This is a genomic window from Mesorhizobium sp. M1338 (assembly GCF_040318045.1).
Lineage (GTDB): Bacteria > Pseudomonadota > Alphaproteobacteria > Rhizobiales > Rhizobiaceae > Mesorhizobium.
Genome location: NZ_JAMYLL010000018.1, coordinates 57672 through 99289, shown reverse-complemented (window position 1 = coordinate 99289; position 41618 = coordinate 57672). Strand labels below are relative to the sequence as shown.

General features: G+C 59.6%; 30 protein-coding genes and 9 pseudogenes. 30 read left to right on the top strand and 9 right to left on the bottom strand.

The window, feature by feature from the left end:
- Positions 1-540 precede the first annotated feature (540 nt).
- Positions 541-994, bottom strand: a pseudogene (locus NKH19_RS17925) (transposase); the annotation flags it as partial.
- Positions 995-1303: 309 nt separating this feature from the next.
- On the opposite strand from NKH19_RS17925, the pseudogene NKH19_RS17920 reads away from it, so the two are divergent.
- Positions 1304-2335 (top strand): annotated as a pseudogene (locus NKH19_RS17920) (IS110 family RNA-guided transposase).
- A 239-nt stretch (positions 2336-2574) separates the two neighbouring features.
- Positions 2575-2823 (top strand): LysR family transcriptional regulator, encoded by a 249-nt coding sequence (locus tag NKH19_RS17915; protein WP_352982540.1) that lies wholly within the window; start codon positions 2575-2577, stop codon positions 2821-2823.
- 306 nt (positions 2824-3129) lie between these two features.
- Here NKH19_RS17915 and NKH19_RS17910 read toward each other — a convergent pair whose 3' ends face one another.
- Together NKH19_RS17910 and kce are read right to left on the bottom strand one after the other, a co-directional pair.
- The gene (locus NKH19_RS17910) at positions 3130-4065 is read right to left on the bottom strand and encodes a 3-hydroxyacyl-CoA dehydrogenase NAD-binding domain-containing protein (RefSeq protein WP_352982539.1); all 936 of its coding nucleotides are present in this window, start codon (positions 4063-4065) and stop codon (positions 3130-3132) included.
- An 80-nt stretch (positions 4066-4145) separates the two neighbouring features.
- Positions 4146-5075, bottom strand: a complete 930-nt coding sequence (gene kce, locus NKH19_RS17905) for a 3,5-dioxohexanoate:acetyl-CoA acetone transferase (RefSeq protein WP_352982537.1) — start codon at positions 5073-5075, stop codon at positions 4146-4148.
- A gap of 627 nt (positions 5076-5702) precedes the next feature.
- Here kce and NKH19_RS17900 point away from each other — a divergent pair.
- The 14 genes and pseudogenes from NKH19_RS17900 to NKH19_RS17840 all read left to right on the top strand — a co-directional run.
- On the top strand, positions 5703-6635 hold the full coding sequence (locus tag NKH19_RS17900; RefSeq protein WP_502910966.1) for an IS110 family RNA-guided transposase: 933 nt from the start codon (positions 5703-5705) through the stop codon (positions 6633-6635).
- Positions 6544-6843, top strand: a complete 300-nt coding sequence (locus NKH19_RS33560; RefSeq protein WP_502910965.1) for a transposase — start codon at positions 6544-6546, stop codon at positions 6841-6843. Before NKH19_RS17900 ends, NKH19_RS33560 begins: the two co-directional genes overlap by 92 nt.
- Before the next feature lie 901 nt (positions 6844-7744).
- Positions 7745-8569, top strand: coding sequence for an enoyl-CoA hydratase-related protein (locus NKH19_RS17895; protein ID WP_352982535.1), 825 nt, complete (start codon positions 7745-7747; stop codon positions 8567-8569).
- A gap of 3 nt (positions 8570-8572) precedes the next feature.
- A complete protein-coding gene (locus NKH19_RS17890; RefSeq protein ID WP_352982533.1) occupies positions 8573-10648 on the top strand; it encodes an acetate--CoA ligase family protein in 2076 nt (691 codons plus the stop codon).
- Between the two features lies 1 nt (position 10649).
- Positions 10650-12107, top strand: a complete 1458-nt coding sequence (locus NKH19_RS17885; protein ID WP_352982532.1) for a carnitine 3-dehydrogenase — start codon at positions 10650-10652, stop codon at positions 12105-12107.
- 105 nt (positions 12108-12212) lie between these two features.
- Positions 12213-13133 carry a beta-keto acid cleavage family enzyme gene (locus NKH19_RS17880; protein WP_352982530.1) on the top strand — a complete coding sequence of 307 codons (921 nt, stop codon included), beginning with the start codon at positions 12213-12215 and terminating at the stop codon, positions 13131-13133.
- Between the two features lie 45 nt (positions 13134-13178).
- Positions 13179-14747: an ABC transporter substrate-binding protein gene (locus NKH19_RS17875; protein WP_352982528.1), complete on the top strand. Its 1569-nt coding sequence runs from the start codon at positions 13179-13181 to the stop codon at positions 14745-14747.
- Between the two features lie 94 nt (positions 14748-14841).
- Complete coding sequence (locus NKH19_RS17870) at positions 14842-15795, top strand: ABC transporter permease (RefSeq protein WP_352982527.1); 954 nt, start codon at positions 14842-14844, stop codon at positions 15793-15795.
- A 163-nt stretch (positions 15796-15958) separates the two neighbouring features.
- Complete coding sequence (locus NKH19_RS17865; RefSeq protein WP_352982559.1) at positions 15959-16732, top strand: ABC transporter permease; 774 nt, start codon at positions 15959-15961, stop codon at positions 16730-16732.
- Positions 16733-16736: 4 nt separating this feature from the next.
- A complete protein-coding gene (locus tag NKH19_RS17860; RefSeq protein ID WP_352982525.1) occupies positions 16737-18431 on the top strand; it encodes an ABC transporter ATP-binding protein in 1695 nt (564 codons plus the stop codon).
- Between the two features lie 243 nt (positions 18432-18674).
- Complete coding sequence (locus NKH19_RS17855; protein ID WP_502910964.1) at positions 18675-18980, top strand: EutQ-related cupin domain-containing protein; 306 nt, start codon at positions 18675-18677, stop codon at positions 18978-18980.
- A gap of 54 nt (positions 18981-19034) precedes the next feature.
- Positions 19035-20069 carry an oxidoreductase gene (locus NKH19_RS17850; protein WP_352982522.1) on the top strand — a complete coding sequence of 345 codons (1035 nt, stop codon included), beginning with the start codon at positions 19035-19037 and terminating at the stop codon, positions 20067-20069.
- Positions 20070-20086: 17 nt separating this feature from the next.
- On the top strand, positions 20087-20137 hold the full coding sequence (locus NKH19_RS17845; protein WP_352982557.1) for a hypothetical protein: 51 nt from the start codon (positions 20087-20089) through the stop codon (positions 20135-20137).
- 140 nt (positions 20138-20277) lie between these two features.
- A pseudogene (locus NKH19_RS17840) lies at positions 20278-20939 on the top strand (IS110 family RNA-guided transposase); the annotation flags it as partial.
- Positions 20940-21354: 415 nt separating this feature from the next.
- Here the strand turns inward: NKH19_RS17840 and NKH19_RS17835 are convergent.
- The 3 genes and pseudogenes from NKH19_RS17835 to NKH19_RS17825 form a co-directional block, all read right to left on the bottom strand.
- Positions 21355-22296 (bottom strand): annotated as a pseudogene (locus tag NKH19_RS17835) (IS1380 family transposase); the annotation flags it as partial.
- A 106-nt stretch (positions 22297-22402) separates the two neighbouring features.
- Positions 22403-22936 carry a hypothetical protein gene (locus NKH19_RS17830; protein ID WP_352982520.1) on the bottom strand — a complete coding sequence of 178 codons (534 nt, stop codon included), beginning with the start codon at positions 22934-22936 and terminating at the stop codon, positions 22403-22405.
- 322 nt (positions 22937-23258) lie between these two features.
- Positions 23259-23831, bottom strand: coding sequence for a LuxR C-terminal-related transcriptional regulator (locus NKH19_RS17825; RefSeq protein WP_352982519.1), 573 nt, complete (start codon positions 23829-23831; stop codon positions 23259-23261).
- A 123-nt stretch (positions 23832-23954) separates the two neighbouring features.
- Between NKH19_RS17825 and NKH19_RS17820 the strand changes: the two genes are divergently transcribed.
- The 4 genes from NKH19_RS17820 to NKH19_RS17805 all read left to right on the top strand — a co-directional run bounded on the left by NKH19_RS17820 (position 23955) and on the right by NKH19_RS17805 (position 27948).
- Positions 23955-24653 (top strand): CoA transferase subunit A, encoded by a 699-nt coding sequence (locus NKH19_RS17820; RefSeq protein ID WP_352982555.1) that lies wholly within the window; start codon positions 23955-23957, stop codon positions 24651-24653.
- 13 nt (positions 24654-24666) lie between these two features.
- The gene (locus NKH19_RS17815) at positions 24667-25347 is read left to right on the top strand and encodes a 3-oxoacid CoA-transferase subunit B (protein WP_352982517.1); all 681 of its coding nucleotides are present in this window, start codon (positions 24667-24669) and stop codon (positions 25345-25347) included.
- Positions 25341-26522 (top strand): acetyl-CoA C-acetyltransferase, encoded by a 1182-nt coding sequence (locus tag NKH19_RS17810; RefSeq protein WP_352982554.1) that lies wholly within the window; start codon positions 25341-25343, stop codon positions 26520-26522. Before NKH19_RS17815 ends, NKH19_RS17810 begins: the two co-directional genes overlap by 7 nt.
- 292 nt (positions 26523-26814) lie before the next feature.
- A complete protein-coding gene (locus NKH19_RS17805) occupies positions 26815-27948 on the top strand; it encodes a GlxA family transcriptional regulator (protein ID WP_352982515.1) in 1134 nt (377 codons plus the stop codon).
- 482 nt (positions 27949-28430) lie between these two features.
- On the opposite strand, the pseudogene NKH19_RS17800 reads toward NKH19_RS17805, so the two are convergent.
- Positions 28431-28623 (bottom strand): annotated as a pseudogene (locus NKH19_RS17800) (hypothetical protein); the annotation flags it as partial.
- Between the two features lie 320 nt (positions 28624-28943).
- On the opposite strand from NKH19_RS17800, the pseudogene NKH19_RS17795 reads away from it, so the two are divergent.
- The 7 genes and pseudogenes from NKH19_RS17795 to tnpC all read left to right on the top strand — a co-directional run.
- Positions 28944-29237 (top strand): annotated as a pseudogene (locus NKH19_RS17795) (transposase); the annotation flags it as partial.
- Between the two features lies 1 nt (position 29238).
- Positions 29239-29947: pseudogene (locus NKH19_RS17790) on the top strand (IS630 family transposase); the annotation flags it as partial.
- Between the two features lie 487 nt (positions 29948-30434).
- Positions 30435-31709: a KamA family radical SAM protein gene (locus NKH19_RS17785; protein ID WP_352982513.1), complete on the top strand. Its 1275-nt coding sequence runs from the start codon at positions 30435-30437 to the stop codon at positions 31707-31709.
- A gap of 730 nt (positions 31710-32439) precedes the next feature.
- Positions 32440-33390: a 3-hydroxyacyl-CoA dehydrogenase family protein gene (locus NKH19_RS17780; protein WP_352982511.1), complete on the top strand. Its 951-nt coding sequence runs from the start codon at positions 32440-32442 to the stop codon at positions 33388-33390.
- Positions 33391-33684: 294 nt separating this feature from the next.
- Positions 33685-34131: an IS66-like element accessory protein TnpA gene (tnpA, locus tag NKH19_RS17775; RefSeq protein ID WP_352982509.1), complete on the top strand. Its 447-nt coding sequence runs from the start codon at positions 33685-33687 to the stop codon at positions 34129-34131.
- Positions 34128-34484 (top strand): IS66 family insertion sequence element accessory protein TnpB, encoded by a 357-nt coding sequence (gene tnpB / locus NKH19_RS17770; protein ID WP_352843077.1) that lies wholly within the window; start codon positions 34128-34130, stop codon positions 34482-34484. The genes tnpA and tnpB overlap by 4 nt, the downstream gene beginning before the upstream one ends.
- 99 nt (positions 34485-34583) lie before the next feature.
- A pseudogene (tnpC, locus tag NKH19_RS17765) lies at positions 34584-35844 on the top strand (IS66 family transposase); the annotation flags it as partial.
- Between the two features lie 21 nt (positions 35845-35865).
- On the opposite strand, the gene NKH19_RS17760 reads toward tnpC, so the two are convergent.
- Entirely contained in the window at positions 35866-37935 is a 2070-nt protein-coding gene (locus NKH19_RS17760; RefSeq protein ID WP_352982552.1) for a recombinase family protein, read from the bottom strand.
- A 242-nt stretch (positions 37936-38177) separates the two neighbouring features.
- Here NKH19_RS17760 and NKH19_RS17755 point away from each other — a divergent pair, with 242 nt between their 5' ends.
- A complete protein-coding gene (locus tag NKH19_RS17755; RefSeq protein ID WP_352982507.1) occupies positions 38178-38429 on the top strand; it encodes a hypothetical protein in 252 nt (83 codons plus the stop codon).
- Positions 38420-38645: pseudogene (locus tag NKH19_RS17750) on the top strand (transposase domain-containing protein); the annotation flags it as partial. The gene NKH19_RS17755 and the pseudogene NKH19_RS17750, both read left to right, overlap by 10 nt.
- Positions 38646-38967: 322 nt before the next feature.
- Here the strand turns inward: NKH19_RS17750 and NKH19_RS17745 are convergent.
- A complete protein-coding gene (locus NKH19_RS17745) occupies positions 38968-39999 on the bottom strand; it encodes a histone deacetylase family protein (RefSeq protein ID WP_352982550.1) in 1032 nt (343 codons plus the stop codon).
- Positions 40000-40657: 658 nt separating this feature from the next.
- On the opposite strand from NKH19_RS17745, the gene NKH19_RS17740 reads away from it, so the two are divergent.
- Positions 40658-41395: a class I SAM-dependent DNA methyltransferase gene (locus NKH19_RS17740; protein ID WP_352982506.1), complete on the top strand. Its 738-nt coding sequence runs from the start codon at positions 40658-40660 to the stop codon at positions 41393-41395.
- The last annotated feature ends 223 nt before the right edge of the window (positions 41396-41618 follow it).

Sequence of the window (41618 nt, the reverse complement as noted above, 5' to 3'; positions counted from 1 at the left end):
ATGACCCTCAGCTGGATCATCTGAATTGGATGGTGGAACTGAATCAGGCAGAGATGGGTCGCTGGCCGGTGAGGGATCATCCCGTTAAATTCGAGAGATCGCCGGCCTATATCGGTGGGCTCTACAACCGGTCTGGCCCGAATTATGGCCAAGACACTGTTGAGGTACTCTTATGACCGTGGTCAAGAATAATGGATGAACTTTTCCGCCCCATGTCCTTTGTCACACGTTTGTTCATCGTTGATGGGCAGCACGGGGACGGGATGGGCCCTTGAGACGACGGTTGATCCAGCTCTTATCCGCGGGTTGGTTACCGCACTTCCGTAATTCGTCTTGGGCTTTCCCTGTCTAGGTGTCGGGCGTTGGGCGGATGCCCAGCCACATAGTACCACACGGGAATTCCCCACCGTGGCCACATCCCGTCTCCGTGCTGCCCGGGCATTTTCCGCCGGATTGAAGCGGACCTACTTGCTTCAATCCGGCGGCGCCCGTGCCAGGGGTGGGCTTGTCCTGATCTTCGATGCAGAAGCGCGCTGCATTTCAGCGAACCGGTTCGACCTGGTGGCCAATGGCCCACAGGAACGCCGCCATCTCGCGCGCGATCGCCGCAACAACGATGGGTTTCTTCTGCCCGCAGCCATCAGGCGCCGGTAGCGGGCGCACAACCGGGTCTGCGCCTTCCAGGCGATCTCCCGCACCGCCTTCGGCAGCCCCTCGAGCCGGACGCGAATGGGCTCGCTTACCCTGGCGGGATAGCGGTAGGCTCAGGCACCTTCCACCAGGACGCGGCGTGCGCGGCGGTTGCCGGCCAACGTCAGGCCGCCGCGCTTCACCGTGTCGCCGGTCGAGCGATCCGAGGCCACCAGGCCGAGAAAGGCCATCAGCTGCCGCGGACTGTCGAAGCGAGGGACATCGCCGACTTCGCTGACAAGGTGACGGCGACGATGAAGGACACACCACGCAGCGCCTGATAGGCCGCCACCACCGGCGCCACCACCGCCGGCGTCGCCTCGATCTCGCCGAAATAGCGAACCTCCCCATTGCGTCCGCCCGCGGCAATCGTAATCGCGTGCTTGGCTTTCGACACATCGACACCGACGTAAAAACGTTGTCCTCTTCCATGGCTCGTCCTCCGTGCGTGAGGATCGGCTCGGCATTCCCGAGATGGGGTATTCGGCTTGAGCCTCATCTTCGGGCGACCATGGCATGGTGGATAAGGCTTGAAGGTGCCGCGCTTCGCGGCTGATGGTTAAACGTGGTTCTGCATGGCGCAGCCACAAGCATCAGAAGGAGGAAGCGCAGCATGAAACATTATGCAGGATTGGATGTCTCCGTGAAAGAGACCGCAATTTGCATTATCGATGAAACAGGCAAGATCTGATGAAGGTGCCGAGCCATCCCGAGGATCTTGTGCGGGTGCTCTCGGATCCTGCCTGGACCTTTGAGCGGATCGGCCTTGCGGCCGGACCGCTGTCGCTGGCTGTTCAGCGGCATGGCCGAAGCCGGCCTACCGGTGATCTGCATCGAGACCCGCCATACCAAGGCGTTCCTGGAGGCGCAGCCGAACAAATCCGACCGCATTGATGCCCGTGGCGTTGCTCAGATGATGCGGGTCAACCTTTTCCGCCCGGTCCATGTCAAGACGCTGACGAGCCAGAAGCGCCGGGCACTGCTGACGGCGCGCAAGCTCTTGCAGGACAAGGCGATCGCCATCCAGAACGACATCCGCGGGCTATTGCACAACTTCGGCCTCAAGGTCGGCATGCTCGGCGCCATCAAATTCGAGCACCGTATCCGCGAGCTCACCGAAGGCATGCCCGACCTGGCCGAGATCGTCGAGCCGCTGCTCGATGCGCGCCGCAAGCTGCGCGAGAATTTTGCCGCCCTTCACCGCAAGCTTCTGGCGATCGTCCGGGATAACGAGGTCTGCCGGCGGCTGACGACGATACCGGGCGTCGGTCCGGTAGTGGCGCTGGCCTATACCGCGACCATCGACATTCCGGCCCGCTTCCGCAACTCCAAGGCGGTCGGACCGATCTTGGGGCTGACGCCGGTGCTCCATGAGTCGGGCGAAAGCCGCCGCATCGGCCGGATCTCCTGCTGCGGCGATGGCATGATGCGAACGCTGCTTTACGAAGCCGCGCAGACGCTGCTGACGCGCGTGACGAAATGGTCGTGGCTGAGGGCGTGGGCGATGAATGTCGCCAGGCGGCGCGGCCGACAGAAGGCCATTGTCGCATTGGCCCGTCGGCTGGCGGTGATCATGCATCGCATGTGGCGCGACGGCACAGAGTTCCGCTGGACACGACAAGACATCATGCCGAAGGCCGCCTGATCGTGCGCCCGACCATTGCAGCCTGCCGCGGTGCGCGTGGCCCGTCAAGGGCAAGTCGTTGCGCGATGGGCCCGTGGCCCTTGACGACCCACCTGCGCGCGGGCGGCCAGAAGGTCGGGACGAGAGATGGTCGCCAGCAGTCGAACGCGGAGATGAAACAGGATCGCAGCGCCAGCGTGACAAGGATCACCCCATAAGATTCCACCTGCCGGTGGAAAAGGGGCGTCCTTCGCGGGACGATGAATGAGGTGAGTTCGCGAGTGCGGTACTGGAGAGCACCACCGATGAAGTCTTTGCTGGCATTGGAGGCCACCGCGCGCCATGCCAGCTTCTCAGCTGCGGCCAGCGAGTTGAATGTCAATCAATCTGCCATAAGCCACCGCCGCGGAGAGCTTGTGCTGTTGATCGACCGAACGACGCGCCCGATCAGTCTATATATATATATATATATATGGTACTCGGCCCAAGCTTTGACAATCACCTTTTGATGATGCGGGCCGCACTAAGCGGACGCGGGATAGCCCTAGGATGGATTGGGACAGCCGCTGACTTCGTCCGCCAGGGCCAATTGGTCAAGGTAATTGACCTCCCCATTATCCTGCGCGAGGGGCTACACGTCGCATTCCGCCGACAGGATCCGCAGATCGAATGTTTCGTCGACTGGATCACGTCCATGAGTGCCCAGAATCTGAGACCCTGCGCGCAGCCTTTCACAAAATAAGGGAATGATGGCGAGGGGAAATCTACTCCACCGCCGGCCCAACCGTCTTCCCTGCGCTAAACGGCTGGAGGCGTCATTTAGCCCGGAGTGGTGCTATCGCCTTCTGAATACTGGCGATAAGGCCATCACGTTTTGTGGAAAGATCGGCCGGCGATTGCCCGTTGGCTTCTGCCATAACGCCCGAAACAAGCGTTTCCGCCAGCGCCGGGTTCAGGTGAAGTACACCAAGATCGTCCCACCAGCGGTTAAAGCTGTCCGTGTAACGCTCGCAGAACGTTGCGAGGCCGCCCTCACCCGCACCGAGATGGAAAAGCATTGTTGGGCCCATGGCAGCCCAGCGGAGCCCCGGACCGGCCCACATAGCCTTGTCGACGTCCCCGACCGATGCAACACCTGTTTTGACGAGATGGATTGCCTCGCGCCAGACAGCGGCCTGCAAGCGATTGGCGACATGGCCGGGGACTTCGCGATTAACGCGGATGGTAACCTTGCCGACGGCAGCATAGAACCGTTCCGCCGCCTCCACGACACCGTCAGCTGTCCGGTCATTGCCCATGACTTCCACAAGCGGAATGAGATGCGGCGGATTGAAAGGATGCCCAAGGACGAAGCGCGAGGGATCGCGCCAGCCTCTCTGCATCTCCGACAGAGTCAGTCCCGATGCAGAGGTAGCGACCACGGCGCCGGCTGCAAGATGTCTTTCGATTTCACTATAGAGAGCGTGCTTGATCGCGAGCCTTTCAGGGACGTTCTCTTGGACGAATGATGCCCCTTCGACAGCTTCGGCTGCGGATTTGCAGAAGTGGACGTGGTCCGGGTTACCACCGTTGATCAGCCCAATCTCCTCAAGCGTGGGCCACGCCCGCTCGACGTAGTCGCGAACTGCTTTCTCCGCGTGGGGGGAGATATCGTGAACCGCGACCTCGCGGCCCGATGCAAGGAGTAGCGCTGTCCAACTGGCACCGATGACTCCAGCCCCGAGTACGGCCGTCTTCTTAAATTCGAGCATGAGATATCCTAAATTGCGGTTGGGGCATCGACACGTCGGCGGTGAGTGTGTGCTAACGAAGATTGGCGGGATTGGTTTATTTAGAACGCCACATGGTCACCGCCCTTGAGACCAAGACGCTGACGCGCCTCATCTGGAGTCGCAATTGTTCTTCCGAGGTTTTCGACGATGGATCTGATCTTGCGCACCTGTTCGGCGCTCGACTTGGCCTTTTGCCCGGGACCGATGTAGAGGCTGTCCTCCATCCCAACTCGAAGATTGCCGCCGAGTAGCGCCGCTTGAGTCGTGAACGGAATCTGATGCCGTCCTGCGGCCAGCACTGACCATTCGTAGTCGTCCCCAAACAGCTTGTTGGCGATGGTGTGCATATGCACCAGGTTGTCGAAATCGGCACCTACGCCGCCGAGAATACCGAACACCATCTGGACAAAGAAAGGCGGTTTTAGCCAGCCCTGATCGATGATCCAAGCAAGATTGTAAAGATGGCCGAGGTCGTAGCACTCGAACTCGAATTTCGTACCGTGGCCTTCGCCGAGTTCTTTGATCGTGTACTCGATATCCGCGAACGTGTTCCGGAAGATGAAGTCACGGGTGGATTCGAGAAAGGGAGCTTCCCACTCATGCTTCCAGTCCGTGTATTTCTGCATCATCGGAAAGATGCCAAAATTCATCGAACCAACGTTCAGAGATGCCATCTCAGGGCTTGTCCTGGCGGCCGCCCGCAGGCGCTCCTCCCTGGTCATTCCCAGACCACCACCCGTGGAAATGTTTAGGACCGCGTTGCAGGACTGCTTGATGCGAGGCAAAAAGGCCATGAAAAGGTCTGGGTTAGGATCGGGCTTCCCGTTTTCGGGGTTTCGTGCGTGAAGGTGAACGATCGCTGCTCCAGCCTCCGCGGCCTCAATGCTCGCCTGGGCTATTTCGGACGGAGTGATCGGTAGATGCTCGGACATCGTCGGCGTGTGAATACCGCCCGTCGGCGCACATGTGATAATAACAGATTTAGACATGATAGTAGCCTTTGGAGTGTTTGAGCGAGGATGCCTCTGTCAGGCTGCGCTTTGGGCGAATGATGGAGAGACGGGCACAGAGATAGTGCTTAGCGCTGAGCACATCCTCGCGTTTTTTTCGGTTACAAACTGCACAAAAGCTGCCGCAGATTTAACGATTTATGCCTTCGTTTGCAAAAAATCGAGTGGCTGCTGCGACCACGGGCATCCGGCGCTCGCATAACTAATCGCCCATCCCAGGCTGTCAGGCGGACGAGTTGGCCACGCGATCATCCAGCGCGTGGCGCCGACATCTTTAAGATCTGAGCAAGCCACCGGTTACACGGTCGTCTTGCCGGAAGAGGATCGTGTCTCAGGAAGTAGATGCTATGGGCGAGCGGCGAGGGTGAGGCATCCTTCGCTGTTTCAACCACCATCAGAAGGAGGCGGCGACATCGGCAGCCCCTGCTGCGGGCCCGCCAATTGGGTGTGCCTTGTTTTCCCTCTTACCACGTGTGCCGCAGGGCGTCATCGTGCGTGCGCCGTGATGGAGGCGTAGCTGACGGCTTGGTCGCCGCGCTCTCCGGCATGGGGCCGGGCTGATCAGCGTGCCACGTCTGGCAGGCTGATGAGCGGATCATCGCTCATTTGGCTGATGGTTTCCAGATGGGGTGGATGCCAGCCTTCTCCGACGGCATTGCAATGTGCCAAGTTTGTGGTGTTAGCGCCACGCAAGGAGAGGCAGGCATCCATGGAAAAGGTTACATCGGGGTCGATCTGGCAAAGAACGTCTTTCAACTGCACGGGGCGGCAGCTGACGGATCAGTCGTATTTCGTAAGAAGCTGTCGCGCTTGCAGTTTTGCAAATTCATGGCGGGTCATCCGGCATGTGTCGTGGCGATGGAGGCGTGCGCCGGTTCCCATTATTGGGCGCGCGAGATGGTCCGGCTTGGCCATCAGCCGAAGCTGATTGCACCTCGCTATGTCAAAGCGTTCATTAAGCGGCAGAAGAACGACGCAGCGGATGCGGAGGCGATCGTCGAGGCAGCGCAACGGCCAACGATGCGCTTCGTCGAACCAAAAACCGAGGAACAGCAGTCTCGGTCCATACTGTTTCGCACCCGGGAACAGCTGGTCAATCAGCGCACTGAGTTGGTCAACGCATTGCGTGCGCACCTTTATGAGTTCGGCCACATCGCGCCGCAGGGAATTCGTTATCTGAACCGACTTGAATATTTCGTTGACGACGAGCACGCCAATTTGCCTGATCTGGCCCGCGAAATCTGCCGCGATCTGCTGGACCGGATCTACCAGCTAACTGGCCGGATCGACGCACTGAAGAAGAAGATCGATGCTCTGTCGAGGGAAGCTGAGGCATCTCGGCGCTTGCAAACCATGCCTGGCGTTGGCCCAATCGCCCACTGGCGATCGAAACTTTTGCCCCCGATGGAGACGTTCAAATTGTGGCTTCGCCGCCTGGCTTGGGCTCGTGCCGTTGCAGAAATCGACCGGCGGCAAGCAACGACTAGGAAAAACCTCGAAGATGGGCCAATGCGATATTCGACGCCTGCTCATCATTGAAGCCATGGCTGTGGTCCGGATGGGCATCGCGGAAGGGCGCGCCCGAGGGCTCCTGGCTCGCGCGCATGATGCCGAAGAAGCGGCGCATGCTCGTGGCCATTGCGCTGGCCAACAAGATGGCGCGTGGCATCTGGGCCATGCTGACGAAGGAAGAGGATTACCGGAATCCGGCAACGGTGCCTGCATGAGCATTCAGCAGCACACCTGAACCGGGTCCGTCGGGGATGTGAGGAAGGCCTGAACCGCATGGCAAATGATCGATCAGATCGGGATCAGGAAAACCAGAATGACGCACCGAGCCTCGCGCTCGCTTTCTAGATTTGGACCTGATCCGCGTATCACCATACCGGCCCGCGGCAAATCATGGCCGCAACTCAAGGCCTGACACAAGACCGCACTCGATCACGTTCAAAGGTTCAAAATCTTCCTTGCAAAACGGCTGGCATCCACACAAGCGTCATGGAGCGGGCCCGCTGCACGGCCCATTTGATGGCATGGACCGCCCCATTCGGATGTGCGGAAATGGAGGAACATCTACCCCATGACACCAAAAGGAGCCCTCCTGCGACGCGATCCTGAATGTTTTCACGGGAGGAGGCCTTGGGAACTCAGGATGCTCGCGGTGAAACAGCTTCAGCGGGGCAGCAGCCACTAGTTTGTTACTAGCCAAATTGCAGTAGATCGTCAGCGCGTTGCGCGTTTTGACAGGCGCAGGGCGCCGCTCTTATTGGCCAACTGGTTCAGCCAATTGCTCGACGTCGCCATAATAGATCTTGCCCTCACCCAGTCGTCAGGCTGATCGGGAGCGTCGTGCGGTCCATCAGTTGGACACCGAGAAGACCTCGGCGGCGGTGACGGTATGGCTGTTAGCGAATTGGCTGACATTCAACTCCTCGGCCGCAGCCGAGAAGCTGGCGTGGCGCGAGGTGCCCTCCTCCCACCGCCAGCAATGATCTATGAGCGGGATGTGCCTTCCAGTATCGCACTATGAATTCTCTTCATGTCACGATGAATCGAAACAAGATTGTTTTGGGTCGCACGGAGCCGCATTTAGGGGAACTTTACATGACGTAAGGGGTGGTCCCCCAATCCTAGCATGAGGCAACCTAATGATCGGCACATCAGCGCGGCTAAACGTAACTATCAATGGCACGGTTCTCGAAGTGGCCATGAAGCGACCGCCTGTCAATGCGATCAATCTTTCGCTGAGCCGCGAGATGTATGGCGTTTTTTCTCAGTTCAATGACGATCCAGATCTGCGAGTGGCCATTCTGTCCAGTGGCGGCAATGCGAAAAACATTTTCTCAGCGGGCTGGGACCTGAAAGCCTTCGTGGCAGGCGAAAGCGCCCATGCGGAGCAGGGCTTCGATCTTGGGCCAGGCGGGCTGGGCGGGTTGCCCGAATTCTTCGGCCTTTACAAACCGGTAGTCGTCGCCGTGGCCGGGGGGGCGATCGGTGGCGGCTTCGAGCTTGCGCTTGGCGGTGATGTGATCGTCTGTGCCCAGGACGCTTATTTCTGGTTACCCGAAATGCAGCGCGGCTTCCTACCGGATGGGGGTGCAATCCAAAAATTGCATCATCGTATTCCATTCAACGTATCGATGGATCTGATCCTGACAGGTCGCAAGATGTACGCCGATGAAGCCAAGCATTGGGGTCTCGTGCGTGATGTCGTACCCGCCGATAAGTTGATGGATCACGCTCGCGAGATTGCCGCCACTATCGCGCAAGGCGCGCCGTTGGTTGGCACCGCACTCAAAGAATATATGCGCCATTACGCCCATGCCTCCGTCGAGGCGTCTCACGCTGCGGTGCGCCGCGCGTGGGTCGGCAAAAGTGATATGCCAAATTATGAGCGGATGCTGCGTTCTGATGATTTCCGTGAAGGCTCGCTAGCCTTTGCCGAAAAACGCTATCCGGCATTCAAGGGCTAAGCCATGACACATCGACTTACCCCGATGTTCGAGGCCCGCTCGATGGTTGTGGTCGGTGCCTCAGCCAAAGCCGGATCGTTTGGCGCACGTCTGGCAATCTCCACGCTTTCGCGGGAATTCGCTGGCCCGATCAGCTTCGTAAATCCGCGCGGCGGTGAAATTATGGGTCGTGAGGCGCTGACCTCGATCCGCGATCTCGATCATGCGCCGGATGTAGCGGTGCTTGGTGTCGGCCGCGCCAATCTTGAGGGCGCGCTTATAAATGCGATCGAAAAGGATGCTCGCTCTGCGGTCATTTTCGATACGTGTCATGGCGAAGCCTCCGACGGCAGCCCGATGCTGACGCGGCTGCGCGCTATTGCCGCCGAAGCGGGCATTCCGGTCTGCGGCGGTTCGGGCATGGGATTCATCAATACCCGCAGTGGTGCGGTCGCCAGCTTCTATCCGGCCGGTCATTTGAAGCCGGGGGGGATTTCGCTTATCGCGCATTCCGGCAGCGTATTCACCGTTCTGGGCATGAACGATCCTCGTTACCGCTTTGATCTAATGGTCTCACCTGGTCAGGAGATTGGCGCGACTATCGATGAATACATAGCCTACGCGGCCACCCGCGAAACCACCCGCACTATCGCGGTCTTTATGGAAGCGGCGCGCAATCCTCAGGGGCTAATCGACAGCCTGAACCTTGCACGATCGCGCGACATTCCGGTTGTCGTTTGCAAGGTGGGGCGGACGGAAGAAAGTGCCCGACTTGCCAGATCGCACACAGGGGCGCTGGCCGGTTCGAACGCAGCTTATGAAGCGGTGTTCGAAGAATGTGGAGCGATCATGGTCGATACGATCGATGATCTGATGAATACGGCGCTCCTCTGTTCGACAGGCCGAAAGCCTGGTCCCGGCGGCGTAGGTCTGGTGACCGACAGTGGCGGTCTGCGCGAATTGCAGGTCGATTTGGCCAGCGAGATGCGAACGCCGCTCGCCGTCTTAAGCGAGGCGACGCGTGAGGCGCTCCGCGCTGCGCTGCCGCCGGAACTCGAACCCTCCAATCCGCTTGATTGTGCTACGGATTTGACGGATGACTTCCCGAAGGTTTTCGAGCGCGGCCTCGGCATTCTCTCTGGGGCCCCGGAAGTCTCAATGCTGGGTCTCGAAGCGGATTTCCGTGACGATTACATTTATCAGGAAGGTGTCTTCGCATTAGCCAAGGCGTTACCGAAGCTGACCGCCAAGCCCTGCTTCGTTTATACTAGCTTTGGTCAGGCAAATAACCGTCGTCTTGGGGGTGAACTGGCCGATCTTGGCGTTCCCTGCCTAAACGGCGCCGAAGCCACGATGGCTGCGGTGCGGAGGTTCCAAGCTTGGGCCAATCAGCCGGACGAAACCGCCGCTCCTCCAATGAAGACGCCTGATGAGGCGATGCTCGCCCGCTGGAGCGCGAAGCTTTCCGGACCGATGGATGAATTTGCGAGTCTGGACTTGCTGCACGCCTTTGGCATCAAGACGGCGCAAAGCGTGATTTGCGAAGACGTCGCAGAGCTCCAGGAAGCGGCGGGTCGGCTAGGCTTTCCCCTTGTGTTAAAGACTGCCGCGGGTATCGACCATAAAAGTGACGCTGGCGGCGTCGTCGTAAACCTACGCGATCTAAAAGCACTCGAGGCAGCCTACGCGGACCTGTCGCGGCGGCTTGGCTCGCGTGTAATTGTGCAAAAGATGACCGAAAAGGGGATCGAGCTGGCCTTTGGCTGCGTCATGGATCCGGATTTTGGACCGCTAATCATGGTCTCGCCGGGCGGAACTCTGGTCGAGCTTTTCGACGAACGCCGCTTTGCCCGGGCGCCGTTCGGACCGGAAAAAGCCGAGGCGATGATCCGGGGCCTCAAAGTGGCGCGGCTGATCGATGGGGTGCGCGGTGATGCGCCACGTGACATGAAGGCGGCGGCCCGCGCCCTCAGCGCCTTTTCAAAGCTTTGCGCCGGCCTCAGCACCCGGATCGCTGAGATTGACGTCAATCCGGTGATGGTCACCGAGTCCGGTGCAATCGCCGTTGATGCGCTAATTTTGTCGAAGAAGGTGGCGTGACATGAAGGTCGCGATTATCGGGTGCGGCGTGATAGGTGCCGGCTGGGCGGCGCGGTTCCTGCTGAACGGTTTCGATGTCTGCGTCTTCGACCCGTCGCCCGAGGCCCCTCGCAGGATGCAGCAGGTGCTGGCCAATGCCCGGGCCAGTCTTCCCGCCCTTTACGACCGTATGCTGCCCTTGCCGGGGAAGCTGAGCTACGCGAATACTGTCGTCGACGCGGTGACCGGGGCCGGCTGGGTTCAGGAAAGCGCTCCGGAACGGCTGGAACTCAAGCGAGGTCTTTACGCAGCGATCGAGCCGCATTTGAAGGACGGGGCTGTTTTTGCCTCCTCGACTTCAGGCTTTCGCCCAAGCGAGTTGCAAAAGCTATGCGCGATACCCGGGCGGCTGATCGTCGCGCATCCGTTCAACCCGGTTTATCTGCTGCCATTAGTCGAAATCGTCGGATCCGATACTACACCCGCCCCTACGAAAGCGCGCGCGGCGGAAATCCTGACCTCGGTCGGTATGCATCCACTGGTGCTTGATCGGGAAATCGACGGCTTTATAGGCAACCGCCTGCAGGAAGCTGTTTGGCGCGAAACACTGTGGCTGGTGAAAGACGGTATCGCGACCACCGCCCAGATCGATGAGGCGATCCTTTATAGCTTTGGCCTTCGCTGGGCGCAGATGGGGCAGTTCGACTCCTACCGTCTGGGCGGCGGGGAAGCCGGGATTCGCCATTTCCTCGCGCAATTCGGGCCGTCGCTGGCGGAGCCCTTGACGCATTTGATGGATGTGCCCGAGCTGGACGATGCACTGATCGAGCGCATCGCCAGCCAATCCGATGCACAGGCGAACGGGCGTAGCATCGTACAGATGGAGCGGGCGCGCGATGCCAGCCTGGTCGCGTTAATCCGGGCGCTGAAGGCGGAGCGGGTCGGGGCGGGCGGCACCGTCCGAACCCATGAGGCAGGGCTGGCCTTCCGCCAGGATGATGAGGTGCTTCTCCTTACCGCGCGGCGTGTCATTCCGCCGACCTGGACAGATGCGAATGGCCATATGAACGAGGCGCATTACCTAGAGGTCGCCTCGAATGCCACGGATACGCTGACCGAAAGCTGTGGCGTCACCGCCGAATATATCGCTGCCGGCCGGAGCCATTTCACGGCAGAAAGCCATATCCGGTATCTGGCCGAACTGCATCAGGGCGACGAGATCACCGTAAGAACGCAGGTGCTTTATGCCAGCGGCAAGAAAACGCATATTTTCCATCGGTTCCTCGCACCGGATGGCAGGCTTGCGGCGACGGTGGAGGTGATGATCCTGCATGTTGATCTGGCCACCCGCGCGGTGTGCCCGCCTTTGCCGCACGTGGGGGCGGCGCTAGAGCGGCTGGCTGCGGCCCATGCGACCCTGCCCCGGCCCGAAGGCGCCGGGAATGCTATTCGCGATCTGCGCCCTAAGGAGGTGGCATAACCGCAGCCTCGCGCCCAATCGCTTGGAAGGCGGCATCGTGACCAAAGGAAAACTAGCTGCCAGCGTGACGCGGAGCGAATCACCAGCCAGAGGAACCATGCTGAAATGCCGTTGGAAATGAACCGCGATGTTTTTATCACCTGTGCTGTCACCGGCTCGGGCAATACGCAGGACAGATCCCCGCACGTTCCGCGCAGCCCGAAACAGATCGCCGGTGATGCCATAGCGGCGGCGCGGACGGGCGCGGCGGTGGTGCATTGCCATGTCCGCGATCCCGAAAACGGCAAGCCTTCTCGTGATCTGGCGCTTTACCGTGAGCTGACCGACCGGATCCGCAGCGCGGATGTCGATGTCGTGCTGAACCTGACCTGCGGCATGGGCGGGGATCTGGTGCTGGGTTCAGAGGATCAGCCGCTGCCCTTCGACGCTACAGGCACCGATCTGATCGGCGCGGGCGAGCGGCTGGCGCATATTGTGGAATGCCGCCCGGAAATCTGCACCATCGATTGCGGATCGATGAATTTCGGCGATTCCGATCTGATCATGGTCAACACGCCGGGAATCCTGCGGGCCATGGGCCGGATCATCGCGGATTTGGGAGTGCGGCCGGAACTGGAAATATTCGATACCGGCCATCTGTGGTTCGCGAAGCGGATGCTTTCCGACGGGGTGATCCCGTCTCCGGCGCTGATTCAGCTTTGCATGGGAGTGCCATGGGGTGCTCCCAATGACCTGAATACCCTCATGGCGATGGTGAACGCAATGCCGCCGGATTGCACGTGGTCAGCCTTTTCGCTGGGGAGGGACCAGATGCCCTTTGTCGCCGCGGCAATCCTCGCCGGTGGCAACGTCCGAGTCGGCCTTGAGGACAATCTGTACCTCGATAGGGGACGATTAGCGACCAATGCAGAACTGGTTGCGCGCGCCGCCGATCTGGTCGGGGCATTGGGCGTCCGCCTTCTCGGCCCGGCCGAGGTTCGAAACATGCTCGGTCTGGGCCGGCAGAACCCACTTCCGCCGGACTGAACTCGGACCGGCGTAAGCACTGAAACCACCAGAGAGGAGATAAAAATGAAAAATGAATACGACACGACAACCCCGAATTCCGGCCTTACTCGCCGCTCCGTGCTGATTGGGGCAGCGGCAGGTTTCGCGATCACTGCGGGCGGCCTCCTGATGCCGCTTTCCGCCCGCGCTGCGCCGCGCAAAGGCGGCAAGCTGCGCTTCGGGGTGGGCGGCGGCTCGACGTCCGATACGCTGGACCCGCGGAACTGGACCGATATCTTTATGTATCTAATCGGTTGCTCGGTGCGCGGCAATTTGGTCGAGGTTCTGGCCGATGGCATTATAGCCCCAGAGATGGCCGAATCCTTCGAGCCATCGAATGGACATGCCACCTGGGCCTTCCGTCTTCGCAAGGGCATCCAGTTCAGCAATGGCAAACCCGTTACCCCTGAGGATGTCATCGCGACGGTGAACCTGACACGCAAGAGCCACAGCGCATCGGGCATGACCGCGCTGTTTGCCCAGATCACAGATATCAAGGCCGATGGTCCCGAGACGGTGGTCTTCACGCTGGAAGCCGGCAATATCGACTTTCCTTTCGCGCTCGCCGACTACACCATGGGCATCATGCCGTTCGAGGACGGCAAGCCGGTGTTTGACGTAGGTGCAGGTCCCTATCTGCTGCGCAACTTCCAAGCCGGTATCGGCGCAACGCTGGAGCGCAATCCGGATTCGTTCAAACAGGGCAATTTCGATTCCGTAGAACTGATTAGTATAGCCGATCCCGTCGCTCGGCAAAGCGCGCTGGTCTCGGGCGAAGTCGACCTGATCAACCGTGTCGATCCCAAGACCGCTCAGCTGCTGAAGCGCTCGCCGAATATCTTCGTCGGCAATACCCCCGGCCGCCGCTATTACGCTTTCACTGCAAATGGCTCGCTCGACCCCTTCGTCAACGTCCATGTGCGTCAAGCGCTCAAATACGGCGTCGAACGTGAGGAGCTCGTGAAAAAGATCCTTTACGGCTTCGGCAGTGTCGGGAATGACCAGCCTATCTCCCAAGATTACCGCTTCCACAATCCCCATATCGCGGCGCGCAGCTATGATCCCGACAAGGCGCGCTTCCATCTGAAAGCGGCCGGGATGGACAGTATCAATGTGAAGCTCAGCACTGCGGATGCGGCCTACACCGGCGCGGTCGATGCCAGCTTGCTTTACGCGGAACAAGCGGCCAAAGGTGGTATCAACATCACCGTCGACCGCAGGCCGAATGATGGCTACTGGAGCCAAGTCTGGATGAAGACACCGTTCTTCACCAGCTATTGGGGCGGGCGTCCCACCGAGGATGCGATTCTGACCATGGCGTGGTCGAAGGCCTCGGATAGCAATGAATCGGGGATGAGCGATCCTCGGGTCGAGGATCTGACCAAGGCGGCGCGTCGCGAGGGTGACGAGGCGAAGCGGCGTCAGATCTACGGCGACATTCAGCAGTTGGTCAGCGACGAGTACAGTGTCGTCATCCCAATGTTTGCCGATTTTGTTTTCGCGGCGAACAAATCGGTGGTTCCGAGCGACCGCGTTTCCGGGATCGCGGAGATGGACGGCGCGCGCTGCCTGGAACGCTGGTCCTTCGCCTGACTCTTCGGGATCGCAATCTGAAATCGGGGCGTGGCGGAGAGCAGGAGGCACTCCGCCACGCTGGCGTATCTGAGGATGTCCGCGGGAAAGGCAAATGCGCAAAATCGGTAATCTGATACTCCAACGACTGGCTCTGGGCTTGGTCACACTTTTCCTCGTATCGCTGGTGATCTTTTTGGCGGCCGAGTTGCTCCCGGGGGATATTGCCGAAGCGATGCTGGGTCAGTCTGCTACGCCGGAAACGCTCGCCTCTCTGCGCCTAGAGCTCGGCCTCGATCAGCCAGCCTATATTCGCTATATGCACTGGCTCGGTGGTGCGGTAACGGGGGATTTCGGTAAATCCCTTGCCACCGGCAGGCCGATCTCCGAATTGCTGCATCCGCGGCTGGAGAATACGTTCTTTCTGGCGACCTACAGCATCGTCCTTGCAGTCCCCCTCGCCATCGGCCTTGGGGTGCTTACGGCGCTTTTACGCAACACGCTACCGGACCGGCTGCTGAACGGCGTTGCCCTGACTGCGATCTCCTTCCCAGAATTCTTCGTCGCCTATATCCTGATCTGCGCGCTGGCCCAGACCGGGATCTTCCCCTCGATGACGCGGCTGACACCGGGAGGAGGGCTTGGCGGCTATCTCTACAGCGCCTTCTTGCCGGCGCTGACCCTCACCATGGTGGTTACCGCCCATATGATGCGGATGACACGGGCCGCGATCATCAATCTGCTTGCCTTGCCCTATATCGAAATGGCGTGGCTGAAAGGGATGACATCTTCGCGCGTCATCGTAATTCACGCGCTGCCGAACGCCTTGGCCCCGATCATCACTGTGGTCGCGATCAACATCGCCTACCTGATTACCGGTGTCGTCATAGTAGAGGTCGTCTTCGTCTATCCGGGCCTCGGGCAGCTGATGGTGGATTCGGTCTCGCGACGCGACATGCCAGTGGTGCAATCGATCGCCCTGATCTTTGCTGCCACCTATGTGCTGATCAATCTGCTGGCGGATGTGCTGTCGATCCTGACGAACCCGCGACTGTTGCACACCAAGTGAAGGGGCTTTTCCAATGACACCTGTCATGTTCCTGACTTGGGGAGCCCTTGCAATCGTTTTCGGTACGATGGCCGGATGGTCGTTTCGCTGGATCCTGACGCGCTGCACCACCGGCTATGTCAGGATCGCGGTCCGCCAGGCGCCGGTTGCCGCCTCTTTTGGCATGCTGATCATCCTGCTCTATGTCGGCGGCGCTATTCTCGCCCCGCTAATCGCGCCGTTTGCCGAACATGAGGTGGTGGCCGATCAGTTCATGCCATGGAGCGCGACCAATTTGCTTGGCACGGACAATCTGGGCCGTGACATGTTCACCCGGCTAATCTATGGCGCACGCAATACCGTAGGTATCGCGTTCGCCGTCACGGTGATCGCCTTCGTGCTTGGCTCAACCTTCGGATTGCTGGCCGCGACGGTGGGCGGCTGGGTCGATCAGCTTTCCAGCCGCTTTGTCGATGTGATGATGGCGATTCCGGCGCTGATCTTCTCGCTGCTGCTGCTGACTATCTTCGGCACATCGATAATTTCGCTGGTGCTGGTAATTGCCGTGATCGATTCAACCCGCGTGTTCCGGGTGGCACGGGCGGTGGCGCAGACCATCGTCACGATGGATTTTGTCGAGGCGGCCCGGCTGCGTGGCGAAAGCCTGTTCCGTCTGGTATTCCGCGAGGTCCTGCCCAATGCGCTGGCACCGCTGATCGCCGAGTTCGGCCTGCGCTTCTGCTTCGTCTTCCTATCGATCTCGGCGCTGTCCTTCCTTGGAGTCGGGATACAGCCGCCGATGGCCGACTGGGGCTCGATGGTGCGTGACAATGCGGCGCTGATCACCTTCGGCGATGTGACCCCGCTTCTGCCCGCTGGGGCCATCGCGCTGCTTGCGGTCGCCGTGAATTTCGTGGTCGACTGGTTCTTGCATCTCGCCAGCGGGCTGAAGGAGTAGGCCAATGCCGGATATGTCCACGGATACCCCGCTTCTGGTAATGAAAGACGTTCATATCGAGGCCCGGTCGAACGATATCTGGACGTCGGTCGTGGACGGTGTCGATCTGACGTTGAGAAAAGGCGAAGTGCTCGGGCTGATCGGTGAATCCGGCGCGGGCAAGTCGACGTTGGGCCTTGCCGCCATGGGCTTTGCCCGCGACGGATGCCGGATCTCGGGCGGATCGATCCATTTCGACGGGATCGATCTGCGTGGCCAGTCGGAGGCCGCGCATCGCGCCATCCTCGGACGCCGGATTGCCTATGTGGCGCAATCGGCGGCGGCCAGCTTCAACCCGGCCCACCGGCTGATCTCGCAATATATCGAGGGGCCGGTGCAGCATGGCGTCATGCAACGCGATGAAGCGATTCGGGATGCTTTCGACCTCTATCGCCGTATGCAGCTGCCCGATCACGAACGGATCGGCTTTCGTTATCCGCATCAGGTTTCTGGCGGCCAGTTGCAGCGCGCCATGACCGCCATGGCCATGTCATGCCGTCCCGACCTGATCATCTTCGACGAGCCGACGACGGCGCTGGATGTGACCACTCAGGTCGAGGTGCTGTCGGCGATACGAGACATTGTCAAGCAATATAATACGGCGGCGATCTATATCACCCATGACCTGGCGGTGGTGGCACAGATGGCGGACAGGATCAAAATCCTGCGGCACGGACGTGAGGTTGAAGAGGCTGACACTGCGGAAATGGTAAACGCCCCGCGTGAGGACTATTCCCGTTCGCTCTGGGCCGTGCGCGATTACAGCAGGCCGGAGCGCCCCGAGGTCACGTCGACCGGAAAGCCGCTCCTGGCCATCCGAAATGTCAGCGCGGCCTACGGGCACGTCCTGTGTTTGCAGGATATCAATCTTGATTTCCGCAATGGACGCACCGTCGCGATAGTTGGCGAAAGCGGGTCGGGGAAATCCACGTTAGCCCGGGTAATTACCGGCCTCACGCCGCCGTCGCAAGGAAGTATTCGTTTGGCGGGCGACGAATTGCCCGCCAGTTATCGGAAGCGCAGCCGCGATCAGCTTCGCCGGGTGCAGATGATATACCAGATGGCGGATACAGCACTGAATCCCAAACTGCGGATTGGTGAACTGATCGGGCGCCCGGCGCAGATGTACTTAGGTTTACGCGGACAGGCCCTGACCAGCCGCGTGCGGGAATTGCTTGATCTGATCGGACTCGAGCCGGACAGTTTCATAAACCGGCTGCCTTCGGAACTTTCAGGCGGGCAAAAACAGCGCATCGGGATAGCCAGGGCGATTGCCGCAGAGCCCCAACTGATCATTTGCGATGAAGTGACTTCCGCTCTTGACCAGATTGTAGCCGAGGAAATTCTAAAACTTCTCGACAATCTGCAATCCCAGCTTGGTCTGGCCTATATGTTTATCACTCATGATATTTCGACCGTCCGCGCAATCGCCGATGATGTCGTGATAATGCGTGCCGGTCGCATTGTGGAGGCCGGCCTGAAGGGCAGGGTGCTGGATTTTCCTGAATCGCCTTATACCCGCACATTGCTTGGCTCAGTGCCGGAACGCGATCCGAGTTGGTTGACGAGGCTGTGCAGTTCTCGCCTGATACAGCCTGGAAGAGGGCTATCGGCGGCGCCCTCCAATGTCGGTAAGGAAGCGGATACGACCATCGGATAAGGCCGTATCGCCGACCCCCTAGGTCCCTATCGTTTTACACGGTCAGCAGCATCCACTCCGGGAATGCTCAAATACCGAACCGGCCGGTGAGGTTGAAATAGGCTCTTTACTGAAGGACCTAATGCAAATGCGGAATTTGGTAGACTCAGGGGGTAGAACTTGTTTGGCATAATACACTTCAAGGCCGGTAATCGCGACTTCGAGGCATATGGCGACGAGCCGCAAAGGGCATAGAGAAGCCGTTTGGTCGGTCCGGAAATCAGCAAGTCAATGGGTGCGGGCATCGCCCGGTTCGACGAATGTTCGATCGCGTGGACCGTTCTTTATGATGAGCTGATTGTAACGCTCGAAGGCAATTTCAGATTGCGCGTGGGCGACGAGGTATTCAACTGCGGCCCCGGCGACGTGCTCTGGGTGCCCGAAAATACACCGCTGCATTATGAAGGCACGAACGCAATCGTATTTTACCATTGTCGCCCGTCGATTGGAAACAGCGCGCGCGGGATGAGCCACATGGTAGGCTTTTCTCAAGACTTTTCTCGCCCTTGAAAGTTCGCGGAAAGACTATCCGGAACCGCATACTATCACGGTCATGACACGACCATGCCTACAGATGCCTTAATAAACACAGAGTTGATCGCCTATCATCAGGCCCGTGCAAAAGGTGGGGTAGGTCTGATCGTCACGCAGGTGGCTGGTGTGCATGAAACTGCGCGCTATACCTCGCATATGCTGATGGCCACTGAAGACACCTGCATTGAGGGTTACCGACAGCTTGCCGATGTATGCCATGTGGAGGACTGCACGGTCTTCTCGCAGCTTTTCCATCCCGGCCGCGAAATTATGGAAAGCGCGGATGGTCTGCTTGCCCTAGCCTATGCGCCTTCCGTCTCCCCTAACGAGCGTTTCCATGTGATGCCTCGCGCACTAGAGGAGGATCTTATCGACGAGATCGTGGCAGGCTATGCGGCGTCCGCACGTCGCATGTTCATGGCAGGCCTGGATGGTGTGGAATTCGTCGCAAGCCACGGATACCTGCCGATCCAGTTCCTGAATCCTGAAGTCAACCAGCGGACAGATGAATACGGGGGCTGCTTTGACAATCGGCTGCGGTTTTTCCGCGAAGCCCTTGCAGCTATGCGTGCACAAACGGACGAAAACTTTGTCATCGGTATGCGGATCAGCACAGATGACCGCGACGATACCGGGCTAGAAAGTGACGATGTTCTAGCATGTTGCGTCGCGCTGGAACCGCTTCTGGACTATGTTAGCGTGACCGCAGGGACCTCTGCTACCATCGGAGGTGCCGTCCGTATCGCGCTGCCGATGGCCTGTCCAAGCGGGTATCTTGCCAATGACGCTAAACGGTTTACGGACCGGCTGGGTATTCCCGTTTTTGTCACGGGAAGGATCAATCAACCGCATGAAGCCGAGGCGATTATTGCAGGAGGTTTTGCGGACATGCCCGCGATGAGCGTCCCGACGACATCCGGGCTTGTATTGGCTGCAATCAGGCATGCATCGGCCATTTTCACCGCGACTATCCGATCTCTTGCATTCAACATCCAGAAACCGGCCGGGAACTTCACTACGGCACGCTGCCTCGTGCCGAAAGATCCCGTCGCATCATCGTTATAGGCGGCGGCCCAGGCGGGATGAAAGCAGCAATCACAGTGGCCAAGCGTGGACATCAGGTCACCCTTTAGGAAGGAGAAAGCCAACTAGCCGCCTTGATGCACGGCGATGAGATTTTGGCGGCCTGAAGCGGCGATGTGGCCGCTGTTGGGCGCTTTTCCGCGAACCTCGTCAGGCGCCGGCGGTGATCCGTCGTGATGGCAGGTGGGGTTTGCAGGCGCGCAAGCTCTTGCAGGAAAAGCCATTGCCGTCGAGAACGACATCAGCGGCTTGCTGCGCAATTTCGGGTTCAAAGTCGGCAAAGTCGGAGAAGCCGGCTTCGCGGCGCGTATCCGCGAGCTCACCGACGGCATGCCCGATCTGGCCGATATCATCGAACCGCTGCTCGAGGCGCGCGCCAAGCTGCGCCCGAATTTTGCCGCCCTGCACCGCAAGGTTCTGACGATCGTCCGGGATGACGAGAATTGCCGCCGACTGATGTCGATTCCCGGTGTCGGCCCGGTCGTGGCGCTGGCCTACACCGCGACCATCGACGTGCCGGCCCGCTTCCGCAATTCGAAAGCGATCGGGCCGATTTTAGGCTTGACGCCGGTGCTCAACGAGTCGGGCGAAAGCCGCCGCATCGGTCGGATCTCGCTGTGCGGCGACCGCATGATACGAACGCTGCTCTACGAGGCCGCGCAGACCCTGCTGACACGGGTGACGAAATGGTCCTGGCTGAAGGCCTGGGCGATGAACGTCGCCAAGCGGCGCGGCCAACAGAAGGCCGTTGTTGCGCTCGCCCGTCGGCTGGCGGTGATCATGCACCGGATGTGGCGCGACGGCACGCAGTTCCGCTGGACCAGGACGGAAATCATGCCGGTCGCCGGCTGACCGCGTCCCGACCAGCGTCCAGCATGCCGCCGTGCTCGTGCCCGTCAAGGCAAGTCGCTGCGCGATGGGCCCCTGCGGTCCCACCCTTGACGATCATTGCGCGCGGCGGCCAGTGTCGAAGCAGGTCGGGACGAGGAGAGGTCGCCCCATCGGCCCGAACAAGGAGATAGATAGGGAATGAACCAGAGGATCAAATGTGAAAATCATCGCCCCCGATAGAAGGGCGACACAGTTCCACCTGCCGGTGGAAAGCCGTCCTTCGCGGGACGAGGATGAGGTGAGTTCGTAGTTCCGGAAGTACCGATCGCACTGGGCATCAGGACGCGGTAACAGATTGTTCCACCTCGTTCTTCTGAATCCCATGGAGGGAGGGCCAGAGCGCCGATCCCGTAGAGAAGCGAGACCCCGCGAAAGCCGCATAGAGAAACCGGAACTGGTTGGCCGTCGCTCTTGTGCAGGACGTTCGGTCGGCGGCGAGACGCGTCTTCCACTACTTGATGTGGTTCTCGGCCGCTCCGCGCCGGCAGTAGACATCCTCGTAGAGCGCCGTCGGGCGGGCTTCCAGGTCCGCGACATGCTTGCGCAGGGTCATGGTGGGCGGTACGCCGAGGATGAAGTCGACATCGTTGGCGCGGCACCAGTCGATGATCTGCGGGCTGCAATAGTGACCGTCGGCCCGGATCAGGATCCGGATGTTCGGCCAGTTGCTCCGGATCGCCCGCACCAGGCGGCGCAGGTGAGCGGATCTCAGCCCCACTTGGCCGCTTGGCCGGTCGCAGGACAGCAGCCACGAACCGGCCGTCGCCATCGAACACAACGATCGGCTGGAAGCCGTACTCGTCGTGATGGGCATTGAAGAGGCGGAGCTGCTGGTTGCCGTGCACGGCGTCAAACGTGTCGTCGATGTCGAGCACGATCCGCTTCGGAATCTGCCGGAAGGAGGCGCAGTAGAGGTCGACCATCGTCCGGCCCATGGCGAGCAGCGAGCGCACATCGGGTAGGTTCTCCAGCCGACACATCGTCGATTGCGACGCCAGATGGAAGGGGGCGCATCCTGGGCCATCTTGAAGACCGGGTCGGAACGCAGCCGGTTGGCGTCGTTGCCATCCTCGTAACCGGCGGCGATCATCTTCATGCGGAAGCCGATCATATCTGCAAAGTTGTGGATGACCTGGTCCGGGCTGCGTGGATCATCGATGCAGCGCGCCAGACGGTCGGCCACCCGCAGTCGTTTCTCCACCTCTGCTAGAGCCAGAACGCCACTGTCCGACGACAGCATGCCGCCGTCGAAACGGGCGACGACGGACTTGCCGCCGACAGATGACAAGCCGCTCAGCGGCAGCGTAGGATCATTCATGGCGGGTGTGGTCTCCGGAAATGATTCGGATCGGCTTTAGCAACCAAATCCTACTTCATTTCAACGGCTTGAACCACATCCGCCAACCCACCGTGAATTTTTCAGGCTAGGAGGGCAGGCCCGACTGGCGCAGCTTCTGCCCCGCCGCGCAGAATTCGGCGGAATCATTACCAATCTCACGCGCGAACTTGAAATCCACCAAGTTCAGGTCAAGCGCGGTATCTGGGTTGATCATGCATTGGTCGAAAAGGAAGCGCCCGATGCCGTAGTCATGGCAACCGGTGCAACGCCTTATCTGCCCAAGCTGGAATTTGACGATTCCATTCAGGTCGTCGATCCGTGGCAGATTTTGCGCAACGAGGTGAAGCCTGGTCGACGGGTCGTCGTAGCTGATTGGCGCAACGACTGGATCGGCCCCGGCGTCGCCGAGATGATGGTTAGGGAAGGCAGCAGCGTCGAACTTGCCGTCAACGGAACCCATCTTGGAGCCGCGCTGCCGCTCTATGTACGTGACAATATCGCGGCCGAATTTCATAAGCTGGATTCGCGTCACCACATGCGCGAGGGTCTTCGGGGCCGATAATGGTACAGTCTTCTTCCAGCACACCGCAAGCCGTAACGCGATGGTCTTTGACGACATCGACATGCTGGTTCTGTGTCGCGGCCATCGCCCCTTTGACGGTTTAAAGGCCGAACTGAAGGGGCTGGACATTCCGATCCATATGTTGGGTGATTGCCTAGCACCGCGCACGGCAGAGGAAGCTGTGTTTGAAGGCTTGAAAATCGGAGCTACTATATAGGCGATGATGGTGCTCAGGGCGGACGGTGTAAATGGCCTTCCCGCGGTGTTCTCCATTTGTCTCAAGCAAGGGGCGAGCGACTGATGCGGGCCATCACATTCATGACCATTGAGACGGCCGAGACCGGGCCCAAGGCCTCGGCACTGAGCGACGCGCAGGTCCCTATCGCGCGGCCAGCAGCCGCGCCACTAGTTCAGACGTGTTGCGAACCCCGAACTTTGCGATCATGTTCGCGCGGTGGACTTCGACAGTCCTTGGGGAACAACCAATGGACCGGGCCATTTCCTTGCTGGTGAAGCCGTTGACGAGATAGCGCGCAATCCGCGCCTCTGCGGCGGTCAGGCCGTGACCCTGGCTATGTTCTGCCGCGACCGGGCGATAAGACCAGATCGCCAATTCTTGTGGATCATCCTGATCAAGCGCAGCACCATACGCCTCCATCCAAACCACCTCCCCGTCCTTTCGGCGCATGAAGCGGGCATCGCGGTAGACGGGATCGGTCTGCATGGCGCGGCGGGCTTTTTCGCCGATCACCTCGTAATCGGTTTGACCGGGGTACAGTATTCTCATCGACTGTCCCTCAACCTCGCGGATCGACCAGCCAAAGACGGATTGGACGCGATGGCTTGCCCGTAGGATGACGCGATTAGAAAGCACCAGCGTCGCGTCAGGCGCATGCAGGAAGCCGATGCGATCAAGATTGCCCAAGTTTCGCGCTCTGGCCGAACTCGGCATAATAAATCCTCCACGTATGGATCTACGTATTCTTACGAATGGTCGCGTCATGCGCAATCCGCAAAGTTGCCGTGAGACGAGGTCTGGCTGAAAAGGCGCGGGCATCGCAAAGTGGAGGACAAGATGAATAAGGTTTTTTCCAGTGCAGCAAATGCGCTGGAGGGTGTTCTGCATGACGGCATGACGATTGCTGCCGGCGGGTTTGGCCTATGCGGCATCCCGGAACTTTTGATCGGTGTGATCCGCGAGGCGGGGACCAGGGACCTGACGATCGCCTCGAACAACTGCGGCGTCGACGATTTCGGGCTTGGCGTGCTGCTGAAGACGAAGCAGATCAAAAAGATGATCTCCTCCTATGTCGGCGAGAACACGGAGTTCATGCGGCAGTATCTCAGCGGCGAGCTCGAGCTGGAATTCAATCCGCAGGGCACGCTTGCCGAACGCATGCGTGCTGGCGGCGCCGGTATCGCAGGGTTCTATACCAAGACCGGCGTCGGCACGGTCGTGGCCGAAGGTAAGGAGCATAAGGCGTTCAACGGCGAGACCTATGTTCTTGAGACTGGCATCGTTGCTGACCTCGCAATTGTCAAAGCCTGGAAAGCGGACACGACAGGCAACCTCGTCTTTCGCAAGACGGCTCGCAACTTCAATCCGCCGGCAGCAACCTGCGGCAAGATTTGTGCCGTGGAGGTCGAAGAGATCGTGCCAGTCGGCAGTCTCGATCCTGATCAGATCCACCTGCCTGGGATTTACGTGCATCGCCTGATCCAGGGGGAACACGAGAAGCGCATCGAACAACGCACGACGCGCGTAGCAGCGTAAGGGGAGGGAACACATGGCTTGGGATCGAAACCAGATGGCTGCGCGAGCGGCCCGCGAGCTTGAAGATGGTACCTATGTCAATCTCGGCATCGGCATTCCAACTCTGGTTGCCAACCACATTCCTGAAGGGGTCCACGTGACGCTTCAGTCGGAGAACGGCCTTCTCGGTATTGGCCCGTTCCCGACCCAGGACGCGATCGACGCGGATCTGATCAACGCCGGCAAACAGACAGTGACGGCTCTGCCGCATTCGGCCTTCTTCGACTCCGCGCAAAGCTTCGCGATGATACGCGGCGGCAAGATTGCCATGGCCATCCTTGGCGCAATGGAAGTGTCGGAGGAGGGCGATCTCGCCAACTGGATGATCCCCGGCAAGCTGGTCAAAGGGATGGGCGGGGCAATGGATCTGGTCGCCGGTGTGAAGCGCGTAGTGGTGGTAATGGACCATACCAACAAGGCCGGTGAATCAAAGGTGCTGAAGGGATGTACCCTGCCTCTGACCGGTCAGCGGGTGGTCGACAGGATCATCACAAATCTGGGCGTGCTCGATGTCGTCGACGGCGGATTGCAGATCGTTGAGCTTGCCGACGGCGTGGGCGAAAGCGAGTTCCGCAGCGCCACCGCAGCGACAATCGTCAACAGATTGGCCGGGGAGCCGTTTAGTTCTTTTCATAAGCAAAGGGAACCATCATGACCGCATCTATCGTCATCGCCAGCGCAGCACGGACCGCGGTTGGTTCGTTTAACGGTTCTTTTGCCAACACGGCGGCCCATGAGCTTGGTGCCGCAGTCGTCAAGGGCGTTCTGGAGCGCGCTGGCGTCGGAGCGGCCGAAGTCGATGAGGTCATTCTCGGCCAGGTCCTGTCCGCCGGCGAGGGCCAGAACCCTGCCCGCCAAGCTGCCATCAAGGCCGGTATTCCACAGGAGGCGACCGCCTGGGGCATGAACCAGCTCTGCGGTTCGGGGCTGCGCGCGGTCGCGCTCGGCATGCAGCAGATTGCCACGGGTGACGCCAAGATTATTGTCGCTGGCGGCATGGAATCCATGTCGATGGCGCCGCATTGCGCCCACCTGCGCGGCGGCGTGAAGATGGGCGACTTCAAGATGGTCGATACCATGATCAAAGACGGCCTGACCGACGCATTTTATGGCTATCACATGGGCACAACGGCCGAAAACATCGCCAAGAAGTGGCAGCTTTCCCGTGATGACCAGGACCAGTTTGCGCTTGCCTCGCAGAACAAGGCGGAAGCTGCGCAGAAAGCTGGCCGCTTTGCTGATGAAATCATTCCCTTCATCGTCAAGGGCCGCAAGGGCGACGTCATTGTCGACCAGGACGAATATATCCGCCATGGCGCGACGCTTGAATCGATGACCAAACTGCGTACCGCCTTCGACAAGGAAGGCACGGTCACAGCCGGCAATGCATCAGGCCTTAACGACGGCGCGGCGGCTACGCTTCTGATGACCGAGGAAGAGGCAGGTCGCCGCGGCATCGAGCCGCTGGCCCGCATCGCTTCTTGGGCAACCGCCGGCGTCGATCCGCAGATCATGGGCACCGGCCCAATCCCCGCGTCCCGCAAAGCGTTGGAAAAGGCCGGCTGGGCGATCGCGGATGTCGAGTTGGTAGAGGCCAACGAAGCCTTTGCCGCGCAGGCCTGCGCCGTCAACAAGGACCTCGGCTGGAATACCTCGATCGTCAACGTTAACGGCGGCGCCATTGCCATCGGCCATCCGATCGGCGCGTCCGGCGCGCGCGTACTCAATACCCTGCTGTTCGAAATGAGGCGGCGCGGCGTGTCAAAGGGTCTGGCAACCCTGTGCATCGGTGGCGGCATGGGCGTTGCCATGTGCGTGGAAGGGTTATGAGAGATATCAAATTCCGTATCGATAGTTGTCATAGAGAAATTGATCAGGTCGAGCTTTATATAAGTTAGAAATGGCCCCTTGTCTGACGCTTAGATGGGACCACCATGCAAAGACTTAAGCAGATGGTCGGGCAAGTCGCGATCAGGTCTTTGTGCCTGATAATTGGAAGAACCAGGCGGTGTCCCAAATCTACTGCCAGGCCGACGCAATCGTCCTTTCGTTGATTTCACCCATCGCTTAAATGCGGGCTAGTTATCCCGCGTCGCTAAGAGAACACGGCGGAGAGTCTGAAATGGTCCACCACTGGCCCCAAGACGCTTGGGCGTCCGTTCCTGCTTCTGACCCGATTACGGTCGCGCTGTATTTGGCGCCCGGGTTCGAACTCCTGGCCCTGTCATCGGCATTGGATGTCTTCCGTCTTGCCAACAGAGTAGCCGGGCGGGAAGCCTTTCGCTGGCGTACCGTTTCTCACCTGGGCGGAGCCGTGCGGGCAAGCTGCGGTATTGTTGTGGCGGCCGACGCCGATGTGGCCCAGGAGCGCAGGTACCTGATGCAGCCTGAACGCCCGGTGCTGGCTCTGGTCTTCGGCGATGAGGACGTTGAAGGGCGCGAAACCAAAGTGCTGAGCGCATGGTTGCGGGAATGTCGGCAGTGCCGCGCTGGGACGGGCGCGTTTGGCAGCGGCGTCGCTGCTTTGGCCAAAGCCGGGCTGCTCAATGACCGCAAGTGCGCCGTCCATTGGGAGGCCCTGCCTGAGTTCAAGGAGCGGTTCATGCGCGTTGAGGCGACGGCGATCATCTACGAAGTCGACAACAACATCTGGAGCTGCGCCGGGGGCACGGCAGCCTTCGATATGATGGTCGAGCTTGTGAAACATCATTGCGGCGAATCTGTCGCGGTGGGCGTAGCGGAATTGGCCGTCGCCGGCCGCGTCCGCACGGGCGGTGAGCGCCAGCGGCTGCCGCTGCTACGTCGGCATGGCAGGCTCAATCCGACGGTCGTGAAACTCATCGAATTGATGCAGAGGAACCTGGCCGCCCCGCTTACCATGACGGACCTCGCGGCGGCTGCAGGGCTGTCGCGGCGACAGGTGGAGCGCCTCTTCCGCAATGATATCGGTCGCTCACCCTGCCGCTACTTCCGGGAATTGCGATTGGAACATGCGAAACTCCTGCTTGCCCATTCGGCGATGCCGGTCCTGGAAATCGCGGTATCCTGCGGTTTCGTGTCCGCCTCCCACTTCTCGAGGTGTTTCCGTGAGGCGCACCAACTAGCGCCTCACGAAGCCCGGAATCTTCCGCCCGAAAGGTTTCTAGGCATGTCAACACCACGCCCTGCCATCGGCAATACGTCACCAGACACGTTCTGCTCCAAAACTGCGGAATGGCCTTGTACCGGTAAGGTCAATATCCGGCTTCCTGGTTGAACAGCGGAATATACCTCAAGCCCGCGCTCCAGACTTGGTGAGCAATAACGTCGCCGAGAGGCGCAGCGTGTGCTCGCCATCCCGAGCAAGCTTTGTTCGTCGACCCGTAGAGGGGTAGATTGCCGAACATCCAACCGGTAGCAATGCTGCGGAAGTAGCTCATCCATCGGCCTTTCCGGGCGCAGCGTGCGTCCACCGAAACGCGATCTTTCGACCTGTACAGAACATGTATGATTTCTCTTGCCCGCTCAAACTATCGATCGCGGCACCTGATTAGGTCAACAGCAGTGGCCAATGGCCCTCCCCGCCGGATCTGACAGCACGGAAACCCAAACAGCGAAGGTGACGAAGAGGACCTGTAAAGACATCACCGTTCCAGCCGAAATGACCTGCGCCTGCCCGCAAGGGCGCCGCTGGAGTGGCGAGGCCGTAACGGGCCTTGCTCCATTTGCTAGCACTGGCAAAGCCAGGCGGCTGTGTGGCCAGTGCGCCGTCATCTCGAGCGCGAGCATGGTCGCCAGCTTGTTCGCCGTCTCATGGACGTCAGCGTTCTTCTCTCGGCAGCTTCACGGCGTTGGCTGTCTGCGAGGCGCAATGCGCGAACAGCGCCATGACGCTTGCATGGTTCAGCCCGGAGATGAAGCCCCACAGATCCGCCATGTTGCGCGGCGCATCCAGCATAACCACAAGCCCGACGTCCCATCACAACCGATTCATTGATCGCGGGACGTGCTCGAGCCGAGTTATGGCTTGCTTGAAATTCGCTTCGCGAGAATGATCCCGTCCTTCTGAGCCTTGTCCGCCGCAAGCGGGATGTTCAACTGTTCCGGACAGCGACCGTATACAAGTTAGTCTAGTGCCCGTCCATAAACGGTAAGCTGCTGAAATTACTGGAGGAATCACCAAATTTCCGCAGGAAAGGCCCGACGGTTTCAGGTACACTTTAGATCATACCACTGATTCTAAAGGGAAACCCGCAACCGCCGGAACCGACAATGCGCCAAGAACGCACCGTCCAATCCAGTGTATTCGATCTTTTCGCCGAACACGAGATCGGCCGTGAGCTGAAAGCCATATCGCAGTGGCTGGACGAACATCGCGATCTGCTCGGGCTGGTGACTCGGGACCTGCGCCGGCATGGGGTCAGGGAAACCGGTCGCGCGGGCCTGCCGACGGAGGCCGTGCTTCGCTGCGCGCTACTCAAGCAGCATCGCCAGTTGAGCTATCAGGAGCTGGCCTTCCATCTCGAAGACTCCGCCTCGTTCCGAGCCTTTGCCCGGCTGCCGTGGCCTGTTGAGCAGCGACGGCGTGGGCACCGTCGAGATCATGCGGCAAACTGGTAAGTCCAAGACCTGCGTGTGGCGCTGGCAGGAGCGCTTCGCCGCGGAAGGCTTCGAGGGACTGTTGCGCGACAAGACGCCGCTCCTCGCGCATCATGCTGTCGGTCGACGAGAAGAGCCAGGTCCAGGCGCTCGACCGCACCCAGCCCGGCCTGCCCATGAAGGAGGGTAGGCTCGGCACCATGACCCACGACTACAAGCGCAACGGCACAACCACCCTGTTTGCCGCCCTCAACGTGCTCGACGGCACCGGCATCGGCAGGAACATGCAGCGCCATCGTCATCAGGAATTCATCCGCTTCCTCAACACTATCGATGCCGAGGTGCCGGCCAGCAAGGCCATCCACGTCGTCCTCGACAACTACGCCGCTCACAGGCACCCCAAGGTGCGTGCCTGGCTCGGCCGCCATCAGCGCTTCACCTTCCACTTCACACCGACCTCATGCTCGTGGCTCAACGCGGTCGAGGGCTTCTCAAAACTGTCGAAGCGTCGTCTCAGGCGCGGCGTCTTCCACTCCGTCGTCGACCTTCAGGCGGCGATCAACCGCTTCGTTGCAGAGCACAACCAGCAACCTACACCCTTCACTTGGACCGCCGATCCAGACAAGATCATCGCTGCCGTCAAACGCGGGCACCAAATGTTAGATTCCATCCACTAGATGGGGCTCGGCAGGGGCCCTGTCATGGATTGTGCCCAACTCTGTGCGCTGCCACGGCGGAACAAAAATGACGCTTTGACGACCGTCCGCATCGGCCCTCCTCAAATAAGTCAATAACCGGCGAGGGAGTTCGGCCTGTGGGGGTTCGAAGAAGATGCGGGCTAGGAAAAGCTGCGCGTAAATCCGAGCGCCTGCAAACTGCGTCCCGCGTTTGTAAACGCACTTCTCATTGTCGCATGTCCGACAAAGTCGGAATCGCGAATAGCCGCACCAGCGCTACCGTATTGTTTTAAAAAGACTGTTTTTTGGCACGGTTCATGCAACGCTCCGCAAAAGCGTCCCGACTGGGTAAAATCGTCATGACCATGCTCACCGACTATGCTGTTGCCGCCGTCAAGTCGGAGCTCCTAGCGAAAAGTTGCCGTTTGCCGGCGGCGCCATTCACGAGGTCAACATTTTTCCTCTTTTCAGCTCAGGGGAGGTTCCGATGAGCGTTGCGCATAAGATTAGCCACGATTTCGCCGACGCTGCATGGCAAGAGCGTCATGCCGTTACTCGCGTTGACCAGTTGCGCGAATGGATGGGAGGCGACGCCGACGGCAGCCTGATGCGAGACATTGAGCTCGGCCTTGCGCGTGCGCCGATGGCGATGCGAATCACGCCTTATGCGCTGAACTTGATCGACTGGTCTAACTTCCTCCAAGACCCAATCCGGAAGCAATTCATTCCGGTTGGAAGCGAAATTCTTCCATCTCACCCTTTGCTAAAAATGGATTCGTTACATGAAGAAGAAAGTTCACCTGTAGATGGATTGGTGCATCGCTATCAAGACAAGGCACTTTTACTCGCAACGGATCGCTGCCCCGTCTATTGTCGCTATTGCACCCGCAGTTACAGCGTGGGTCTGGACACGCAGTCGGTGTCGAAGAAAAGGGCGTCGCCGTTCCAGAGCCGATGGGATACTATCTTGGCATACCTTCGTGCGACCCCCACCATTGCTGATGTAGTTGTGTCGGGAGGAGATTGCTTTCGCCTCAAACCTTCTCGACTTTTGGCGGTGGGCATGGGCCTTCTGTCCATCTCCTCTATTCGCCGCATTCGCTTCGCGACGAAAGGCCTCGCTGTACTGCCTATGAAAGTCACAAGCGATCATGAGTGGACTGGCGCTCTTGCCAACATTAGCGACACTGGCCGGAATCAGAGCGTAGAGATTTCATTTCACACCCATTTCAACCATCCTGCAGAAATCACCGACTACACGATTGCGGCTGCAGAGCTTCTTTTCAAGCGAGGAATAAGGATGCGCAATCAGTCGGTTCTGCTGGCTGGTGTCAATGACGATCCCGAGGTTATGAAACAGCTCGTAAAAAAACTCTCAGACCTACATATCCAGCCGTACTACGTCTATACCTGCGATCTTGTCGCCGGAACCGAGCACATGCGGTGCTCGGTAGGACTAGCATGTCAGATAGAAAAGGCCTTACGCGGGATTACGGCTGGGTATAACACTCCGTTGTTCGTTGTCGACACGCCGGGAGGCGGTGGAAAGCGCGACGTCCACAGCTTCGAGCATTATGACAGACAAACAGGGATTGCTGTGTACCGGGCTCCATCTGTCCGGCCGGACCAGCTGTTCACTTATCCGGATCCCTTGCGGTCTCTCTCTCCAGAAGCGCAGGCGGCGTGGTTAGATCCCCAGCGAGCCAATCGAATACTGACCGATGCGCTTGAGGCCGCTCGAGAAAAATCGATGGCGGTTTGAATGAGCAAACCCTACGGCATATATAGCGTTAATTCGAGCCAGATCGGCGCGGTGATCGGCCAGAGTGCGTCCGAACTCCTCCAAGGGGCCGGCCGGTGGGAGTGCACTCAAGGCTGCGCGACGATGCGGGGCTGTTTAGCCAGATATCTCTCCAAGCACGCAGGATGCACGATGGCATCGCTCTTTGGGAGTTCGGTTAGACAAACCCGCGCCGCTCTGCAGTTCGGCTCTCCCTTGCGTGCTGGATGCTTCCACTTTTCCGACGAGAGCTCCGTGGGCGACCTTCTTGCCTTCGAAATGCGGCTCAAGCGCCGCCGGATTCCCTTGAGGATGCCCCAAAGCCGCTCAACCAGGATCGGAGCCGCGTCTTGGATCTTCTCGCGCGCCAACGCTCTCAGCCTTCTCGGCTCCGTCGATCTTGGCAGGCTCACCGGAAACGAGGGGCTTGATCTCGCGAACGGTTGGCCGCTTGCCTCACATCGAGGTCTGCGACCACCGAAGCAACGAGTCCCTGCTCGGCGGTCGCCAAGGTGTTCATTGCCTCCGCAGGGATAGGATCTTCCGATGCGCACGCAGGTTGTTGTCAACCGCGAAGTAGTTGCCCGCCTCCGCTTCGTAAGGCTGCATGCACGTTTCCACCATCACTCGAACGCTTCCTGGCTGGGCGCCCGCTCGGCAAGGCGTGAGTAGCTCGAAACAGCTTCAGTTATCGAACGGAGAAGGGGTGGCAATGAAAGCTGCTGGTCTGGAGAGCATGGCCGTTATAGGCAACGGGGTGATCGGACACGGAATCGCGGAGGTATTCGCGAAGGCGGGCTGGGATGTCTGTCTCATTGGTCGCAGTCAGGAGAGCCTCAAGGGCGCGCTCCAGCGGATTGGCGCGAGCCTCAACGAATTTGTGCAGGCGGAATTGTTGAGCGCTTCATCGGCGAAGGCAGCGGTCGCTAGGATCCGAACTTCAACCGAGTTACGAGCAGCGGCAGCGGCGGAATTCGTTATCGAAGCCGTTCCTGAGGACATGGAACTCAAGCTCGACATATTCTCCAAACTCGACGGGATCTGTCGTTCCGATACCGTACTCGCGACTTCCAGCGGCCATCCGGCCAGTGCTGTCGATAAATGCGTGGAGTACAAGGAGCGGGTCATCGCCGCGCATTTTTGGTCTCCGCCCCAACTGCTTCCACTCGTTGAGGTTTGTGGCAGCCGTGCCACGACCAAGGCCGTGATCGGGCGTACATGCGCGATTCTTGGCGGTGTTGGAAGGAAGCCCGTCGTCATCCATTGCGAAGTGCCTGGATTCATCGGCAATCGCATCCAATTTGCAGCACTTCGTGAGGCTTGGGCGCTTTGGGCCGCGGGTGTTGCTTCGGCTAAAGCAATCGACTCGGTGATCCGGCATTCCATCGGACGGCGGCTTGCTGTGACTGGACCAATCGAATCAGCGGATCTGGGTGGTCTTGACACAATGTATCATTTTGCTCGCTTTCTGCTGCCGTCGCTCGACACTTCATCTGAACCACCCGAACAGGTTTCGGCTTTGGTCCGGGGTGGGCATTGCGGAGTCCCCAGCGGCAAGGGTGTTTACGATTGGATCGAAAGAGACGGCTCTGCGCTGCTGTCAGCACGGCGCCTTGAACTGATGCGATGGCTGCAAGTGGATCAGCAAGGGTCACTCCGATAAGCGCTCGCGCTTGCACAGCAACCATAGGCCAAATGAGCGCAAAGCGGGAATTTAACCCAGGCCGTCCTCGCGGCTCACGGTGCCGCCCATGGTGTCCGGTCCCGTCGTCAGAAACGCGATCAGTGGTGACAGACATATGCGATGGTGCGGGGTGCTAGCGGCACGCCATGCGTTGTAACGCTGCGCGTGAAGCCATTCCACCGCTTTGCGCAATTTGGGTAAGCGCTGTCCCGGCGGCACCTTTCGCGGATGGATGTAAGGGACGATGTTCGAGGCCTTTGAGGGCTTCGACATATGACGATTTCAGAGTTTACGCTTAAGTCCAGGGACGAGGAGCCGGTCCGTCGGCTGGAGATCTTCACTGGTTCGGGTCGGCGGCGTGAGTGGCCGCCGGAGGAGAAGGCCCGGATAGTGGCGGAGAGCTACGAGGCGGGCGAGACGGTTTGTGCTGTGGCACGCCGGTATGGGCTTTCCCCGCAGCAATTGTTCACTTGGCGTCGGGCTGCTCGCCGGCCGATGGGGGAGGCAGCAATATCGGAATCCATGTTCGTGCCGGCGGTGGTGACGGCAGCGCCTCCGAAGCCCGCGGCGAAGCATCGGCCACAGCCAAGGAAGCGGGAGCCAGCTCGAGACGCTGGTGTGATCGAGCTTGAGATCGACGGCATCGCAATGCGGGTAGGTCGTGGGGCGGATTCGAAGACGGTTGCAGCGGTGATCCGTGCGCTGAGGGCAACGTCGTGATCGGGCCAACGGGAGCGGTCAAGGTCATGGTGGCGACGAAGCCCGTCGACTTCCGCAAGGGAGCGGAAGGTCTGGCAGCGCTCGTGCGCGAGGCGATGGGCGCGGATCCGTTCTCGGGCGCGGTCTACGTATTCCGGGCCAAGCGGGCCGACCGCATCAAGCTCGTCTACTTCGACGGCACGGGCGTATGCTTGTTCGCCAAGCGGCTGGAGGATGGCAAGTTCTGCTGGCCGGGCGTTACCGACGGCGTCGTGCGACTGACGGCGGCACAGTTGCAGGCACTCCTGGAAGGCCTCGACTGGCGGCGGGTGCACGAGACGCGCGAGACGCGTGTTCCTATTGCGGCGAGCTGACCATCACATCATTGCCAAATCACTGGAATCCAAGCTTGAATCCGCTTCGTGACCGACGCGGCCTCTGCCCTTCCCGACGATCCTCACGCGCTTCAGGCGATGCTTTTGGCCGCGCGTGTGGAGAATGAGAGGCTCCGCCAAATCATCAAGGAGTTGCAGCGCTATCGCTTCGGGCGAAGGGCGGAGAGCCTGCCTGAGGACCAGCTTCTTCTGGGGCTGGAGGAAGCCGAGCAGGTAGAGGCGGAGGGCTTCGCCAGCGCGGAAGCCGCAGACCCTGCAAAGCGGGATGCCCGGGCTCGCAAGCGCCGCGCCAACCGCGGCTCGTTACCCGCCCATCTGCCGCGCGTTGAGCAGGTAATCGATCGACAAGATCTGCCCGTGTTGCCGAGGCCAGTTGCATGTAATGGGCGAGGACCTCTCCGAACGTCTCGACATGATCCCCGCTCAATTCCGGGTGATCGTCACCCGTAGACCGAAGTATGCCTGTCGCGCCTGCGAAGAGGTAGTGATCCAGGCGCCGGCTCCAGCCCGCCTCGTCGAGGGCGGCATTCCCACAGAAGCCACGGTGGCTCATGTGCTGGTGTCGAAGTATGCCGACCATCTGCCCCTGTATCGTCAGGCCCAGATCTACGCCCGCCAGGGCGTTAACCTCGACCGTTCGACGCTCGCCGACTGGGTCGGCAAGGCTGCCTTCCTCCTGAAGCCGGTGCATGAGCGGCTGTTCGAGCGGTTGAAGGCGTCGGACAAGCTCTTCGCCGACGAGACCACCGCGCCCGTACTCGATCCGGGCCGGGGGCGGACCAAGACGGGACAGTTGTTCGCCTACGCCCGCGACGACCGCCCGTGGGGCGGGATCGATCCGCCAGGCGTCGCCTATCTCTACGCACCGGACCGCAAGGCCGAGCAACCGATCCGGCATCTTCAGGGCTTTGTCGGAACCCTGCAGGTCGACGGATACGCGGGCTATAAAGCGCTGGCCGAACGCAACGCCGTGAGCCTAGCCTTTTGCTGGTCGCATGTGCGTCGCCGCTTCTATGAGCTCGCGCAGTCCGGCCCCGCGCCGATCGCGACGGAGGCGCTCGCCCGCATCGCCCAACTCTACCATGTTGAGAGCGAGATCCGCGGTCGCTCCCCCGACGAACGCCGCGCCATTCGGCAGGAGAGAAGCCGTTTTGTCATCAATGCCCTTGAGCCGTGGCTTAGGCAGCAACTCACCCTTATCAGCCAGAAGACCAAGCTGGCGGAAGCTATCCGCTACGCGCTCTCGCGCTGGCAAGGTCTGACACGATTCCTCGACAACGGTACGATCGAGATCGACTCCAACACCGTCGAACGCTCCATCCGCCCGATCGCAATGACCGATTCATACTGCACCTCCTCTTCAAATGTCCGGAAACAGGGACTTTTGGTTTTCCATTTTGATGCGACACGGGCCTCTGTGACGCGGAAACTGGGTCACTTGATCCTTTTCCAGGTCCGCAGCTCGTATTTGGTGCGGTGCATCGGGTACCACCTGCTCGGTAGGGAGCACGCCCTCCTTGATCAATCGACGGACCCGATGGGCAGTAACCCCAAGCTTTTTCGCGGCTTCGGTCAATGTGAGCCACTCGCCATTCTTTTCGGCGGATCGGTAGCCGTGGATTTTATGGACCGTGCGCAGTGCCCCGACACGGCGCCCAGTCCAGGTTTTGCCTTGCCCGGTCTGCATTCCCATCCGGTTGAGAGTGGCGGCAATGTCTGTGTCGGACCACCGGGTCGCCATAGACCGCATGACGGCAAGGGCGGCCTCCGGAGTACTCTGGCCATGTTCGCCAGCTTTGGGTTTGCGAATGCGCAGCTGGGAGTGCTGGCCGCCTTTCCAGTGGATCGTCAAAATGACGTCACGCTGCTCTTCATCGATGTCAGCAATGATATCAGTCACGAGAGCACGAAGGAGTTGCTGACGACATCGCATGTCGACGTTAGGTGCGCGCCAGGCGGCCTCCAGATCGGTGGCAATGCCAGCAAATTCGGGAACTGGGGTGACAAGATCGATTTGTCGCGCTTGGGCCAAACCAGCTTCACAGGCTTCCACGCGCCTGAGCGCTGCCTCCCAGCTCTTCTCCAGTTGGGCAGCGATCAGCCGGTTGTCAGGGTCGCAAGCAGCATAGCGACGTTCAGCGAGAGAGGCCTCGTACCGGGCTTGCTGCAAGTCCAACTCCACCATGCGGTGTCGTTCTTCCAGATTATCCCGATGCGCGCGATCAGCTTCCATTGCGGCCTCGATCGCCATCGGCGTCACGGCCCTCAATATCTCTTTGCCGATAGCAGGGTCGATGCGAGATGCGCCAAAAGTCATGCATCGTGGCTTGGCCAGCATCTGATTGATACGTTCGCAGCGGTAATAGGGATGCCCGGGAGGCCGCCCCGAGTAGACAACGCCCAACCGCCTTCCGCATCGGCCGCAGGTGAGCAAGCCCGCGAGCAACGCGCGGCCGCCACGACCAGACTTGATGCCGCCTTTCTGGCCGAAGGCATTGACAGCGATGTGGCTCTGGTTCCTCTCAAACTCACTCCAATCGATATAGCCTTCGTGATGATCCTGGAGCAGCACGTCCCACGTTCCAAAGGGTTTGCCGTGGCCGTAGCTTTTACGCGCCCTGCCATCGACAATCTCGGTTCGCTTCTCGCTTTTACCATAGACATAGACCCCAGCGTAGAAGGGGTTCTTCAGGATCGAAATAACGCTTCGATAGCGAACCGGCACCCAGTCGAAGGACACCGTTTTGCGCCCGTCAGAAGGGCGAGGAAAATGGAAATTATCAGCCGTCAGCGAAATCAGCACCTGGCGGGCGCTGCCAAGCTCGCGGAAGCGCGAAAAGATGAGGCGGATCGCCTCTTGTACCCGCAAATCGGGATCAAGCCCCAGCCCATAGTCGCGGTGCCAGATATAACCGATCGGGACACTGAGACGCAGCTCCCCCCGCCGCGCTTTGGCGCGAGCCGCGTCAAGCATGCGCGTTCGCAAAATGCCGAGCTCAAACTCGCTGATACTGCCCTTCATGCCCAACAACAATCGATCGTTAGGCCGACAAGGATCGTACACTCCGTCGAGATCTATGACGCGCGCTTCAACCAGGCCGCACAGTTCCAGGAGATGGTGCCAATCCCGGCCATTGCGAGAAAGACGCGATGCGTCGAGGCAGAGCATTGCGCCAATCTTGCCCGTGCACAGGCCGCTCACCAGTCGTTCGAAACCAGGGCGGTCTACAGCACCGCTGGCGGTACGACCAAGGTCATCGTCGATCACATCGACATCACGGAAACCCCAGCGTCGCGCGACATCGACAAGTTCATATTGTCGCCGCTGGCTCTCCAGGTTGTTCTGGACCTGACCCGGGGTCGACTGTCGAACGTAGACCACAGCTTTGCGCTTCAGCACCGTGGCTGGAAGGAGATTATTGCCCGTCATCGCTCGTCTCCTTCGTCGCGACGCCGGCCGCGGCCATCAGGAGGGTCGCCAGCCTGGCGACAACGACGCTTCGTTCCCCGTCGCTCAGGCCTCGCATCTGCGGCGTATCGAACGGCATGCTCAGCTGCTGGGTCAGCACTGGTAATGTCGGCGGTAGTGGTAAAGCCTTCATGGCGCGCCTCCTGGATGGCCGTGAGTCCACCCCTCGAAGTCTGCCTGAAACCGCGCTCGGTAAGCAGTCTATGAAGCTCTACAAGCCCAATCACCGCAACACGCGGTTCGCCCATCTCCATGTCGGCGCAAAACGCCCGATCCAGCATCCACTCCGCCACCTGGATGATCTCACCCGGCCTGATCTCTACCCGGATGATCGCGCCATTGGCCCGGTCCTCGCGACCTTCATGCTGAAAACGACCGCCGTAATATGGATGCCAGCGATAATGAAACTCCACCATCTGCCCGACATGGGCAGAATGACACTGCGATGGCCTTGAACCGCAAGAACGCACTCTTCGCCGGCTCCGACGGCGGCGCCGAGCACTGGGCAACCATCGCTTCGCTGATCGAGACATGCAAGCTCAACGGCGTCGAGCCTCACACCTACCTCGCTGACGTGATCGCCCGGATCGTCGAGGGCCATCCACAAAGCCAGATCGATGGATCTGCTGCCTTGGGCCTACAGCCCTATGCCGCTCAAGGCCGTGGCCTGAGAACAGCGGTTACCAATTTGGGGCTGAAGCCGCGGTTTCCGAGCCACGCCAGGATCGCCTTAATGAGCTTGATGATTCCCGTGCGCTCGCCCTCAGACTTCCCCCTCACGGCTTAGACGTCACCGCCAGCGAGAAACCGCCGGCGCCCGCCTCAACGGCCAGCGCGATCTGCTCGATCGTCCATCGTCCTGTGGGTCTTGGCGGCTTTCTCGAAGGGGGCATGACAACCAAAATCTGACGCTCAGCGATGCCCTTGGCATTCTCGTGCGCTTTGTCATGATGTCGGGCAGCGCCTTCTATACCGTTGGTGTCGAGCCGCTCATCAAGGGCCTCTCCTACCGCCGAAGCCGGTCAGGAAAGCGGTGAGGTTGTCACCAAGTGCATCGCAAAGATAGCCGCCTTCCTGGACGATCACTGTAGGCAGGCAGAGCCGGGCAATAGCTTCGCCGATACGCGAGAAGCCAAGCGTCGTCACTGCCAGGCCGCCGAAAGGATCGCCCTCGAAAGCGTCGAGACCGAGCGCCACTACCAGAGCTTCGGGCGCGAAGGTGCTAATGCGCCGTAGGGCTGTTGCGAGCGCATCCAAAAATGTCGCGTCGCCGGATTTGTGTGGCAGCGGCAGGTTGAGGTTATAGCCGAGGCCGGCGCCTTCGCCACGCTCGCCGGCGTAGCCCCAGAAAAAGGGATAGAAGCACACCGGATCGGCATGCAGCGAGACGGTGAGCACGTCGGGCCTTGCGTAGAAGATGCCTTGCGTGCCGTTGCCGTGATGTAAGTCGACGTCGAGGATCGCGACGCGCGCAGCACTCCTGCGCAGCGCCAGTGCCGCGACCGCCGAATTGTTGATGAAGCAGAAGCCGCCAGCGACGTCGGCGAAGGCATGGTGGCCGGGCGGTCTGCAAAGTGCGTAGGCCGAATGCGCTCCCGCTTTCACGGCTTCGGCGGCTTCGACTGCGCTCCAGGCGCTCCAGAGCGCGCTGTTCCAGGTTTCGGTCGAGATCGGGCACACGGTGTCGGCCATATGATAGCCGGCCTGGCCGATCGCCGAAGCGGGGTAAGAGCCGTTGCGAGTAATCGGATGGACATTCGGGATAACTTCTGCCGAGGCGCCTTCGATGCGCCGCCAGCGCGGGAAAATTTGCTCGAGGAAGTCAAGATATTCGGGTGTGTGCACGGCGGTGATCGGGCCAAGGCCATGATTCCTGGGCCGTTCAATGGTCAAACCGGCTGATGATGCGCCGCCTAACAATATCTCGACACGGGCCGGCTTTTCAGGATGGGGCCGGGCTGTGCCGCTGGAGAGGTAAGCTTTGGGATCGTGGTGTTTTTGTTCCTCGGCGTAGAAAGCTTTCATCGTCACTCCTCTGGCACATCGGCAAATGCGAACAAGGTCTTGCCAATGATCTTCTGTCCTGCTCGTAATTCGACCAGCCGATACCGAGCTTTTCATAAAAGCCTTGGCCGTCTCATTGACGAAGTTGAAGCAGGGATTCTGGCTGCTCATCAAATCTTCGGCTCAACCGTCGACCTGAACCTAGAGAACAAAGATGTCCATTGCGCAGCAAAGCGTTATCTCGTCCGGGGTGGTAATCTGCCGCAGCGTTCAGCACCTTCTCGTCAACTCGCCCACCTCCTTGGCGCCGACTCTCCTGATCGCGGCCCACTATGCGGAGGATATACGAAACACGGCCTGCCGATTTGCGAAGTTATTAGAAATATTCGTTGCGCAATTCTCGTCATATCCGCCTAAATATTTCATTTCATGCGAATGCAAATATACGTGCTTTTATTATATTTTAACATATAGTCAAAAATATTTTGCATATATGTTGTTGCCAAGTTGGCTAACTGACGAGCATAGTGTGCTACACTTCATGTTTAGGTGCGACCGCATCTTCGGACAGCCATGTTCCGCAGTATTGCAAGGTGCAGCTTACAAATTCCACCGCGGCTGCGTCCGTCGTCGATGGCGAGGGTACCGCGTACATCTGTTCGTATATGGAGGAACTGTCATGAGCATTCCCGATGAAACGAGCGCCGCAGAGGAAGCTGCACGAAAGCGGATCCAGGCTTGCTATGAACTCGATGGCGACGCCGGCCGCTTGGCCCAGTATTATCGCGCCTGGGCCAGTGCCTACGATTTGGATGTTAGCCGTGAGGGGTATTGCGGGCCGAAAATCGTCGCGGAACTGGCGGGCGTTATGCAGACGGCCTATCTGGGCACGGAGCGAGCAGCCATCTCAGTCTTGGACGCCGGCTGCGGAACAGGACTCGTAGGCGTCCAGCTCGCACGTCTCGGCTTCCGGTTAATCGACGGGTTTGATCTCTCAGAGACGATGGCTGAAAAGGCCCGGCAGACCTGCGCCTATCGGCATGTCCGAGGCGACGTCAATCTAAACGGGCCGCTCTCCGACTATCCCAATGCAAGCTATGACATCACTGTAAGCTGCGGCGTCTTCACGCAAGGGCACGTCCGCCCAGATAGGCTGCGCGAATTGGCTCGTGCCACACGTCCGAGCGGGTTCGTCATCGCAAGCACCCGTAAGAACTATGCAGAGGCAACTGCCTTTGAAGACGAGGTGCGGCATCTGCAGGATGCGGGTGTTCTGATACTGGAACACTGTCTCAAGGATGGCATACTGATCAAGGAGGGCAGGGCTCACTACTGGATTTTCCGCATGACCCACAGTGCCGGCACGCCCCAAATCGTCGCTCATGATCCCGTGAAATCGATGCTCACGATGCGGTGAAATCCTTGCTCACGATCGCCTGAAATGCGCACACGCCTTCAATTTGCCGGAAATCGACGCTCAAAGCCACCATTTTAGGAGTAAAATGCAAAACTCGAGCAGAATCCTCACAGTCTTCCGAGTTCTTCACGGACGACTACTTTGCGAATCCGCAATTCCCCTAGCAACGTGGCACCAACGGCGAAAGGCACCGACCTGAGCATTTACCGACGAGTTCGCTGCC

Coding starts and splice junctions, on each gene's coding strand:
- NKH19_RS17865 (WP_352982559.1), top strand. CDS start 15,959: ATGCTGATCATCCTGCTCTATGTCGGCGGCGCTATTCTCGCCCCGCTA.
- NKH19_RS17860 (WP_352982525.1), top strand. CDS start 16,737: ATGCCGGATATGTCCACGGATACCCCGCTTCTGGTAATGAAAGACGTT.
- NKH19_RS17910 (WP_352982539.1), bottom strand. CDS start 4,065: ATGCTCGAATTTAAGAAGACGGCCGTACTCGGGGCTGGAGTCATCGGT.
- NKH19_RS17760 (WP_352982552.1), bottom strand. CDS start 37,935: ATGACGGGCAATAATCTCCTTCCAGCCACGGTGCTGAAGCGCAAAGCT.
- NKH19_RS17850 (WP_352982522.1), top strand. CDS start 19,035: ATGCCTACAGATGCCTTAATAAACACAGAGTTGATCGCCTATCATCAG.
- NKH19_RS17785 (WP_352982513.1), top strand. CDS start 30,435: ATGAGCGTTGCGCATAAGATTAGCCACGATTTCGCCGACGCTGCATGG.
- tnpA (WP_352982509.1), top strand. CDS start 33,685: ATGACGATTTCAGAGTTTACGCTTAAGTCCAGGGACGAGGAGCCGGTC.
- NKH19_RS17740 (WP_352982506.1), top strand. CDS start 40,658: ATGAGCATTCCCGATGAAACGAGCGCCGCAGAGGAAGCTGCACGAAAG.
- NKH19_RS17830 (WP_352982520.1), bottom strand. CDS start 22,936: ATGTCGTCAAAGACCATCGCGTTACGGCTTGCGGTGTGCTGGAAGAAG.
- NKH19_RS17915 (WP_352982540.1), top strand. CDS start 2,575: ATGAATGAGGTGAGTTCGCGAGTGCGGTACTGGAGAGCACCACCGATG.
- NKH19_RS17890 (WP_352982533.1), top strand. CDS start 8,573: ATGACACATCGACTTACCCCGATGTTCGAGGCCCGCTCGATGGTTGTG.
- NKH19_RS17895 (WP_352982535.1), top strand. CDS start 7,745: ATGATCGGCACATCAGCGCGGCTAAACGTAACTATCAATGGCACGGTT.
- NKH19_RS17875 (WP_352982528.1), top strand. CDS start 13,179: ATGAAAAATGAATACGACACGACAACCCCGAATTCCGGCCTTACTCGC.
- NKH19_RS17880 (WP_352982530.1), top strand. CDS start 12,213: ATGCCGTTGGAAATGAACCGCGATGTTTTTATCACCTGTGCTGTCACC.
- kce (WP_352982537.1), bottom strand. CDS start 5,075: ATGTCTAAATCTGTTATTATCACATGTGCGCCGACGGGCGGTATTCAC.
- NKH19_RS17805 (WP_352982515.1), top strand. CDS start 26,815: ATGGTCCACCACTGGCCCCAAGACGCTTGGGCGTCCGTTCCTGCTTCT.
- NKH19_RS17780 (WP_352982511.1), top strand. CDS start 32,440: ATGAAAGCTGCTGGTCTGGAGAGCATGGCCGTTATAGGCAACGGGGTG.
- NKH19_RS17820 (WP_352982555.1), top strand. CDS start 23,955: ATGAATAAGGTTTTTTCCAGTGCAGCAAATGCGCTGGAGGGTGTTCTG.
- NKH19_RS17870 (WP_352982527.1), top strand. CDS start 14,842: ATGCGCAAAATCGGTAATCTGATACTCCAACGACTGGCTCTGGGCTTG.
- NKH19_RS17815 (WP_352982517.1), top strand. CDS start 24,667: ATGGCTTGGGATCGAAACCAGATGGCTGCGCGAGCGGCCCGCGAGCTT.
- NKH19_RS17825 (WP_352982519.1), bottom strand. CDS start 23,831: ATGCCGAGTTCGGCCAGAGCGCGAAACTTGGGCAATCTTGATCGCATC.
- NKH19_RS17885 (WP_352982532.1), top strand. CDS start 10,650: ATGAAGGTCGCGATTATCGGGTGCGGCGTGATAGGTGCCGGCTGGGCG.
- NKH19_RS17755 (WP_352982507.1), top strand. CDS start 38,178: ATGAAGCTCTACAAGCCCAATCACCGCAACACGCGGTTCGCCCATCTC.
- NKH19_RS17745 (WP_352982550.1), bottom strand. CDS start 39,999: ATGAAAGCTTTCTACGCCGAGGAACAAAAACACCACGATCCCAAAGCT.